Source organism: Wolbachia endosymbiont of Drosophila simulans wHa (assembly GCF_000376605.1).
Lineage (GTDB): Bacteria > Pseudomonadota > Alphaproteobacteria > Rickettsiales > Anaplasmataceae > Wolbachia > Wolbachia pipientis.
Genome location: NC_021089.1, coordinates 288,358 through 346,028, shown reverse-complemented (window position 1 = coordinate 346,028; position 57,671 = coordinate 288,358). Strand labels below are relative to the sequence as shown.

Annotated in this window: 48 protein-coding genes and 3 pseudogenes (2 of these 51 only partly in view); 15 read left to right on the top strand and 36 right to left on the bottom strand. The window is 35.8% G+C overall.

The window, feature by feature from the left end:
* Positions 1-894, bottom strand: partial view of a phosphopyruvate hydratase gene (gene eno, locus WHA_RS01515; protein WP_015588946.1) — the 5' portion only. 381 nt of this gene lie to the left of the window's left edge; only the first 894 of its 1,275 coding nucleotides appear in the window; its start codon is at positions 892-894; its stop codon lies off the left edge, out of view.
* Between the two features lie 4 nt (positions 895-898).
* Positions 899-2,395: a UDP-N-acetylmuramate--L-alanine ligase gene (gene murC / locus WHA_RS01510; RefSeq protein ID WP_015588945.1), complete on the bottom strand. Its 1,497-nt coding sequence runs from the start codon at positions 2,393-2,395 to the stop codon at positions 899-901.
* 26 nt (positions 2,396-2,421) lie between these two features.
* Between murC and WHA_RS01505 the strand changes: the two genes are divergently transcribed.
* The 3 genes from WHA_RS01505 (at position 2,422) to WHA_RS01495 (ending at position 6,951) form a co-directional block, all read left to right on the top strand.
* Positions 2,422-3,096, top strand: a complete 675-nt coding sequence (locus WHA_RS01505; RefSeq protein ID WP_015588944.1) for a septal ring lytic transglycosylase RlpA family protein — start codon at positions 2,422-2,424, stop codon at positions 3,094-3,096.
* 869 nt (positions 3,097-3,965) lie between these two features.
* The gene (locus WHA_RS01500) at positions 3,966-5,330 is read left to right on the top strand and encodes an ankyrin repeat domain-containing protein (RefSeq protein WP_015588943.1); all 1,365 of its coding nucleotides are present in this window, start codon (positions 3,966-3,968) and stop codon (positions 5,328-5,330) included.
* Between the two features lie 133 nt (positions 5,331-5,463).
* Complete coding sequence (locus tag WHA_RS01495) at positions 5,464-6,951, top strand: type II secretion system protein GspD (RefSeq protein WP_015588942.1); 1,488 nt, start codon at positions 5,464-5,466, stop codon at positions 6,949-6,951.
* Between the two features lie 7 nt (positions 6,952-6,958).
* Here the strand turns inward: WHA_RS01495 and WHA_RS01490 are convergent, their stop codons facing one another.
* Both WHA_RS01490 and mtaB read right to left on the bottom strand, forming a co-directional pair.
* The gene (locus WHA_RS01490) at positions 6,959-7,870 is read right to left on the bottom strand and encodes an outer membrane protein (RefSeq protein ID WP_041573573.1); all 912 of its coding nucleotides are present in this window, start codon (positions 7,868-7,870) and stop codon (positions 6,959-6,961) included.
* A 67-nt stretch (positions 7,871-7,937) separates the two neighbouring features.
* Entirely contained in the window at positions 7,938-9,164 is a 1,227-nt protein-coding gene (gene mtaB / locus WHA_RS01485) for a tRNA (N(6)-L-threonylcarbamoyladenosine(37)-C(2))-methylthiotransferase MtaB (protein WP_015588940.1), read from the bottom strand.
* A 389-nt stretch (positions 9,165-9,553) separates the two neighbouring features.
* Between mtaB and gatA the strand changes: the two genes are divergently transcribed.
* On the top strand, positions 9,554-11,023 hold the full coding sequence (gatA, locus tag WHA_RS01480; protein ID WP_015588939.1) for an Asp-tRNA(Asn)/Glu-tRNA(Gln) amidotransferase subunit GatA: 1,470 nt from the start codon (positions 9,554-9,556) through the stop codon (positions 11,021-11,023).
* A 180-nt stretch (positions 11,024-11,203) separates the two neighbouring features.
* On the opposite strand, the gene WHA_RS01475 is transcribed toward gatA, so the two are convergent.
* Positions 11,204-11,797, bottom strand: a complete 594-nt coding sequence (locus tag WHA_RS01475; RefSeq protein ID WP_227738582.1) for a hypothetical protein — start codon at positions 11,795-11,797, stop codon at positions 11,204-11,206.
* 85 nt (positions 11,798-11,882) lie between these two features.
* On the opposite strand from WHA_RS01475, the pseudogene WHA_RS07470 reads away from it, so the two are divergent.
* A pseudogene (locus WHA_RS07470) lies at positions 11,883-12,904 on the top strand (IS3 family transposase); the annotation flags it as partial.
* A 114-nt stretch (positions 12,905-13,018) separates the two neighbouring features.
* Positions 13,019-14,347, top strand: coding sequence for an IS4-like element ISWosp9 family transposase (locus WHA_RS01465; RefSeq protein ID WP_041573564.1), 1,329 nt, complete (start codon positions 13,019-13,021; stop codon positions 14,345-14,347).
* Positions 14,348-14,769: 422 nt separating this feature from the next.
* Here WHA_RS01465 and WHA_RS01460 read toward each other — a convergent pair whose 3' ends face one another.
* Positions 14,770-15,630 (bottom strand): helix-turn-helix domain-containing protein, encoded by an 861-nt coding sequence (locus WHA_RS01460; protein ID WP_015588938.1) that lies wholly within the window; start codon positions 15,628-15,630, stop codon positions 14,770-14,772.
* Between the two features lie 183 nt (positions 15,631-15,813).
* Here WHA_RS01460 and ligA point away from each other — a divergent pair, with 183 nt between their 5' ends.
* Complete coding sequence (ligA, locus tag WHA_RS01455; protein ID WP_051062201.1) at positions 15,814-17,697, top strand: NAD-dependent DNA ligase LigA; 1,884 nt, start codon at positions 15,814-15,816, stop codon at positions 17,695-17,697.
* Here the strand turns inward: ligA and wmk are convergent.
* Positions 17,692-18,672 carry a WO male-killing family protein Wmk gene (gene wmk, locus WHA_RS01450; protein WP_015588936.1) on the bottom strand — a complete coding sequence of 327 codons (981 nt, stop codon included), beginning with the start codon at positions 18,670-18,672 and terminating at the stop codon, positions 17,692-17,694. The genes ligA and wmk overlap by 6 nt on opposite strands.
* 621 nt (positions 18,673-19,293) lie before the next feature.
* Between wmk and WHA_RS01445 the strand changes: the two genes are divergently transcribed.
* From WHA_RS01445 to WHA_RS01430, 4 genes are all read left to right on the top strand, one after another.
* Positions 19,294-20,238, top strand: a complete 945-nt coding sequence (locus tag WHA_RS01445) for an Rpn family recombination-promoting nuclease/putative transposase (RefSeq protein ID WP_015588935.1) — start codon at positions 19,294-19,296, stop codon at positions 20,236-20,238.
* A gap of 20 nt (positions 20,239-20,258) precedes the next feature.
* The gene (locus WHA_RS01440; protein ID WP_015588934.1) at positions 20,259-20,972 is read left to right on the top strand and encodes a pyrimidine dimer DNA glycosylase/endonuclease V; all 714 of its coding nucleotides are present in this window, start codon (positions 20,259-20,261) and stop codon (positions 20,970-20,972) included.
* Positions 20,973-21,081: 109 nt separating this feature from the next.
* On the top strand, positions 21,082-22,557 hold the full coding sequence (locus WHA_RS01435) for a hypothetical protein (protein WP_015588933.1): 1,476 nt from the start codon (positions 21,082-21,084) through the stop codon (positions 22,555-22,557).
* A 53-nt stretch (positions 22,558-22,610) separates the two neighbouring features.
* The gene (locus WHA_RS01430) at positions 22,611-26,054 is read left to right on the top strand and encodes a cytoplasmic incompatibility factor CifB (protein WP_015588932.1); all 3,444 of its coding nucleotides are present in this window, start codon (positions 22,611-22,613) and stop codon (positions 26,052-26,054) included.
* Between the two features lie 473 nt (positions 26,055-26,527).
* Here WHA_RS01430 and WHA_RS05975 read toward each other — a convergent pair whose 3' ends face one another.
* Both WHA_RS05975 and WHA_RS01415 read right to left on the bottom strand, forming a co-directional pair.
* Positions 26,528-28,030 carry an ankyrin repeat domain-containing protein gene (locus WHA_RS05975; RefSeq protein ID WP_015588931.1) on the bottom strand — a complete coding sequence of 501 codons (1,503 nt, stop codon included), beginning with the start codon at positions 28,028-28,030 and terminating at the stop codon, positions 26,528-26,530.
* Positions 28,031-28,554: 524 nt separating this feature from the next.
* The gene (locus WHA_RS01415) at positions 28,555-29,433 is read right to left on the bottom strand and encodes an ankyrin repeat domain-containing protein (RefSeq protein ID WP_255324788.1); all 879 of its coding nucleotides are present in this window, start codon (positions 29,431-29,433) and stop codon (positions 28,555-28,557) included.
* Positions 29,434-30,287: 854 nt separating this feature from the next.
* Here WHA_RS01415 and WHA_RS05970 point away from each other — a divergent pair.
* From WHA_RS05970 to WHA_RS01400, 3 genes are all read left to right on the top strand, one after another.
* Positions 30,288-32,954, top strand: coding sequence for an ankyrin repeat domain-containing protein (locus WHA_RS05970; RefSeq protein WP_179943638.1), 2,667 nt, complete (start codon positions 30,288-30,290; stop codon positions 32,952-32,954).
* 344 nt (positions 32,955-33,298) lie between these two features.
* Entirely contained in the window at positions 33,299-35,416 is a 2,118-nt protein-coding gene (locus tag WHA_RS01405; RefSeq protein WP_015588928.1) for an ankyrin repeat domain-containing protein, read from the top strand.
* Positions 35,417-35,517: 101 nt separating this feature from the next.
* On the top strand, positions 35,518-36,192 hold the full coding sequence (locus WHA_RS01400) for an ankyrin repeat domain-containing protein (RefSeq protein ID WP_144054587.1): 675 nt from the start codon (positions 35,518-35,520) through the stop codon (positions 36,190-36,192).
* A gap of 160 nt (positions 36,193-36,352) precedes the next feature.
* On the opposite strand, the gene WHA_RS01395 is transcribed toward WHA_RS01400, so the two are convergent.
* From WHA_RS01395 to WHA_RS07465, 14 genes are all read right to left on the bottom strand, one after another.
* Positions 36,353-37,567: a WD_0033/WD_0034 family tandem repeat-containing protein gene (locus WHA_RS01395; protein WP_010962489.1), complete on the bottom strand. Its 1,215-nt coding sequence runs from the start codon at positions 37,565-37,567 to the stop codon at positions 36,353-36,355.
* Positions 37,542-37,685, bottom strand: coding sequence for a hypothetical protein (locus WHA_RS06855; RefSeq protein WP_010962488.1), 144 nt, complete (start codon positions 37,683-37,685; stop codon positions 37,542-37,544). The genes WHA_RS01395 and WHA_RS06855 overlap by 26 nt, the downstream gene beginning before the upstream one ends.
* 69 nt (positions 37,686-37,754) lie before the next feature.
* Positions 37,755-39,257, bottom strand: a complete 1,503-nt coding sequence (locus WHA_RS01390) for a recombinase family protein (RefSeq protein WP_010962487.1) — start codon at positions 39,255-39,257, stop codon at positions 37,755-37,757.
* Positions 39,258-39,259: 2 nt separating this feature from the next.
* On the bottom strand, positions 39,260-39,688 hold the full coding sequence (locus WHA_RS01385; protein ID WP_015588926.1) for a DUF2924 domain-containing protein: 429 nt from the start codon (positions 39,686-39,688) through the stop codon (positions 39,260-39,262).
* 32 nt (positions 39,689-39,720) lie between these two features.
* Entirely contained in the window at positions 39,721-40,311 is a 591-nt protein-coding gene (locus WHA_RS01380) for an ankyrin repeat domain-containing protein (protein ID WP_010962485.1), read from the bottom strand.
* Positions 40,312-40,572: 261 nt separating this feature from the next.
* Positions 40,573-41,175, bottom strand: coding sequence for an ankyrin repeat domain-containing protein (locus WHA_RS01375; RefSeq protein ID WP_015588925.1), 603 nt, complete (start codon positions 41,173-41,175; stop codon positions 40,573-40,575).
* 173 nt (positions 41,176-41,348) lie between these two features.
* Positions 41,349-42,509 carry a phage tail protein gene (locus WHA_RS01370; RefSeq protein WP_015588924.1) on the bottom strand — a complete coding sequence of 387 codons (1,161 nt, stop codon included), beginning with the start codon at positions 42,507-42,509 and terminating at the stop codon, positions 41,349-41,351.
* Positions 42,509-43,318 (bottom strand): baseplate assembly protein, encoded by an 810-nt coding sequence (locus WHA_RS01365; RefSeq protein ID WP_015588923.1) that lies wholly within the window; start codon positions 43,316-43,318, stop codon positions 42,509-42,511. The genes WHA_RS01370 and WHA_RS01365 overlap by 1 nt, the downstream gene beginning before the upstream one ends.
* Positions 43,319-43,320: 2 nt before the next feature.
* On the bottom strand, positions 43,321-43,656 hold the full coding sequence (locus WHA_RS01360) for a GPW/gp25 family protein (RefSeq protein ID WP_015588922.1): 336 nt from the start codon (positions 43,654-43,656) through the stop codon (positions 43,321-43,323).
* The gene (locus WHA_RS01355; protein ID WP_015588921.1) at positions 43,653-43,907 is read right to left on the bottom strand and encodes a PAAR domain-containing protein; all 255 of its coding nucleotides are present in this window, start codon (positions 43,905-43,907) and stop codon (positions 43,653-43,655) included. Before WHA_RS01355 ends, WHA_RS01360 begins: the two co-directional genes overlap by 4 nt.
* A 2-nt stretch (positions 43,908-43,909) precedes the next feature.
* The gene (locus tag WHA_RS01350; RefSeq protein ID WP_015588920.1) at positions 43,910-44,374 is read right to left on the bottom strand and encodes a phage baseplate assembly protein V; all 465 of its coding nucleotides are present in this window, start codon (positions 44,372-44,374) and stop codon (positions 43,910-43,912) included.
* Positions 44,361-44,834 (bottom strand): hypothetical protein, encoded by a 474-nt coding sequence (locus WHA_RS01345; RefSeq protein WP_015588919.1) that lies wholly within the window; start codon positions 44,832-44,834, stop codon positions 44,361-44,363. The genes WHA_RS01350 and WHA_RS01345 overlap by 14 nt, the downstream gene beginning before the upstream one ends.
* A gap of 6 nt (positions 44,835-44,840) precedes the next feature.
* Positions 44,841-45,338: a phage tail protein gene (locus tag WHA_RS01340; protein ID WP_010962479.1), complete on the bottom strand. Its 498-nt coding sequence runs from the start codon at positions 45,336-45,338 to the stop codon at positions 44,841-44,843.
* On the bottom strand, positions 45,339-45,482 hold the full coding sequence (locus tag WHA_RS07465; protein WP_010962478.1) for a head-tail joining protein: 144 nt from the start codon (positions 45,480-45,482) through the stop codon (positions 45,339-45,341). It lies immediately after the preceding gene.
* A gap of 180 nt (positions 45,483-45,662) precedes the next feature.
* On the opposite strand from WHA_RS07465, the pseudogene WHA_RS01335 reads away from it, so the two are divergent.
* Positions 45,663-46,684, top strand: a pseudogene (locus WHA_RS01335) (IS110 family RNA-guided transposase).
* 185 nt (positions 46,685-46,869) lie between these two features.
* On the opposite strand, the gene WHA_RS01330 reads toward WHA_RS01335, so the two are convergent.
* From WHA_RS01330 to WHA_RS01270, 13 genes and pseudogenes are all read right to left on the bottom strand, one after another.
* Positions 46,870-47,130 carry a head-tail joining protein gene (locus WHA_RS01330; RefSeq protein ID WP_010082171.1) on the bottom strand — a complete coding sequence of 87 codons (261 nt, stop codon included), beginning with the start codon at positions 47,128-47,130 and terminating at the stop codon, positions 46,870-46,872.
* 90 nt (positions 47,131-47,220) lie between these two features.
* Positions 47,221-48,222 carry a major capsid protein gene (locus tag WHA_RS01325; RefSeq protein ID WP_015588918.1) on the bottom strand — a complete coding sequence of 334 codons (1,002 nt, stop codon included), beginning with the start codon at positions 48,220-48,222 and terminating at the stop codon, positions 47,221-47,223.
* A 32-nt stretch (positions 48,223-48,254) separates the two neighbouring features.
* A complete protein-coding gene (locus WHA_RS01320; protein WP_015588917.1) occupies positions 48,255-48,623 on the bottom strand; it encodes a head decoration protein in 369 nt (122 codons plus the stop codon).
* A 23-nt stretch (positions 48,624-48,646) separates the two neighbouring features.
* Positions 48,647-49,659 (bottom strand): IS110-like element ISWpi14 family transposase gene (locus WHA_RS01315; RefSeq protein ID WP_227738581.1). Its coding sequence is split into 2 segments (ribosomal slippage): positions 48,647-48,771 and positions 48,771-49,659, totalling 1,014 coding nucleotides; the frame shifts between segments, so codons are not numbered across the junction.
* A gap of 429 nt (positions 49,660-50,088) precedes the next feature.
* The gene (locus WHA_RS01310) at positions 50,089-51,183 is read right to left on the bottom strand and encodes a S49 family peptidase (RefSeq protein WP_015588915.1); all 1,095 of its coding nucleotides are present in this window, start codon (positions 51,181-51,183) and stop codon (positions 50,089-50,091) included.
* 65 nt (positions 51,184-51,248) lie between these two features.
* Positions 51,249-52,666: pseudogene (locus tag WHA_RS01305) on the bottom strand (phage portal protein).
* 119 nt (positions 52,667-52,785) lie between these two features.
* Positions 52,786-53,094, bottom strand: coding sequence for a type II toxin-antitoxin system RelE family toxin (locus tag WHA_RS01300; RefSeq protein ID WP_010082196.1), 309 nt, complete (start codon positions 53,092-53,094; stop codon positions 52,786-52,788).
* On the bottom strand, positions 53,075-53,296 hold the full coding sequence (locus WHA_RS01295; protein ID WP_010082195.1) for a hypothetical protein: 222 nt from the start codon (positions 53,294-53,296) through the stop codon (positions 53,075-53,077). The genes WHA_RS01300 and WHA_RS01295 overlap by 20 nt, the downstream gene beginning before the upstream one ends.
* A 200-nt stretch (positions 53,297-53,496) precedes the next feature.
* Positions 53,497-53,910: a hypothetical protein gene (locus WHA_RS01290; protein WP_010082194.1), complete on the bottom strand. Its 414-nt coding sequence runs from the start codon at positions 53,908-53,910 to the stop codon at positions 53,497-53,499.
* 45 nt (positions 53,911-53,955) lie between these two features.
* Positions 53,956-54,177 carry a gpW family head-tail joining protein gene (locus WHA_RS01285; RefSeq protein WP_010082193.1) on the bottom strand — a complete coding sequence of 74 codons (222 nt, stop codon included), beginning with the start codon at positions 54,175-54,177 and terminating at the stop codon, positions 53,956-53,958.
* Positions 54,177-56,003 carry a phage terminase large subunit family protein gene (locus tag WHA_RS01280; protein ID WP_015588914.1) on the bottom strand — a complete coding sequence of 609 codons (1,827 nt, stop codon included), beginning with the start codon at positions 56,001-56,003 and terminating at the stop codon, positions 54,177-54,179. Before WHA_RS01280 ends, WHA_RS01285 begins: the two co-directional genes overlap by 1 nt.
* Before the next feature lie 169 nt (positions 56,004-56,172).
* Positions 56,173-56,664 (bottom strand): MarR family transcriptional regulator, encoded by a 492-nt coding sequence (locus WHA_RS01275; RefSeq protein ID WP_010962472.1) that lies wholly within the window; start codon positions 56,662-56,664, stop codon positions 56,173-56,175.
* A 16-nt stretch (positions 56,665-56,680) separates the two neighbouring features.
* On the bottom strand, positions 56,681-57,671 hold the 3' portion of the coding sequence (locus tag WHA_RS01270) for a DNA modification methylase (protein WP_015588907.1). It continues 239 nt past the right edge of the window; the window shows 991 of its 1,230 coding nt (coding positions 240-1,230); the start codon falls outside the window, past its right edge — the gene reads right to left on this strand; it ends in the stop codon at positions 56,681-56,683.

Here is a 57,671-nt window from a genome sequence, read left to right as displayed (position 1 = left end):
AAGCAATTTCCAGCCTTCATAGTCGTCTTCACTCATTGCATCTTCTATAGAAATTATTGGATATCTTTCCACAAGGTTACAATAATATTCGGTTAACTCTTCTGAAGTAAGCCCCTTACTTTCAAATTCGTAAATTCCATCTTCATAAAAAGTAGATGAAGCAACATCAAGGCCTAGTGCAAAATCACTTTGCGCTGAATAACCTGCTGATTCTATAGCGTATATGATCAAATCAAGTGCTTCTTCAGTACTTTCAATATTTGGTGCAAAACCACCTTCATCCCCTACATTTATGCTATAACCTTTTTTCTTAAGAATGCTACGTAAGTTGTGGAATACCTCCGCAGATATTCTAATCGCTTCGCTGAAAGTCTCAGCACCGACCGGAAGAATCATGAATTCTTGGAAATCGAGCTTATTGTCTGCATGTACTCCACCATTAATTATGTTAATGAGTGGAACCGGCATAACACTCGTCTGCTTTCCTCCCAAATATCTATATAGCGGCATTTTGAAACTGTTTGCTGCTGCTTTTGCAACTGCAAGAGACACACCCAAAGTTGCATTTGCTCCAAGTTTTGATTTGTTTTTTGTTCCATCCAGTTCAATTAATGCTTTATCAATTGCATTTTGGTCCGCTGCATTCATTCCAATGATTTCATCTGCTATTATCCCATTTACAGCTTGAACAGCTTTCAGCACTCCCTTACCACAATACCTTTTCTCATCTTGGTCCCTGAGTTCCAAGGCTTCTAATTTACCAGTTGAAGCTCCAGAAGGTACAGATGCCCTGCCTATTGCGCCATCACAGAGCTCAATTTCTACCTCAATAGTGGGGTAACCCCTGCTATCTAAAATTTCTCTTGCAAATACGTTATTGATTATCTTATTCATTACATTAAACCTTAACTTCCGCAATAAGTGCTGCAGTTTCTTTTGCTAGCTTAGCTATATTACTACCAGCACCAATAAATAATACTATATCACTTGGACTTGTCGAATCACTAATAAAATGTGAAATGAGCAAAGCATCATTCATAATTTTTGTGTTATTAAATCCATTACTGATTAAAGCTTTTTGTATATCATCAATCCCACAACCAGGAATAGGATTGTCTTCTGGGGGATGAACAGGAGTGAGGATGACATAATCAAACATCATGAAAATTCGTATGAATTCATCAAAAAAATTACGAATGCGGGCAAAACGAAGTGGTTCGATAATTCCTATTACTTTTCCTTTAGTAATCGAACGTGCAGCCGTTAAAGTTGCATATATTTCATTTGGATGATGGGCATAATCCTCAATTAACTTAACACCTTTAATATCGGCAATCAAAGAGAATCTTCTTGCTACTCCTTGAAATTCCAAAAGGCCTTTTTTAATCTCTGCATCGCTAATTCCGAGCTTTATCGCAACTGATATTGCAGCTAGGGCGTTGCTTACTTTGTGAATTCCAATTGCATTTGATAGTACTATGTTTTTTAAAGGGCTGGATCCCAGTGTCACGCACTGGGATGACATCTCTGTACACTTTCCTTTTGTCATTCCAGCACGTAATGCTGGAATCCAGTTGTTCAACACATCAAATTCTATGCTGTTAGCATGCTGTTTAATGTTGCTGGCTCTTATGCTACCATTCTCAAACCCAAACGTTATAGAATTACCCGCATCATAATCGATGTCTACAGAATCAGGTAAAACTGCAGAACCTGCATTATTCACGAATTGGGAAAATGCATTTTTGATATTATCAAATGTGCCGTAATAATCTATGTGGTCATTGTTGATACTTGTTATGACAGCAATCTTTGCAGGGATTTTTAGCATAGTTCCATCAGACTCATCAGCCTCGATCAGAAAAGTGTCACTCCCTCCAAGTTTGAAGTTGCTCTTATAGGAATTTAATATCCCTCCTACAGTTACAGTCGCATCAATGCTAGAATGATCAAAAATGGAAGCAATCATAGCGGTTGTTGTTGTCTTTCCGCTTGAACCTGAAACCGCTATCACATATTTATCTCTTAAAAGTTCAGCAAGCATGTCTGATCTATGCAAAACGATTTTATTGTTATTTTTTGCCGCAATTAACTCCACATTATCAGATTCTATCGCAGAAGAATATACAACTATTTGAGCTTGGCTTATATTATCAGCATTGTGACCAATGTAAACTTCTATACCCAGCTTTTGTAATCTATCTACATTGTTGTTTGACTGCGCATCACTGCCTTGAACTTTGTAATTGGAATTGTGAAGAATTTCAGCAATGGCACTCATTCCGATTCCACCTATACCAATAATATGTATTATTCCTTCTTGAGTTTTGTTAATATTTAGCAGTAGATGTTTACTCATTACTAAATTTATTATAGTATAATTTAAAATCCTCATAGTATCGAACCCTCTTACCGAATACAATGATAAAAAACCTAGCCTTCCTATGTCTAATATTCGTTTTGATGAGTAGTTGCAGTTTTAGCAACAGGTTTAATTGCACTGCAGGTCATTACAAAATTGGCAGCAGCTATACAATAAATGGTATAACTTATTATCCAAAAAACTGTAAACACTATGAAGAGATAGGGACAGCGTCGTGGTATGGAATAGAAGATCATGGCACGCTTACAGCAAATGGTGAAGTGTTTAACCGTCACTTGATCTCTGCAGCGCATAAGACTTTGCCCCTACCCTGCTTTGTTCTTGTCACTAATTTAGAAAATGGAAGAAAGCTTGTTACAAGGGTTAACGATAGAGGACCATTTATTGAAGGTAGAATAATAGACTTATCAGAAAAAGCAGCTCAAGTCTTAGGATTTCATAAATCTGGGCTTGCAAAAGTAAAAGTCCAATACCTAAGAAAGATGTCAGAACAATTGATACAAAATACTCCTCATTACAGAAAGCAGTATGAAAAAGAAATACAGAAACGTCACCCAAAACAAGACAGTGCAGAAAGTAAGGGATATGTTGCATTTTTTAAAAGTGCTCAGGCTGCTAAATCAGCTGCATCAAAGCTTCGCAATCAAGGAATAAAAAATGTTAGATTGCTTTTTAAGAACGATCAATATTGCGTGAAAGTGAGTTATAGGTAGTGGTGAGTGCAGAATTTGAAAAATTTGGTTAATGTCAGAAACGCTGGCTAACTATTGTAAGTTAAAAATGTGATATAAAAAAGATATCAACAATTTATAGCTATACCACCGCGATATCTCTTAGCCGCTAACACGTAGCGGAATGACGAGCTTATCGTCACGCCACCGCTAACCGTCATACCGCGATTTATTCGCGGTATCTCAGCCGCTAACAAGTAGCGAAATGACAGCAATCCTACGTCATGCCGCCGCTAACCGTCATACCGCGATTCATTCGCGGTATCTCAGCCGCTAACACGTAGCGGAATGACGAGCTTATCGTCACGCCACCGCTAACCGTCATACCGCGATTCATTCGCGGTATCTCAGCCGCTAACAAGTAGCGGGATACTTGACCTTTACAGGAATGACAGTTGTCGTTTAGCTATAAATATTAAGAAATTTACCAAATAAAAAAAAAGGCAAAGAAACCCTAGGGTAGCTAGTATTCAAATTCTCCCTTGTCTATTTGACGTCTTTTACTGTCTTAAACACTTTATAAGCGCGTTTCGGCTTGTATAGGTAGAAACCTAAAAGTTTTATAAAGACATGAGGTGCACATAGTGCAAAAAATTAAGCATGATTTACGCCAAATACATTAAGTTTTTTGTCATTAATCCACTGCAGAGATTGCGAAGATAAATAAATAGCTTCAGTTTCATGATAAGAGGGCTGGCGGAGTTTGTCAAGTAAGTTTTTCGTTTCATCCAATGCGCTGCCAAAAGTTTGTTATGCAAGAATGCACTAGCCATTTCTCACAGATTCATTTAAACTTAATCAAGTAGGAGTATTATTAACGCGAAAAGAGTTTAATTAGAGATTTAAGTGATATGGCGCGTGAGGAAGATATAAACCAATTAGTAGAAAATGGATTTGATATTAACTCAAAAGATGCAAGTGGAATCACTCTCTTGCACAAGTTCACAAAAGAAGGTGATTTAGTTGGAGTAAAGTCATTACTAGAGCACGAAGCTGATTTCAATGTCGTAGACAACGAAAATAGAAATCCACTGCATTATGCCATTATGCATGGACACAAGAAAGTTGCTAAACTTTTTGTTAATCAACTGACAATTAATTCCAAGGATAAAAATGGATTTACTCCACTGCACCTTGCTGCACTACAAGATGACACGGAATTAATAGATTTTTTGATAACAAAAGGCGCAAAAATTAATGAAAAAGATGTCAAAGAGGGCTATACTCCTCTTCATATAGCTTCACTATACGGTTCTAAAAAAAGCGTCCAAATTTTAATTGATAGCGGAGCAAATCTCGAATGTGAAGATAACAATTTTCGTACTCCTTTGTTTTTAACCATTTATCAATGCACCGCACATTATGACAGCAGAGCAGAAATTATAGAATATCTGATAAAGAAAGGTGCAAATATAGAAGCCAAAGATGCAGAAAATAACACTACGCTTTTCCTAGCAGCGTGTAACAACAAAATGCAAATAGTAAAGCTTATTGCAAAAAAACAGCAAGCAAGTAACGATAAAATTAAACTTAAAGAGTTTTTTTGCACAAAAAACAATCATGGTTTTGATGCATTAGATTGCGCTATTGAGCATAATAATAGAAAAATGGTAACATTTCTTGTATCAAAAGGAATAGATGCAAATGATCAAGATTTTAATGGCAACGCCAGGCTGCATAAAGCTAGCCATAATGGTAACACTAAAACAGTTAAGCTCTTATTGAGGCTTAAGGTAAACATTAATGCTGTTACTAAATGTAACAGAACTCCCTTGCTACTGGCAGTTAAAAAAGGCCATACAAAAATTGTGAAAATGTTATTGGAAGTTAGAGCCAATATGAACATTTGTGAGCAACAAGGTTTTGCACCTCTACATCTTGCTGTTCAAAAGGATTATTTTGATATAGCTCAGCTATTAATAGAAAAAGGTGCAGACCTTAACATTAAGTGTAATAACGGTCATACCGCAATAGATATGTTCATTAGCAAGGCTCATAGCAAAAAAAACATCGAAGAAAATTACAAAAAATTTTGCAGATTTTTGATGCTTTACCTGAAAGAGCTACATAGTAAACACAAAGCCTGTTGTATACTTTCAACCCTAGCTCTAAGCCTAACAATTATAGGCTTACCATTTATTTTCAAGCCTATTATTAAATATAGAGAAAGAAGTAAAATATATAAAAAAACTAAGGCTATGCTGGTCTACATTTAAGTACAAGAAGAGTATACAAAAAATACATAGCCAAAGCTAATATATGACAATTATCTGCTCGATGAAAACGAAATTAAATACATTTTTAATATTTTTATAGAAATCTATTAGTATAGATCTATATGCTGTTCTAATGGCTATTTTTAAATGCTTAATACTCCTCTTCATTATTTCTTGCACACATCTACCTACCAAGCAATATCCTATTAACATAGACAATTATAAGCACGATTATCCGTTGCAACAATATAACACCTCTTTGGAGATTAATGAACCGGCAATACCAGAAATTATGCCTTTACCAATAGAGTTTCCCGATCTCACAATCAGTAATCAGCTTATTTCTATTAATGTTAGTGAAGAAGTATCAGTAAAGGATTTGCTGATTGAGATAGGAAAACTTTCTGACGTTAACTTGGATATGGACCCAAAAATATCAGGTAATATTATTTTAAAGCTAAAAGATAAGGATATAAACGAAGTAATTCAGAGTATAGCAAATAGCGCCAAACTGCGTTACTCAACAAGTAATGGTGTAATTAGAATTGAGCAGGACTTGCCATACGCACAAAATTATTACGTAGACTTCATCAATATTCAACATTCTGCTCAAAGCAGTTTCGTCATTAATAACAATATTACTAACAGTGATGGAAGTAACGTTGATAGGGACTATAACAATGTTATGAAGTCTCAATACAGTAGTGACTTATGGAATTCATTAGAAAAAGGCTTGAATGCAATAATGGATGTTAACGGGGTGGATGATGGCGAATTCCTTTCATCCAACAGAGAAGCTGGTGTTATTATTTTGAATGCTAGAAAAGATATCCACAAAGCTGTTGAAGAATATATTAATAAGGTTAAGAAGTTAGCGTCTTCTCAAGTAATGATAGAGGCAAAAATAGTTGAAGTTGTGCTAGATGACAAATACCTTTCTGGTATGAACTTAAATGACTTACAAGATGGAACTAAGTCTATAATAAATCAAGATAACTCCATTATTAACCTAGCAATGAACTTTGGTGCAAATGATCTAGGAGATTTAGTAAAAAATTTAGACAAATTTGGCACTTCAACTGTAATTTCAAGCCCCAGAGTACATGCTATAAATAATCAGCAAGCGATGATTTCATTTACTAAAAACCATATTTATTTTACCTCCGATATACAAAAAGATACTAGAAACTCTAATCAGACCTTAATTACCAAGATGAATAGCGTCCCAATAGGTGTTGTGCTAATAATCCACCCAAGCATTAACATTGATACTAGTGAAATATTCATGGATATACATCCAACTTTATCAAGAATTAACGGCTACACTAAAGATCCAGATATAGAGTACGTCGCACAGCAGAGTAAAATGAAATTAAATAGCGACATTCCAATTGTTGAAATCAGAGAAATGAACTCTATGTTAAAAATTAAGAGCGGTGAAATTATGGTAATCGGCGGGCTTATAGAACATAGAGAAGATAAGCAAAGCTTATTGCATCAGAAATCAAAAAGGCTAGCGAATAATATTAGAACAGTAGAAACTGTCATTTTTTTAAAAGCAACAATCGTACCAACATTTGGTTTGTTAGATAGAAAAGATAAGAATTTATATATATATTAAATTATCACTAAAAATTAAATATCAAACCAACTTCAATATTGTGAGTAGATATGTCATCTGCAACAGGTATCGGAACGCTAAAGTAACGATAGCCGAGAAAGGTTTTGATTTCTGGGATTATTGAATAATCAACACCAAGTTTTATTTGATAAGCAAACCAAGGAACATTCAGTGGCATTGAATTTTGGGGTGACCCATTAATCCTTTTTAATCTAAAAACTGTTGGTCCTATACCAAGACCGATGTACGGAGCAAATTGTGTATCCTGAACGCTGGGATTATAATAGAAGTTTAACAAAAACGCAAATATACTTGCTGATTTATCAAATACCGGAGGAGAATTACTATCTTCAATATTGGCTATAGAATACGCGGCTTCAAAATCAATTTTACCATTTTCTCCAGCATAGTAACCTAAAGACATGCTGCTAAACCACTGGAAATCAATTTTACCATCAAATTGCTGTATACTTTTAATTTCATCTGCCACTATATTTTTTATTATAAAACCATAATGACTTTCAACTAAAGTTAGGACTCTCTCCCCTATTGCCTTTATACCCTTTACAAATATTTCTAAATTATCATGGTATACCTTACCACCGTTAGCGCTAACATAAAAATCAAGTTTTTTTGATTTTTCTTTTGTAGGCTCAGCTTGATCTGCAATACGTGACCACATATTTTTCTGATCAGCTACTTGGAAAACAGAAGGTGGACTACTTTCAAGTTCTTGATATTTTATTGGTATTTCTTTTGCAGTAACCTCCTCAGAACGTATCACACTTTCATCATTGTCTGTTTCTAATTTTAAGGGTTGTACTTGCTCAATGTGTGTACTATTACTAATATAAGTAATAAAAAAATAGACACATGGAATGAAAATTAAAAATAAAGCAATAGATATTTTAGTTATCACAAATGAACCCATAATTATCATTTATAGTATAACTACTATATCATATATTTCTTTAATGTACAAAAAATTAAGGTAAGATACTTCCGATTAGATAATTATTTTCCACTCCTTTAACATTAACTTTCACAATACTCTTGGCTTGAGCTTTTGGTTCAAGCTTTACTAATGCAAAATTTTCTGTTCTACCGATATGATTTTGCTCAACCAGAACGCTTTGCTCGGTGCTGAGCAAAGATTGATAAAAACTGCTCATCATTTCCTTATTCACCTCTCTTAGGTGCTTTACCCGTTCTTTACGTACATTTTCTGGTATTTGCGGCATCCGTGCAGCAGGTGTATTTTTCCGCTCTGAATATGGAAAAGCATGTAGGTAAACTACATTTATTTTTTTTAGTAGATCAACCGTATCCTGAAACATTTCATCAGTTTCTGTTGGAAATCCAGCAATAATATCAGCGCCAAATGCTATATTAGGTCTCAAGCTCTTCATTTTATGATAAAATTCTATCACTTGCTCTCTGTTGTGACGACGCTTCATTCTCTTTAGTATTAAATTATTACCAGATTGTAGACTCAAATGTAAATGAGGCATAAGTCTTGACTCATTAGCTATTAAATCCATTAATTCGTCGTCAACTTCAGCAACATCGATAGAGGAAAGTCTTAGCCTCTTCAACTCTGGTATATCCTTTAAAACTCTCCTAATCATTGAACCAAGTGATGGCTTACCCAACAAATCTGTACCAAAGTCAGTAATATCAACCCCTGTAAACACTACTTCTTGATATCCATTTTCTACAAAGATCCTGATTTGCTCTATAATACTGTTTATTGGCACAGATCGATTATTCCCTCTTGCCTCAGTAATTGAACAAAATGTGCAGCTATGATTACAACCATTTTGAATTTCAATAAATGCCCTTGACTTATCTTCAAATCCATTAATTAGAACAGGTTCTACTTGGTTATCACTGACCAAGATTTTATCGTCATTTAGTAAGTAATTTTCAGCTTTTAGCTTATCTTGATTACCGAGCACTTTACTTACACCAGGAATGCTACTGTAAACTTCTGGATCCAACTGAACAGCACAACCAACTACGATAATTTCTTTATTTGGATCATTTTTGTAAATCTTACGTATCTTTTGCTTTACCTGACGTTCTGCTTCGTTTGTCACTGCACAGCTATGCACCACAACAACATTTTCTCTCTTTGCTTTTTTTAATGCTTCTTTGATTAACTCGCTCTCGTAAAAATTTAGACGACAACCAAATGTTATCACTTCATTCATGTTAGTATTTTTTGCTTTAATAGACCTAAATTATATCAAATATCCAAGCAAAGTCTCTTGCATGACTATTTTTTTGTAAATAAATGCTATGCAAGCAGCAGACACTGGGATCTCAACGATTTTCACTCAGACACAGTATCACTCCTTTGCTTATTATAGTCTTTTGACCTTTTTAAGATACAATCCGGATTGGATACTGAGTTGGTGAGTATAAAAGTATAGCTTCTACGTCATACCGCTGCGGTATCTCTTAGCCGCTAACAAGTAGCGGGATGACGATTGTCGGTGAATCTAAGTTACCTTAGCTACATTTCTAGCTGTAACTATAAATGTATGGATTTTTTATCGTGCCATGTTATAATTAACGTCTTGCTAAAAATTAAATATTGATGAATGAACTAAGAAAGTTAAGTATTACACAAATGCATGACGGGCTCAAAAAAAAGAGTTTTTCTGCCGTTGAACTCGTAGAGGCGCACATCAGTGCGGTTGAAAATGAGAAATTAAATGCATTTATAACAAAAACCCCAGAGATAGCAATGAAAGCTGCTAAAGCTGCAGATGAATATTTCTCTAGGCAAAAGGATGATTTAATCTCGCCGCTCATGGGTGTACCAGTTGGCATCAAAGATCTATTCTGTACAAAAGGAATAAAAACAACAGCATGCTCAAAAATGCTGGAAAATTTCGTTCCGACTTACGAATCTACGGTGTCTGACTTGCTTTTAAAAAGTGGAGCAGCCATGCTCGGTAAGCTTAATATGGATGAATTTGCTATGGGTTCTGCGAACACAAACAGCTATTTTGGCCCTGTCGAAAATGTGTGGATTAGAAAAAGTGATGGGGAAAAAGTTGTTCCTGGTGGATCATCTGGTGGATCTGCAGCATCGGTGGCTGGATTTTTATGCGCTGGAGCACTAGGGAGTGACACCGGTGGATCTGTACGCCAACCAGCAGCTTACTGTGGAGTAGTTGGAATAAAGCCAACTTATGGAAGATGCTCGCGTTTTGGTATGATTGCATTTGCAAGTTCTCTAGATCAAGCAGGAGTCATTACTCGTTCTGTCTCTGATTCAGCATTAATGCTGGAAGCAATCTGTGGCTATGATACAAAAGATTCAATATCAAGTAGAAAGCCAGCACCTAAATTTTCCAGCTTTATAAATGGTGATGTTAAGGGTAAGCGTATTGGTATACCAAAAGAATATAGGATGGATGGAATTTCAGAGGAAATAGTCCATAATTGGGAGAAAGTTGCTTCCTATTTAAAAGAAAATGGCGCTGAAGTTGTTGACGTTACTCTGCCACATACTAAATATGCAATACCAGTCTATTATTTAATTTGTTCTGCTGAAACTTCATCCAATCTTGCTCGTTATGACGGTGTGCGTTATGGGTTCAGGGTTGATGCTGATACCCTTGAAGAAATGTATTCACTAACAAGAGCAGAAGGTTTCGGTAAAGAGGTGAAAAGAAGAATTTTAATTGGCGCTTATGCGCTTTCTTCAGGTCATCATAATGAATATTACGAAAAAGCGCAGTGCATTAGGGCATTAATCAGAAATGATTTTATAAAAGCGTTTGAAAAAATAGATTACATACTTGTGCCATCTGCTCCAACAGAAGCTTTTGGCTTAAATGAAAAGCCAGATCCGCTAATTATGTGCATCAATGATGTGTTTACTGTGCCGGCAAGTCTGGCAGGATTGCCTGCTATTTCTGTTCCTGTTGGGCTCTCCAATGAGGGTTTACCACTTGCCTTGCAAGTGATTGGAAATTATTATGATGAAGCTGGAATATTAAATGTGGCAAGTGTGATAGAGCAAAATTGCGGCAGAATAATTAGACCTCTTGCATAATCTATTTTTTGATAGTAATTTTTGCATTAAAATTTGCTTACGCTCCTCAACGTACTCTATGGTTCCATTTTTAGATGAATAGCAAAAACAGGGTATATTAATCTGTTTACAAAATTTTCGTGTAACAGTTCACACTTAATTAAACAGACTGAATTCTGTAATTTTGGGATGTTGAAAAATTTACCTCACGTTGTCATTCCAGCGCATAACGCTGAAATCCAGATTTATAGAAACGAAAAAACTTGCTTGACACCCTTCGCCAACCCCCTTATTATGATGTGTAGTACAATGATACAAATTAAGAATTCCCCCATCCTGTGCTGGTTCTTCGATCTGAAATCCTACTTCTACCTGATCACAACCAATGTTAATTTGTCCTATTAATGCTTTAATAATGCCGCGCTTAGTTTGCCAATCTAGCTGTTCCAGGTTCGATTTTACACTAGAATAAAAATTCTTTATGCTATTTATAATAAGACTTATTCCTTTTTCTACTGCCTTCTGATCAACTACCTTTTTTTTCTCTTCTTCTATCCCTTGTAAGCGTTCTTTCATTTTTCTCATTGTCTGTTTAAATTCTTCCTCGCTTATATATCCTTTCTCTCCTGCATTTTCTTGACTATAATAATCTTCCATTAATTTTTCGATACCTTCTTTTATTTGATTTTCTCTTCTTGCAAACTTTTTCTCTGATGATTCATCATTTTTATTTTCTAATACTCTACGTTGGTATTCCTTTTTTATCATCTCTGGGTTTTTTAGTACATCTTTCACCTTTTCCCATACTGACCTTACCCAGAAAAAGTGGAGAGAAAGAAAAGAGTTTTTTTGGGTAAAATAAAATTTTGGAGGATTAGAAATGGCAAGAGAATATACGGCAGAATTCAAATTGGAAGCTGTTAAGCTGGCAAATGAACAAAGAAAGGTAGGTCAACCAGTTGCAAAAGTAGCAAGAGATCTAGGAATAAGGGATAGTGTATTAGGAAAATGGATGAAGAAATATAACGAAAAAAAGTCAGCGGCAAATGCATTTCCAGATGTAGCACCTTATGACAAAGAGAGATTTGATTTACAGAAAGAGTTAGCAAAAGTAACAAGAGAAAGAGACATTTTAAAAAAAGCCCTGGCCAGTCAAAAAGAGTAAAATATTTTTTTATATAGTAACTGCTATAAAGTACAGGAATTATGTAGGATTTTCTGCTAGTGGCTACTATAAGTGGACTACAAGGAAAATAAGCAGTAGAGAATCAGCAAATAAAGAGTTATTAGCAGATATTCAAAAAATATATCAAGCTTCTAAATGTAGATATGGAGCTCCTAAAATTCATGCTGAATTAAAGGCTTTGGGTAAAAGTTGCAACTTAAAAACAGTGCAAAGTATTATGCAGAAAAATGGTATTCAGGCTATATTGAGAAGAAAATTTAAAATTAAGAAACAACAAACGGACAGTAGCTCCCAATATATTAGACCAAAACTTTATTGTCGATCAACCAAATAAAGTATGGGATTACTTATATAAAAACCAAAGAAGGATGACTATATTTGGCAACAATAATCGATCTATATTCACGCATGGTAGTTAATGAGCAGTTCAATAAATAAACAATTGGTTATGGACTCTTTATTAATGGACGTTAACAAGCGTAAACCTGCCAAAAATCTACTATTACATAGTGATCAAGGTTCACAATATACTTTGCAAGGTTATCAATATCTCTTATCCATAAAAAACATAGATGAGTCATAAAGGTTGTTGTTACAACAATTCTGTTGTGGAAAGCTTCTTCAGTTCTCTAAAAAGGGAGTTACCAATAGACACCTCTCGGCACTCTAAACAGCATATCAAAACTGCTATATTTGAATATATAGAAATTTTTTGGGAGTGTTAAATAAACCATACGCGTCAAGTTAAGGAAAAGTGTAAGTAAAGTTGATAGAGTGAAGGAAAATAATAAGTATAAATTCTCTTGGATATATAAATGAGAGAACTTACAATGGACAGAATAGCTTGCTTATCAAAAGACCTCAATGAATTCTTTAATGAAAAAGCAGACGAAATATCAATTGCAGTAGGTTTTATAAAAAGAAAGAGAAAACTTAATGGCTCATCATTCATAAAAGCTATGGTTTTTGGTAACATAGGAGTTGATGATTGCAGCATAGAAACAATGTGCCAATTGCTAAATGAAGACTCGATAGAAATTACAAAACAGGGTTTAGATTTTAGGTTTAGTGAAGAAGCAGTTGAGTTCATGAAAAAAATGTATAACGAAGCTTTGTGTTTATTTAAAAAAAGTCTACAGATTGATTGCAAAATTTTACAGCAATTTGGAAGCGTTAAATTATTGGATAGCAGCTACATTAGCCTGCCCAGTAGCATGGAAGATATGTACAAAGGATATGGCAGTAGCTATAGAGATTGTGAGAATAATACCAAATCAGGAATAAAGCTACAGTTAGTCTTTGATTACCTGAATCAAGCGCTAGATAAGTTAAATTTTATGGAAGGAATAAGGTCGGATCAAGGTTATAGGGATTATCTGAACGGTTTATCAGCCAATGATTTGCTAATATTTGACTTGGGCTACTTTGTGCCTAGTTCTTTTAAACAGATTGATGAAGCAGGTGCATATTTTGTTAGTCGTTATAAGTCTGATACCAATATATATGATATAGAAACAAATCAAAAAATAGAGCTATTGGAGTATTTGGAAGGTCAATTATCTTCAGAAAAAGAAGTATTATTAGGAAAGGAAGTAAAAATTAAGGTAAGAATTATATGTCAAAAGCTAACTGAAGAACAGTCTATGGCTAGAAGAAGAAAGGCTAATAAATTAGCAAAGTCACATGGATATACATCTTCTCAAAAGAATCAAAAGTTATTAGATTGGTCAATATTTATAACTAATGTTCCAGAGAGTAAAATTAATGCTGAACAAATATTGACGGTTTATAGAGTAAGATGGCAAATCGAATTACTATTTAAACTATATAAAAGTCATATCAATCTTGATAAACTAAAAGGAAAGACAAATCCATTTAGAGTATTGTGCGAGCTATACGCAAAATTATGTGCTATTCTCGTATTTCACGGAATGATTGGCTGTGTAAAACTAAAAAAGAACACGGAGCTCAGTTTAACAAAGGCATTTATTGAATTGAAAAGGCGGGTTAGAGAGCTCTTTTTGATATTAAACAATATTGTCAATAATTTAAAAATTTTTCTAAAAAAGCTTACTATAATCTGGTCAAAGTTTTCTTTGAAAGACAGATATAGGAAGACCAGGGTATCTACTTTAAGCTCTCTACATTCCTTAACTTGACGCGTATGGTTTATTTAACACTCCCAAAGAGGGCGGTAGCTCCGAAAGTTTCCCATTGTTGTTGGCTTCCTGAATTACATCCATGTCATACAACTTGTTTCTCTTTCGCTGCTGAACCCTTTTTATCCTTTATGAACAGTTTTACAACAGCCAACATTTGTGCAGAGCCATTGCTACTGCATTCATTAGAATCAGCACCTTTTTTTTAGTAACGACTTTATTTTACCTAAATCTTTGCTTGAAACAGCCTTGTATAATTCGGGTTCACAAAATAACGTATCGCTCTATAGAGATACCTTTTATAACTCTTATTATTTTCTGTAGTTTTCTCACCTTCACCCTCCTTTAAATTTAAAACATGTAAAATTTTTGTTAAATATACAAATGTCCATAAAGATATACCTTTTCTATAAAAATAAGTTTTATTGATTCTGCTTCTCTTCGCTAATTTTTACTACCTCTGATAAAAATGAACTCAATAAATCCTGTAATCTTTGATCTTCAATTTTTTGACATTCTTTCATTATATTTAATATTTTCATTTCTCCTTCACTATCTTCATCTTCGTAATAATTTTCTTCTGTTGGTCCACAGAATAAAACTCTAGCATTCACTAATGCTTTTTCTGCTTCAGATAGCTTTTTAAATGACATGCAATCTACACCTTGTTCATATCTGTGTATTTGCTGTTGTGATAATCCGATTTTATTCGCTAACTCCAACTGAGTACATCCTCTTACGAACCTCCAATCTTTTGCCATTTGTCCAATTTTGTGCTTTATAGACTTTGTACCTATTATACTCTTGCCAATTTGAATTTCCCCTGACAAAAGTTTTACTAATACACAAAATGCACTGCGAAATTCTTGGTCCTTAATTTTTTTTAAATTTTGCAGTATACTCAGCATCTTTTCTTCCTTGTAATTAACATAACCTGTTGTAGGAAATATATCTTTAAAACTAGCCGATAATACTTTTAGCATCTTTTCTGCATTTTCAGGTGAAACAGCATCTATCCTTTGTTCATATCTTCGTATTTGTGACGTTGATATACCAGTTTCCTTTGCTAACTTCGCTTGAGAATATCCCCTTAATAACCTCAACTCTTTTATCTTTTGAACTACTTGGTAGCTTAAAGAGTCGATAGCAATTTTCTCTCTGGTAGTGGTCATTTTTTGCACAATTGCAGAACAAACATATAATACAGTATTATTGAGTTTGATTAAAGTTTTACTACTTCTGCCAAAATAATAGGCATAAACTTCAGGAAATTGATATCTCACAATGTAGCTAAGGCTAGAAGCGAGCAGAAATCTCTACTAATTAAATATTTTTCTATTTCTATTTAAATATTGTATATTAAATATAAAAAACAGTAGCAAAGCTAGTGGCTTCTTTGTAGAATACCAGCTAAACGAATACAACGGTCAATAATTTATTTACAATTGACGCTGTATACTGAAACAGTGGTTGAGGTAAATTGTATGAGTGAAAATACATTAAAATTACAAGAAGAAATAAAGCGTCACAACGAGTTGTACTATCGGAAAAATAGGCCAGAAATAACCGATGCAGAATATGATGAACTGGTAAAAAAAGTAGATATTCAAACCATTGGTACTGCGCCTGACGATAGGTTTTCCAAGGTACAGCATATTGTGCCTATGCTCTCGTTAAACAAAGTTTACAGCCAAGAAGACATTGAAGAATTTATTGCTAAGTCCAGAGAACTCCTAAATACAGATGAGCTGGAGATAATGTGCGAGCTGAAAATTGATGGCTTAAGTTTCACTGCAATTTATGAAAATGGCTTACTCGTTAAAGCTGCAACGCGCGGTGATGGTAATTTAGGCGAAGATGTCACTGATAACACAAAAACCATAAAGGGTTTTCCTCAAGCTTTACCTGGTATAAAGGGTAGATTGGAGGTGAGAGGGGAAATATACATAAGAAATGACGATTTTTTAAAATTAAATAAGGATAACCAATTTTCAAATCCGCGCAATACGGCATCCGGTTCACTAAGACAATTGGACCCAGAAGTTACCGCCAGTAGACCGCTCAGGTACTTTGCCTATTCTTTAATTGGTGGAGCAGAAAAAACTCAATTTGAAGTATTAAACAAGTTGAAGGAACTTGGATTCTGTGTAAATGAACATCAATGCTTAGCAAAAAATGTGGACGAGATGCTGAAGTTTTATAACAGGATTTATGATAATCGTCATGAATTAGGTTATGATATTGATGGGGTAGTCTATAAAATCAACAACTTAGAGTTGCAAGATCGTCTAGGTAGTACCAATAAAGCACCAAGAGGAGCTATAGCACACAAATTTCCTGCAGCTTATGGAAAAACTAAAATAGAAAAGATATTAGTACAAGTCGGCAGAACAGGCCAATTGACTCCAATTGCTCAATTAGTGCCAATAAACATAGGTGGGGTGGTTGTTACTAGAGCAAACCTGTATAATCAAGATGAAATAGAGCGCAAGGACGTAAGAGAAGGAGATGTCGTGGTAGTGCAGCGAGCAGGCGACGTCATTCCAAAGATTGTAGAAGTGGACAAAAATGCTCGTTCTCCGAATGCACCAAAGTTTATATTTCCGAATACCTGTCCAGAATGTGGAAGTGAAGTACAGATTGAAGGAGCAGCAATAAGATGTTCAGGGGTTACCTGTAAAGCTCAAATCATAGAAAGGTTAAAATATTTTGTTTCCAATGATGCTTTTGACATTACTGGCTTTGGTGACAAACAACTGGAATCTCTCTATAATCTTGGTTTAGTAAAACAGATCCCTGATATTTTTACTCTGGAAGAAAAACTAAAAAATTTCAACTTAAGTGAACAAGAAGGGTGGGGTGAAAAATTAATATCTAATTTATTGAATTCTGTCAATAGTAGAAAAACCATAACCCTTGACAGATTTATATCTTCTCTAGGGATTCGATACGTCGGACCACATGTAGCAAAATTACTAGCAAAACATTATGGCTCATATGAAAATTGGTATTCTGCTGATGAAGAAGAATTAATGAGCATAATAGGTGTAGGAGAAAAGATTATAGATTCATTAATATCTTTCTTCTCTGAAAAGGATAATGTTGAAATGGTAAATGACCTTGCTGCTCAGTTAAATATTCTGCCTGTGGTTGCTAATACTAGCAATTCCATTTTTAATGGCAAAACAGTAGTTTTTACTGGAAAACTTTCAAAAATGGAGAGAAATGAAGCGCAAGCACTAATGGAATCTTTAGGCACAATTATGAGTTCAAGTGTATCGCCTAAAACGGACTTCTTGGTTGTCGGCGAAAAACCTGGGTCAAAGCTCGAAATGAAGTTTCTGCTATAGATGCCTATTTGGGGTTTCAAGTTCCTCTGCAGTCAAGCTAGTTATTTGAGAAATATCATCAATAGAAACACCTAGTATAAGTAGATTATTCGCAACCTTGATTAACTCTACTTTATCAATCTTTTCTTTGTAAATTTGCCTTCTTTGGGATAAAAATTCTACCCATGTATCCAGTTCATCTCGTGATTCTTGATTGCTAATTTTTTTAGACTCTCTCACCCAACTTAATAGTTCTTTTTCTCCTTCACCATCTTCGTCTTCACAGCAGTCTTCTTCCGTTGATTTAAGCACCAGATCCTTAGCATCCACTGACAATTTTCTCGCTATTTCCCATAACCTTTCACCGAACATGGTGCTCCCTTGTTCATAGTAATGTACCTGTGGACCTCCTACACCAAGCTCTTTTGCTAATTCCTCTTGCGTACACCCTTGTATTATTCTCCACTTTTTCATCTCTTGTCTTTTGCTTCGACGCTTAGAACCTTTTTCCTCTTCATTATCATATTCATCAGTTGATAAGCCTGTTGCTCGGTAGATTATATCAGTAGCAAATCCTGCCTCCAGCATATTCTCCGCCATTCTTACTCTTGCTGCTTTTACATCACTTTCCTCTTCAGCTCGAATAGATTTGGTTAATGCATAAATCGCTTTACGTGATTCTCGCCCCCTTGTTTTTGTGTATTTTCCTATGAAATCGTACATCCATTGGATCTTACTTTTATCAAAACAACTGTTTTCTTTGAGTACTTTTTGTCTAGGAAGTAGATCACTCAAACTAACTGATAATGCATCTGCTATAACTTGTAATTCTTCATCTGGAATTCCACATATCCCTTGTTCATATCTTCGCAGCGTATGATAGTTTATACCTGTTTTGTCTGCTAGATCTTTTAGGGTATATCCTCGCTTTAGCCTCCAGCTTCTTATTTTTTGCGCTATTTTGTATCTTACAGGATTAATATGCTTTGCTATCATTACAGCTGCTAACGATCACTTCTTTCACGGAAACAACCATATATACCTCATTGTAAGCGCTTACACAAATTTGTATCTGAATAAAAACATTAATTTCTTTGTACTCGCTGCAGCTTTGGTAGTTTTTGTATTTCAGCTTTTTAGTTTCCTTTCTGGCAAGCCTGTCTGCTTCCTCGTTTGCCAGTGTACATTACTACTTTTTTTGTATTCATACTTACTCAGATATAACTTCAATTGTAAAATTTTCCACTAAAAATTATTGAATACTATTTTTGAGTTATTTATAATAAGGGTGTGGGAGGTTAATCTCACGGTGTTAGGTAATTGAGTTTTTACGCTCGTATTTTTATTAGGAAATTAGCCTCTCACACCCAAGATAGGTATTTTTGAAGTTTTTTATAGCTACTAAATTCATGAATTCATTTCCTGGGCTTTAAAGGCACTTTATGATGGAGTTATAAAAAGATGTACAAAAGGACGTCTAAGATGCGTAGTAGCATTCTAAAGCCATCTATGGGAGACATTTTTTTCATCAACGCATTCAAAACTTAAAAAAATAAAAAACTTGAACATTTCTTCACAATTGTGTATAATTATTAATGCTTTTTAGGTTTTTTTCTCATGGCTCTTTCGAAGTTTCTCGACCCCAAAAATGATATATCTTTTCGCCGTATCTTCGGTACTGAAAAAAATAAAGATATTCTTATTCACTTCCTCAATGATATCCTTGGCTTCACTGACAAAAGTGCAATAAAGGATATAGAGTTTCTAAGTACTATTCAAGACCCTGATATTGCTGCTAAAAAGCAAAGTATTGTTGACGTTCTCTGTAGAGATGAAGATGGGGTGCAAGTGATCGTCGAGATGCAGGTCGCTAAAACTAAAGGCTTTGAAAAACGTGCCCAATACTATGCAGCTAAAGCGTATTCAAGACAAGCCGATAAAGGTGATCAATACCAAGACCTTAAGGAAATTATCTTCATTGCTATAGCAGATTGTATCCTGTTTCCGGACAAGTCTGAGTATAAATCAAAGCATACTATTCGGGATGAAGATACTAATGAACACGATCTAAAAGATTTTTACTTCATATTTATTGAATTGCCAAAATTTCCAAAAACCAAAGAGGATCAGCTTTCAAATATAGTTGAAAAATGGATCTACTTCTTTAAATATGCAGATGAGACTAGTGAAGAAGAGCTGGAAAAAATAATAGGTAGTGATGTAATAATTAAAAAGGCCTATGAAGAACTAAATAGATTTAACTGGTCAGAAAAAGAATTTATTGCCTATGAACAGGAAATAAAACGTATTCTTGATGAACAGGCTGTCCTCGCTCAAAAACTTGATGATGCTACTGAAAAAGGCATCCTAATCGGACATCAAAAAGGCAGAGAGGAAGGCAAGGAGGAAGGCATTAAAATTGGCGCAGAGAGGGGAAGAGAAGAAGGTGAAAAACAAGCTAAGATAACAGTCGCAAAGAATCTACTTAAAGCAGGGGTTTCTGTTGATATTATAGCTCAAACTACTGGTCTTACAGTTAATGAAGTTAAAAACTTAAGCTGATTCTATCTTTGGATGTTTAGATGAACATCTTTGTACTAGATGAAAACCCAGAAATTGCGGCAAAAATGTTATGTGATAAGCATATAGTAAAAATGCCATTAGAAACTGCTCAGTTATTAAGTAATGTTTTTTCAATAGCATTAAAAGCGCCAAATCCTTTTGTTAGTGTCATAGATCAGGATATAGAAGTTCCATATAAACTCACTCACAGCAATCATCCTTGTTCTTTGTGGGCTAGGCAATCGAAAGGAAACTTTTGTTGGTTGATAGAGTATGGAAAAGAATTGTGTAAAGAGTATACACAGCGATACAAAAGGAAGCATAAATCAGAGGAAGTAATAAATTGGTGTGATAGTAATAAGGATTTACTCATTTTTCGATCAACTGATATGCAAGCTTTTATACAAGCACTGCCGGATCAGTATAAATGCAGCAGTGCTGTGGAAGCTTATAGGAGATATTATCTCAAGGAAAAGATGAGATTTGCTAAGTGGGAAAATGGCAGAGAAGCACCAGATTGGATAATCTGCTACACAACACCACAGCTAATACAGCTCATAAATAGAGAAGCCATCCAAATCGGACATGAAAAAGGCAGAGCCGAAGGCAGAAAAGCAGAGAAAATCGAAGTTGCAAAGAATTCACTTAAGGCCGGTGTCTCTATAGATGTTATAGCTAAAATGATCGGCCTTTCTATTGATTACATTAAGGACATTCAAGAAGAAAAGTTTTAGCCATAACGTTTTTTTTATTAAGTCCTCTATTCTAGTAATTTTTATGTTGCAATCCATTCTAATGTATGTACAATGCCTTTTTTATATAAATACTTAATAGGAGGGGTTAATGCCAACACAGAAAGAGCTTCGGGCTACGATGTCCAAAAAATTACAGGAAGCTATTAAACATCCAGATCCAGCAGTTGCTGCCGGGAGGAAGTCAGCTATCAAGAGATGGGTGGGAGTCCTTCAAGATAACTTTATGGAGCACATAAAATACTTTAAGGGTGATAAGTTGAAGTTTTTGCACAATGTATTCCAAGATGAAGGTTGCTGGTCAGGTGTAAGGTTGGATAATGCTGCTTTAGGTCAAAGGTTTACTGAAGAAAAAATAGGTGGAATAGATAATCCACTTCGCAAATATGAGATGGCTTGTAGTTACTGTGTGGTAGATAAAATTCATCCACTCTTTCAAAAAGCATTTGAATCCTACAAAAATGGATTTTCTTCTGATGAACTTGATAGTAGAGGTAATCCTATAACTGATGAGTACATACGAAACTCGCTTTTGGGTGGCATTCGAAGGAAAGGTCCTGTATTTGATTTCTGGATCGATAGAGAATCTGGGGAATTAAAGAAGTATGATGCAGTAGAAGGCTTTGACAGTGCTGTAAAACTTAGGTGGAGTGAGGGAGTAGAGTATTTTTATAATCATTTAAAAGAAGAAGATAAAGAGAAGAAGCTTACAGAAGCTATTATTGCTCTTTCTCGTCCTCAATCTGTTGAGAAAGATGCTCCTATTTTAGATTTTTGTGTAAGGAATATAGCTGATAAAGATACTCTTTTACAGAAATTATCGCAGAAAGATAAAGGAATATATTCCCTTTTTGCTGAATTAATAGAGTCATGTTTTTTTGATACGGTTCATGATTTGGTACAGTGCTGGTGTTATGAGGAAGCTTCAGCACGAGGTGATCATTCAAAGGAAATACTCTCACAGGATGAGTATGACCTCCTTCTTTACTCACTTTCAAATGTAATGTTGAAAAATCCTGAATCAAATGTTCAAGCTAGATCTCTTATTATGAAGATTTGGAAATGTGACTGCTTTATTGAATACAGAAAGATTTCTGTTAATATTTCTAATTGTATAGTTCCTATACAGGACATGCTTGCAGGGTTAATAATTAACTGGAAACGAGAAGACATTTATAAGTCTGATGAGGAAAAAGAAGTAGAGAAAAAAGAAATATTAGATGTAATATTATTTGCTAAAGATTGCTTTCCTGAAAAGTTTGAGTTCTTTAAGGAAAAGATAATAAAAAACCTTAGATTATGCGGTAGGGAAGGAATGAAGGATTACGTAGATTACGGTTTGTTTGCAGAAGAGTTATTCTCTGAGTTAGAGAAAACAACTCTACCTCTTGGTCCTGTAGGTGATGGTCCTTGGAATAATTTACGGTCACGATCTAAAGCTCATGGTAGTAAGGAAACAACTTTGCCAGTTGATGATGGTCCGCAGTCTGAGCTTGGAACTCCTAGTGTAAGTGGTGTTTCTTCTTATAAGAAAAAAAGCGTCTTTACGCTTAGTGGTAATAAGTAATCTACTTATGAACTCTTGGTGTTTCTGGTCGTAGTAAATAAGGGGTATTTTGTATGAGTAATGGTGATGGACTTATTAGGAGTTTGGTGGATGGAGATCTTGAAGGATTCAGACAAGGATTTGAATCTTTTTTAGATCAATGTCCATCTTTCTTGTATCATGTAAGTGCAGGTCGTTTCCTCCCTGTATTCTTTTTTAGCATGTTTGCTACTGCACATGATGCTGATATCTTGGATGCAAATGAGAGAGTCTATTTTCGTTTTGATAATCATGGTATTGATACAGGTGGTAGGAATAGAAATACAGGAAACTTAAAGGTTGCTGTTTTAACTCGTAGTCGTGACGGACAGCGAGTTGTCAAGTGTTACAGCATTTCTGATCGCCCTAACAGTGATGGGTTAAGGTTTAGTACAAGGGAGAGAAATGCTCTAATACAAAAGATTATACAGCAAAATCCAGATTTAAGGGAAGGAGACCTAGATTTTGAGCAATATAAAGTATGCATGCATGGAAAAGGCAAGAGTCAGGGAGAGGCAATTGCAACAGTATTCGAGGTGATTCGTGAAAAGGATTTTAGGGGTAGAGATAAATTTGCCAAATATTCAGCATCTGAGATTAGTCTTCTTAGACAACTCTTAGGAGATCACAGATTGACAATTCAGGAAATAAAAGGAAGACAACTCAATCAAAATCAGCTCAGACAACTTGATAGATCAGTCAATTTTGCACAGGTAGCACAAGGTCAACAAAGGATTGACAACTTTATGGAAATACTAGCAAATAACCAAAGACAAAATGTAGAACGTAGAATGCACAGGGAAGTTTTGCCATATATAACTGACATCTATGATAATTGCAGACAAGCGCTAGAAAATAATATTGAAAATCGCAATCAAAAATTTGAGAGTCACGGGTTTTTATTAGGTTTTTTAGCAAATTTTAGTCATCGCTACACAATAGGCATCGATCTTGACTTATCTCCTAGAAACTCACATGTTGCATTTCTTATACATCATCAAGCAGAAAGAGAAAATATTCCTATTGTTATTAATCTTGCTATATTTGACACACCGTCAGATGTTGCATTAAACTGTGCCATAGGCTACGCTGGAAGGTTACACAATTCTTCATTTATACCTATCCATACCGAATCAAGAAATACTGTCTGTGTTGGATTAAATTTTAATTTAAATCGAATTCCTTTTAGGGTTGATACAGTAGGGCTTCAACAGGGCAGGTTTCCTTTAGTACAAAGATTGTTTGAGTATATAGAAGATGAAGAGGTTGGAGAGAATATTAGAGATTTCTTGCTTCAACATCTTCCTGGTGAAATACCAAGAAATGCAGAGAATTATAACAGAATATTTGATTGTATAACTGGTTTTGCTTTTGGAAGTAGTGCTTTTGATAGAGAGTATTTAGAGCTGGAAGAAGGAGAAGATCGAGTACGTGTAAGAAAGTATATATTTAGATACGGTGATGGAGATTTAAGAAGACATACTTTAACTATGGTCTCTTATGCTCAGGGTTATAATATAGTTACACTTCATATTAGAGCTTACGATGCGCAACAGCAAGAAGCTATCGATTTACAAGCTCTTAATGTTAATAGAAATAATGTTCATGTATGGGAAGTTTCATGCACACTTAATGACCAATTTGAGCTAGATATTGATCAACCAAATGACCTTGGTTTATATCACGATTACCAAAATAATAATGCAAATAATTTTCTTGATGGTGATCTTGTACAAGTACCTAATGCTGAAAATGTACATGGTATTTCAGAAAGGGTTATGAATGATGGCTGGAAAAATGTAGGTCAGCATAGAGAACTATTTCAAGAGATCTCTGGAGCATTGATGCCACTTAGGGACGCAATAAATGTTAATAGTGAGGATAAGTTTCGTTCTATACTACATGGTACATTTTATGCTAGTGATAATCCTTATAAAGTGCTTGCTATGTATAAAGTTGGTCAAACATATAGTTTGAAAAGGGGTCAGGAAGAAGAAGGAGAAAGGGCAATACTCACAAGAATTACAGAACAGAGATTAGACCTTTTATTATTAAGGCAACCTACAGCAGATACTCATCCAATTGGATATATATTAAGATTTGCTGGTAATGCAGAAGAAATAATACAAAAGGAGAATAACGCAAAAGATCAAATAAAAGAACTTATAAACAAGCAGAGAGGATATGTGCCTATTACTTCTGGAAATGAGGTGGTTTTACTTCCTCTTATATTTAATGCAGGTGCAGAGAGAGTAGAAGGTCTTATATCTATTCCAGAAGGAATAGGAAGAGAAGAGTATGTACATAGACTTGATCGTGGTGGTCGTGACTCAAGACCAGGAGTATTAGTGGGACCTGAAAGTGTTATTGATGAAAATCCACCAGAGGGTCTATTATCAGATCAGACTCGTGAAAATTTCAGGCGCTTTTACACGGAAAGAAAACCAGGACAGAACTCGATTTTTTTGCTTGATATAGATGATAATCTGCACGTTCCATTTAGTTACTTGCAAGGTACTAGAGCACAGGTAATAGAAACATTAAAGTCAAGAATAAGGAGAGGTGATAATTCCATTCCTACAGCACAAGAGATAAGAAGACAAATAAGAGATATTCTTAGAAATCAAGGGATAGAAGTAAATGATCTACTTACGCTAGAATTTGCGACGAGAAATGGACATTATGATTACTGGCTTCAACAAATTGATATAGCTCACGCTGGAAGATTGCGATATCAGCTTCGTACTGAAGGTAATCACACTTTTGAAGTAGCTAATTTGGCAAGGAATGACGGTAACGAGCACATTGTTAGAGTATTAAATCAATTTAGGGAAAATGAAAAACAACAGCGTTTAACTTTAATCATTACTTTAAATAATACTCATTGGGTTACACTAGTGATTGAACGTCAAAATGGGAACTATGTTGGGTACTATGCTGATTCAACTGCTACTGCTGTTCCAGGTGGTATTACTGATATCATTCAAAATAACTTAGGAAATAATATCAGGATTAATAATGTTTCTGTTAGTCAGCAAACAGATGGTTGGAATTGTGGTTTATGGGCATTAGAAAATGCTAGTGATATTAATCGAGTTCTAAACGAAAATCCTGTTGGGCAAGTGCAGAATATCATAAATATAATACGCGATTTTCTTGGAAGAGGCCACCCAAACAGAGATAGAAATTACTTTCAGAACATAAGAGTGGGCATTTCACAATTATTCAGGAATGATCCGGGATTTCAAAGTGTGCAATTGCAAGCATACATTCAAAATAGAGAACAAATTGATCCATTACTACGTACTTATCTAGAATTAGGATATCACAGAGTGGGAGGAGGGTGTGGACCAGTAGAAGCACCTATATCGCTTAGTGTTAGTGATTCCAGTAATTTTGGTGGCCTGCCACAGTCGAGTTTAGAAGGTCCTGAAGCTAGTCGTGTTTCTGACCTTAGCAAAGGTAAAGGCGGTAGGTAGAGGTAATCGGTAGATGAAAGGAGTGTAACAAAAACCTTATGCATCAAGTAAAGATTGTGAGCAAATTTAAAGAAGTTAAGGTGGGTAACCTGTTTTTTTCTACTTGCAGCAATGTTTCAAAAAGTATATGTGTCGAGTTGGGTAAAGTTGAAGGAGGTTCTTATAATTTGGTAGTGTATAACATTAATAAATTTAAACGATGCAACCATTTCCAGCAACCAAAACCAGCCAGCGTGAGAACAATTTTTTTTTGGAATGGGTAGGTTTTGCAGCACACTACCCCTAGATTTTTCACTTTTTCATATAGCTTGAACAAACTTTTTCTAACTCATTCATGTTTGTACTTTAACATATTTAATAATTGAAACGACGTCTATGAGTCAGATACCGCCCATACCACTACACTTTGGGGATGCACATCAAGCCGATAGTAGTTGCATATTCCATACACAAGGAGCTAAACTTCAACAAGCCTAAGTTCTGCAGATGTATGTTTCTTCACATTCGATTCTCTCTATTTTAGCACTGGGCTTTAATATCATATATGTAGTCCCACCAACCGCTAACGCAAGTGTTGTGGCTGCAGCAACCGCCCCTACTATAGGCAGAAATCCAATTGTAAATACTGTTGCAAAAATGGTTGTCGCAGCTATACCTAATACTGCTATTGATCCGCCACTAACAAGACCCCACTTGGTTGCATTATATTCTTGTTGTTTTATTTCTGCTTCCCCGAAAAGCTGTATTAAACTTTCATCTGTGGCTAACTCTCTTGGAGTTTTACCATTAGTGTCTTTTAACAAAGGATTTTCCCACTTTTTCAGTAAAGACTCTGCTACTTCTGTGCAGTCATAAATAGCAGCTAAATGTAAAGGAGTACGACCTTTTAGTAACGTATGTGCTCTATCTTCTACTACACACCTCACTAGATGCTCTACAACTTCTTTCATACTTGGTTCTTTTCCTATTAAATACTTAACTACCTTTGTGCAATTATTATAGAAAGCACTATGTAAAGGAGTATTTCCGTCTTTATTCACTACATTAAGATCTGATCCTTTTTTCACTAGAAGTTCTATTATGTCTATATGGCCATTTGCAGCAGCTAAGTGCAAGGAAGTATTTCCGTCTTTATTCACTACATTAAGGTCTGATCCTTCTTTCACTAGAAGTTCTATTATGTCTATATGGCCATTTGCAGCAGCTAAGTGCAAGGAAGTATTTCCGTCTTTATTCACTACATTAGGGTCTGATCCTTCTTTCACTAGAAGTTCTACTATGTCTATATAGCCATTGGATGCGGATAAGTGCAAAGAAGTATTTCCGTTTTGATCTTTTATATCAACACCTGCTCCTCCTTCTAACAGTAATTTTGTAACATTTATATCCCCAAAATTTGCAGCAAAATGTAATAATGTATATTCTTTTGTATGGTTAGAATCATCTTGTACTTTGAAAATGTAATTTATATCAAACCCATGTTTTTTCCACTGATTACATTCATGCATTATATGTTTTATACTACAACGCTCCTGCTCTAACTCTCTGAGCTCATTCTCATATTTCTTGAATTCCATATTAAATTTTGCTTCGCTATCTTTCAAACTATTATTATACCTTTCATATTCCCAATCATAATCAGGTATAGCATGTCTAGAATCATAATTGGATTTACTACTATTGGCATTGTTATGCAGCTCCTGTAACAATTTACTATTGTACTGGTAGTTTAACGACTGTATCTTTCTGCCATAGTTTTCACCCAATAACTGTGTCTCTCTGTTATAGTTTTCATCCAATAGCTGCATTTTGTGGTGAATAGATTCACTAGATTCATTAATTTCGCTTGACCTTCTTGAATTATATTCTTGTAATTCATTTGCTATTCTTGTAGTTGTGTTATTGCTGTATATACTTGGATTTTCCTCTATCCCCTGCAATATTATTTCAAATTCATTCTTCATAAAGTCTATCATACCTATACCTCAAAATTAAAAACACATGCCTAAATTGTACACGTATTTAATAAAAAAGCAAGTTTTTGCTTGTCAGTTCTAATTTCTTATATTCTTTTCTTCTGTCTTTTTCTTAATTATATGTATGTCTTTATGTAGATATTAAAACAATATTTCTACTATTCCACAAACCAATAAATGCAACAGAGAAGAAGTTGCTTTGGAATCGGAAGGTCCGCTGCGGAGGCTTAAGACCTGCTGCAAAAGGAAAGCCCAGTTTTTGTGGTAATTATGATCTTTAAAAAAACCACGTTTAAAAATACTTCATACAAGCGAGGAACACCTCTTCTTGTTTTCGCAGAAGGTCTCCATGTATCCTTCTTTAATTAAGAGAATGACTAGCTCCTTGAGTTTGTTCAGTGCTTGGGCACTCAAGGTTACTATTTATATCTTTATTTTTAACCATCTCTGCAAATGTCTTGACTTTCAGTGTAGGAACATGTCTTGTTGTAACATCTTCGAAGTCTACAAAGTAAATTAGTGTATTATTTCGTACTCCTGTTCTTTATACCAGTAAATGTCATTGCTTGAAAATTACTTCCATAATGCGTCGATAAAGCATCAATCAATGGTTTATGATTATGTAGAAATATTCTTTTTTCTATTTCTGGCATTATCTGAGCTTTAAGTTGTATATTCTCTGGACTGACATATAAGCCAGTAGCTTCCAGTTTTGCTATGTGATTTACTATTAACTCAGCATTGTCTATTTTATTCGAGATAATAACGCAATTTAAAGAAGTATTGCCATCACCATCTATCACATCAATATTCGCTCCTTTTTCAAGTAAAGACTCTATCACACCTTTTTGGCTATGTTCAGCAGCCCAACTTAAAGGAGTATTGCCATTATCATCTATCGCATCAATATGCGCCCCCTCTCCGATTAAAAGCTCTACCACTTCTCTTTTGCCACTTAAAGCAGCAGCATGTAAAGGAGTATTTTTAACCTTATTCACCGCATCAACATTCGCCCTTTTTTCGATTAAAAGCTCTACCATCTCTCTTTTGCCACTTAAAGCAGCAGAAAATAAAGGAGTATTGCCATTATCATCCACCGCATCAACATTCGCCCCTTCTTTGATTAAAAGCTCTACCACCTCTCTTTTGTCACTGAAAGCAGCAGCATAATGTAAAAGAGTAGGTCCATCTTCACTTACCATATTAATATTTGCCCCTTTTTCGATTAAAAGCTCTACCATCTCTCTGCCACTTAAAACAGCATAATGTAAAGGAGTGAGTCTAAGTTGCTGAATATTCGCTGCCTCTACTACCCCTCTTTCCCTTGTATTACTTAAAGCAGAAAGACGTGAAAAAGCTTTTTCACCCTCATCTACCGCATTAACCTCTGCTCCAGCTACTATTAACTCCTAAATTTGCCCTATATTACCCTGTACAACAGCATTAAAAAGTTGTTCATTTAACTCTCTTTGTTGTATTTCGTTCATAAATTACCTCTAATTTGTTAGTATGCTAGATGATAATGCAGTATAAATATTTGATATTTATTAATATTACTACACTTACATTATATATAAAATTTTTAATTCAATTCATCATCACCTGCAACATCAGCAAGCCAAACGCCTCCCTTTTTTCGTTGAGCGTCATAAAGCTTTTTCTATATACTTCCACAATCTTTGCCTCTTTTCCATGAGAGTTTCTATTGCATCTTTGTCATAAGATGAGCACAAACCTTTTTTGCTATAAATTTACCTTAGTTTTCCTTTTTATCCTCAAATGAATTGGTATTAATTTAGTAAAATATATTACTAATAACCTAACCGATACAACCACTTTCAGCAACTTAAAATAACAAGCGTGAGAACAAGTTTTTTTGGGATCAGTTGGTCTACCGCTAGATCCGTGCGAACTTTTATTTATAATAATTTTACTATATCGCAAAGTCAGCTATTTTAGCCTACTTTTGCCACATTTAGGTACGAACTGATTTGCCTAACTTTGTTGTAACAATTTTACGCTTTTATTTTTGAAACACCCCTTTTACGTAAAAAGCTCTCACAAATATACGTACTATTTTATGTTTTTAGAAAAAGTCAATAATTAGATTTTTTGTGATGCTAATTGGCTTACATTTTTATTGAAAATATTTTTTAAAAAAGTGGTTGACTTATAGTTTAGCTGTCTTATGCTAGCGTTAGCATGTTTATTATGTAATGTTTATATGTTACATGATAGTATTAATATGGAGGGTAAAATGGACTTTTCTCAATATGTCGAAGGTGACGCTTTAGCATTATCTCACACCACAATAAATACAAGCGAATTGGTAATCTTTTTACGGAGTAGGACATACATTACAAAGCTTTCTTTACGGTATTGCAATATTGATGACACAGATGCAGAGGTCTTAGCTGGTGGGAATCTTTCACATCTTACTTTACTTAACTTAAGTAGTAACAATATTGGTGACAGAGGTGCAGAGAACTTAGCTAAAGATAATCTTTTAAATCTTACTTCACTTGACTTACAGTTTAACAAAATTAGTGACGGAGGTGCAGAGGCCTTAGCTGACGGTAATCTTTCAAATCTTACTTCACTTAACTTACAGTCTAACAATATTGGTGACGGAGGTGCAGAGGCCTTAGCTGATGGTAATCTTTCAAATCTTACTTCACTTAACTTACAGTCTAACAATATTGGTGACGGAGGTGCAGAGGCCTTAGCTGATGGTAATCTTTCAAATCTTACTTCACTTAACTTACAGTCTAACAATATTGGTGACGGAGGTGCAGAGGCCTTAGCTGATGGTAATCTTTCAAATCTTACTTCACTTAACTTACAGTCTAACAATATTGGTGACGAAGGTGCAGAGGCCTTAGCTAACAGTAAGCTTTTAGGTTGTACTAAAATTAACTTAGATGGTAACAATATTGGTGACAAAGGTGTAGAGGCCTTAGCTAACAGTAAGCTTTTAGGTTATACTAAAATTAACTTAGATGGTAATATTGGTGGCCAAGGTCCAAATGGCTTAGTAGAGTTCTTAGCTGGCGGTAAGGCTTTAACTCTTGCTTTACTTAACTCAGATGGTAACAATATTAGTAACAATATGAAGGACTTAGTTAACGTACCAAGAAATAGACAGGGATGGACTTCTTTACATTATGCTGTTAAAAATGGCAATGTAGGTAAAATAAATGATCTAATAAAAGGAGGAAAAAATGTTGATGCACAAGATGAACAGGGATGGACTCCTTTACATTGGGCTGCTACCGGAAGTTATACAAAGGTAGTAAATGCTCAAATGTACGGGGATGATATTCATGCTAGAGAAACCGGAAGTGAGGAACCTATATATATTAAAGCATGCAAAAATATTATAGAGTCTTTCCTAGACAAACTATTAAACATTAAAGTAGTAGGAGCTTTAATAAAAGGAAAAGCAGAGATTAATGCAAAAGATAATCAGGGAATGGCTCCTTTACATTGGGCTGTTAAAGTTGGTCATATAAATGTAGTAAATGGTCTAATAAAAGGAAAAGCAGAGATTAATGCAAAAGATAATCAGGGAAGGACTCCTTTACATTGGGCTGCTCTAATTGATCGTACAAGTGCAGTAAAAGCTCTAATAAAAGGAAAAGCAGAGATTAATGCAAAAGATAATCAGGAAAGGACTCCTTTACATTTGAGTATTCAAATTGGCAGGACAGATGTAGTAAATACTCTAATAGACAAAAAAGCAGAGATTAATGCAAAAGATAGACAGGGAAGGACTCCTTTACATTTGAGTATTCAAATTGGCAGGACAGATGTAGTAAATACTCTAATAGACAAAAAAGCAGAGATTAATGCAAAAGATAATCAGGGAAGGACTCCTTTACATTATGCTGCTAGCGGAAAGGTAGTAAATACTCTAATAGACAAAAAAGCAGAGATTAATGCAAAAGATAGACAGGGAAGGACTCCTTTACATTGGGCTGCTAGCAAAGGTGGTATAGAGGTAGTAAATGCTCTAATAGAAAAAGGGGCAGATGTTAATGCAGTGAATAAGTATGGAGATGCACCTCTGCGTTTTGCTGCTCGAGATGGCCATATAGATATAGTGAAAGCTCTAATACAAGGAGGTGCTAATGTTAACGCAAGAAATAGTGACGGTACTCCATTACATACAGCTTATGGCCATGAAGAGATAGTAAAACTTCTAATAGAAAAAGGGGCAGATGTTAATGCAGTGAATAGTAATGGAGATACACCTCTGCGTTTTGCTGATCGAAATGGCCATATAGATACAGTGAAAGCTCTAATAAATTACGTAACAAAACTAGAAGCTGCTGATCTGTATGTTAGTCAAAAGAACTTAGAAGAAAAGAATAGATTGATAGGTGATTTGCACGATCTACACAGTAGTTATCCACAACATCTTCAAAACTGTAAAAAAGAAGTCAAAAAGATTGAAAAAGAAAGTCAGGAACTACATTCCTTTTTGAAAAAAAGTGATATTAATGAACTAATTAGTGTGTGGGAAAGGAATGCAGACATACAGAATCAGATTGATAATCACGATAACCTAAAAGAGCAATATCCAGAATACGCTCATATTTTAATTAATAAAGCTAATGAAGTGAAAAAAGAAATTTTTCTGCACAATCATAAGCCGCTAATTGATGCTTTATCAGCACATTATAAATGTGATATAAAAACAATGACATTTGCTGGTATAGAAAACTTTTTTAAAGTTGTTCACAGGGATGATTTTAAAGAAAAGCTAGGAAATGGAGGAATAACTCTGAAAAACTTTGTAGATTTAAAAAATGTTGAAAAGAGAGATGATGTTCCTAAGTTAGGAGTAATTGCATTTAAGCATGGGTGTCAATTAAGTGAACCAAGGGTAACAAGAGTAATTGATCAGGCTCTTTCTCTCTAATAGGATCATTGAGCAAACTGTGGGTTCATGGTAGGAAAAAATTGACCTTACCCAAGAGAAGAAGAAAGAAAAATTTTCATAATAAAAGTGTTTTTTTAGAAGGAGCAGTAATGACACAAGGAAATTGGGACTCTGACAAAAATTTTGCAGGGTAGCTTGTTATATAGCTAAAAAGAACCAAATAGCAGGTTCACAATGTCAGTGAAGTTTATGAAGTTAGAATGGGTATAGAAGGAAAGAAAACACAGATCTCTAAAAAATATCAAAGTTAGAAAAATTATTCTTGCATTAGTTTTTATTTGTGCTATATGCTGTACATAATATCTTTGTAGAATGGGGGGAGTATGTTAACTAGAGATATTTCAAGGCCTGAGCAGGTTTTTAGTGGAGCAGAAATAAGCGAAAAAAAAGAGCTATTAAAAAAGCTAGAAGAGAAATCAAATACTCGACAAGGGCAGTCAGAAATAGGCGGATCGTTTGATGATCAATATGAGTTGATTATAGAATATCTGTTGCAGATTCCACCATCTAATGATCGGTTAGAAATTTTACGAAAGCAAGGACATTCACAGAGTGACATAGATGAAATGTTTAGTCAGGGGGATTCTTGGTATACTCAATCAACCATATCGTCATTTCGAAGTTATAATAGTCCACCGTCTTTAATGGATAGTAAATATTCACTGAGTAAACAGGTATCTGTTTGGTCCGCTTTAGATCATAATCTCACAGAAAGTCAAAAGAAGTTAAACATAGAGTTACTAAATGTTTTAAAGTATCTAGAATGGCATGATGAAGGTGCTCTTTTTGATTATGATAATGGTCAGGTCGATGAGCTTGAAGAATTTTTAAAAAATAATAGAGGCAATCCAGATCTAAAAGCCGTTCTAAATGTCAAAAGAGGAGAATCTGGGTCAACAGTATTGCATGCGATTGCGGGAGCTCATATAGGTGCATCTTACCGTCAAGAAGACCGACCTATAAATTTACTCTTAGAAGCAGGAGCCAGTCCAAATATACAGGATGATAAAGGAGAAACACCTTTGCATCGCGCTTCTGCTATGGGCTATGATAAAAATATATATTCTCTCTTAAGGGGAAATGCTGACCCCAATATATGTGATGGACAAGGGAAAACTCCACAACAAACTGCAGTTGATAATCATAATTACCATGTTGAAAGGTGTTTTTTTACTGACAATCAAAAAAAGTTGCGAAAAGAATTAAATAATATACTTAATGAACATCGCTACAAAGAAGGCAATTTAGGCTATATTGTTACACTCACTCTATTTCAGTTTCTCGAAGATCTAGAGGAGTTTTTACATGAACATAAGAATAATAAAGACCTAAAAGTAGTTTTAAATACTCGGGACATAGCAGGAAAGTCAGAAGTGCTGGAACATGTAAAAAATGCTTTTTCCGGCTTTCAAGCTGCTGATGAAATAAAGAAATTACTTTTGGAAGCGGGAGCAAAAGAGTTCACGTATGAAAGGAAAAAATGCTTACCTAAATCTGGGGTTTTGTGGGGTAATATAATACCAGCTCAGAAGGAAAAGCTAAGTAGATCCTTAGGTATTTTATCTGAAATTCAAGACATAAATCAATTGGAAAAATTCGTGAAGATAGCTATCAAGTCTGGAGTGCGACTTAATTATCGTTTCACCGTTCCTTCACCTTTTGAAGGTTATAGTTTCACAGATTATGTGATAAAAAGAATTAGTGAATTAGAAAAGTATCCTAAAGTTGCTAGTGGTATAATATGTCAATTGGTATCAAAAGGAGCAGTGTTTGGTAGCCCAGAGAGCATTGATGTAATTGATGAACTGGGATTAGAATGCAAAGATCACAAAGCCAATATGATAAAAGCTTTTGAAGGTTACATTAATGATGCCCATAGGTTTATTAAAGTTGCGAAAAGTGCAACCACTAGTAAATTGAATGATATAGCAATAGGTAATACTACTCTTTACTTAGAATATTCGGAGGAGAGCAAAATAGATATTGCAAAGATCACCGATGGAGCGAGAAGTTTATGGTTAACTCATGAAAATGCAGGATATGAAAGAAATATAGTAAAGATTGGTGAAAGTGAGGTGGAAATTATAACGCAAAATGGTAAAAGGCATTACACAGACCTTACAGCCAATAGTAATATAGCATTGATTTTCTGTACCTCTTTTGGAGAATTAGAAGTTAGATTGTATTCTGATAAGCAAAATGAAAACAGGATTAGGGTAGAAGCAAGAGATCAAGGGATGTTGAAAAAATTAAAAGATTGTGGAGAAGAAATAGGAAAAAATTGCTCACTTGGTTATCACTCAGTTTATGATGCTATTGAACGTGGGTACTTCGAAAAGCCTGCTCCATCTTCAAGAATTGTCCAGGAAGAAAAATTACAAAATGGTAAATGGGCAGATCAAGTACGATATACAAGAAAAAATGGAGCACAAATTGGATAGTACTAAGCTTTGTAGACAAAAACGTTGGTATGGTTTTTACTGCTTCAAAAAGGTTTTACTTTATTTTTTTTATTTTAATAATAATATTTTTAGGAGGGTTTATGCACACATCTAAACTTACTGCAGCAGAGAAAGATTTAAATAGCAAGCTATTTTATGCTGTAGAACAAAATAACCTTGATAAGGTTAAAGAGCTTATTAGAAATGGGGCTGATATTCATGCTAGAGAAATTAGTAGTAAAAAAGCTATACACATTGCTGTTAAGAAAGGGAACAAAAATATCGTAGAGTTTTTCTTAAATGAAGGGATAAGCGTTAACGATACCAATAACAGCGGTTGGACACCTCTACACTATGCTGCCTTTGGTGGTGAGTTGGAAATAGCAAAACTTTTGGTTGCTAATGGGGCTAATGTTCGTGCTGAAAACGCTTATGGTCAAAAGCCTATAGATTTAATTCATTATGGTAAAGATGATGGATATAAAGGCATTATGGAACTTCTTCTAAATAAAGGAGGAGGAAAGGTTAATGATATTGATAAAGAGGGTTGGATACTCCTACACTATGCTGCCTTTAATGGTAATTTGGAAACTGTAAAGTTTTTAATTGACAAAGGAGCTAGCATTCATACTAAAAACAATGGACGTGAAGCGCCTTTAGATCTCGCTAGAGAAGGAGGAAGTACGGAAGTTGTAAATATGTTAAGCAGTATAAATACAAAAGTGACAGATGTATCGGTATCTCAACTCTCTATACCAAGAAAAAGGACTGTATGAATTGATATAAGCAAAAAAGGGAGGATGTTTCTATAGGTTATACACGTCAAGTTATTGTTAAAAATAGCAGCAGGACTAACGGAGGTAATTCTTAGTTAATAGTTTAAGAAATCTTCTAAAGAAGTTATCTTGTTGTTTATGATTTTTTGAGCATAGCCTTTTATGCTAGATTCAAAGAAGACTGAATAGGCTGCTCCACACTTTCCACTTTTTCTAGCTTTGTGCTGGGCTTTAGCACATTATACAACGCAAAGCTCAGACACACCAATCCAGCTATTCCCACAACCGCTGCTATTACAGGCATTTTCATGATATACAATGCAACACCGCTTGCCAATAACACTGCACCAACAACACCAGCTACAATTGGTTGAATTGCCTTTTTTGATGATTTTTCGTCTACAGAATTTCCTTTACTATCAAAATATAGTTCAGTTGGAGATGGGATATCAGGCTCTTCTTCTGTTAAAGCATTTTGAGCTTTCTCACTGGTTTCAAATATTAGCTCGCTATCTTTATTAATATCTCCACGCAATTGAGCTGTAGCTTTACTTTCCCATGTTAAATTATCTGTCAACTTCTCTCTTGATTCTGTATCAGTTTTGATTAATTTTCTTTTATGCTTTATTTCTGTTAATGATTTTCCGTTCTCAGCACTTCTAGATTTGCTATGAGAGCACGATTGCGTTTGATCTCTTTTCACAACTTCAGTAAAAGTGGTTGTAGAAATACTGGAACTTTGTGTCTGATCTATATCATCTTTTGTTAAAATATTTTTAGCTTCTTCACTGCTTGCAAGCATAGGTTCATGTATTTCAAGATCTTCACAGTCTTTATTGATATCTTCACAGCTAGTTTCAGCATTACCACTTACAGGTTTAACTTCTATATTAAGACTTTCTTTAAATTCCTTGAGAGTTGCTACAATTTCTTTACAATTTTGTTTATTAGCATAATCAATTAGTGTATAGCTTATCTTCTGGCTATTTGCTTTTTCTTTTATCATTTTCTGGTCGAGGATTTCTTTCAAAATACCGTTTTCTTTAGAAACTTCTAAAACTGCCCTAACAGCTTTGCTATTTTTCTCTGAAATACAGTATGCTAGTACCGTGTAGGTTGTTTTTTGAACACCCAGAATTTCTCCGTTTAATTCGTCATTCAGAAGATCTTTTAAAAATTTTCGTTTTGCTGCTTCTTGTAAAAACGTCTCAAAAGCTTGATTATTCTTAAGAGATATAGCATAACACGGTAGCGTAAATACTCCTTTCCTCCCTTCTTCACTATAAGGTATTTTTGTTGTTAAAATTTTCTGTAATGTATCATCATTAAATTTTTCAGCAATGCTATTCTCATTTTTCGTCCTTCTCCAGAACATAAAGGACTTTTTTTTTCCCTAGATTTTCTATTTCTTGCTTCAGAGTATCAAACTTACCTTTCTCTTTTTCTGTTAATCCACATAATTTATCAGTACGCTCTTTTTTCTTTACTGGCATAGTATTTCCCTTCGTATAATGTTTGTTTTATAAGTTAGTTGCGTTAATAACGTATTAATTGTGTGATTTTTAAGACGCTAATTTGTAAAATTTTTCCATTTGCTCACTCCATAGCATCGGTATTTCCCTTAAATCAACTAACCGCAAATTACTCGGTTGTCTCCCATTTACTATGTCTTCTTTGATCTTTGGTGCTAAATAATTTAATCTTAAAATTTGTTGTATACGTCTTGTACCTATATTAATTTTAATGCTCAGCTCTTTCACACTTCTATATTTTCCTTCCTCTAGTTGACGTTTCCAAAGATGGGCTCTTACCACTGCTTTCAGTAGCGCATTGTTTGTTTTTCCTTCTGGTTCCACTACTGTGCATTTGTTTCCTTTCTTCTTTAAATTCATTGGTATAAATTTTTCCTCTGACTCAGAACACACCTCTATTCCATCTTCTCTTACCCACACTGTTTTTATTAATTTCTTCACTGCTTCTTTCTGTTTTCCAAAACTTAAATTTTCCCATTTTTCTTTTTTTGCCCCTTTTTCCCAATTCTCATATAAGCATTCCGCTCTCTTCATTACTTCTTTTTCCACTTCTCCGGCTACTACTGTTCGGTTCATCGACTTGCAACCTTTTCCTCTTAAATGGTTATTGCATATATAATATCGATACCTTTTATTTTCTTTTTTTGAGTATGTCAGCGTCATGTTTACTTTGCAGCATCTGCATCTTATCATCCCCTTTAGTAGCGCCTCTTCATATTTTTTGCCTCGATATGGCTGATTCTTTATTAATTCCTGTGCCTTTTGCCATTTTTCTTCTTCTATTATTGCCTCATGCTTTCCTTTATACTGCTTCTCATAATGCCGTATTTTTCCCATATATATCGGATTTGTTATTATTCTCCTCACTGTGGCCTTTTTAAAGATATCTGATTTTGCTTTCGTTCGATATCCTTCTCTGTTTAACTCTCTTGCCAATTCTGCCATTGATCTCAGCTCCATATATCTCTCAAATATATGCTTTATTACTTTTGCTTCTTTTTCATTTATTATTAATTCCTTCTCTTTTACATCATACCCTAGTGGCACATTCCCTCCCATCCATAATCCTTCCTCTTTCGATGTTGCTATTTTATTTTTTACTCTCTCTACTATCATTTCTCTTTCTAGCTGTGCCGCTCCTGATAACACTGTTTGTACAAATTTTCCCATTGGTGTGTTGTTATCAAATATTTGCGTCACTGCTACAAAACTTATCCGGTGCCTTCTAAAAAATGACGTTACTTCTATGCAATCCTTCGTTTCCCTTGATAACCTGTCCAACGTGTATACTACCACGCAGTCTACCTCTCCGGCTTTTACATCTTCAAATAATTCCTTTATCGCTGGTCTATTTAAATTACTTCCTGAATAGCCTCCATCATCATACCTTTTGGCTAATGCTACCCACCCTTCTCGGCTTTTTATATATTTTTTACATGCTACTCGCTGTGCATCAAGACTATTAAACTTCTGCTCTAGCCCGTCTTCATTTGATTTTCTCGTATATATCGCACACCTTACCTCTTTTAGCATTCTCAACTTACCTTTTTATCACGCATCCCAAATAATAAAGGACCGTTGTAGCTCATTCCCATTATTTTTCCGGCTACCGCTGATAATGACGTAAAAAATTCTTCTCTGTAGATTAAACCCTTATCTGTTACCATCACTGCATGCGTTTCTTCACCTCTTTCTAATATCAACTCCGTTCCTACTGCTGGCAGTTTATCGCTACTTATCCTTTTTCCCTGTTCTAGCCGATCTGCCAGGTATTTTAGTCTTTTTGCTCCTTTTCTTGATATTTCTCCATACGCTTTCTCCTGCAACCTATACGCCAATCTTGGTATCAAATATTTCTTTGAGTTTCTAGGCGCTTCTTCCACAAAGACCTTCCTCCATATTTTTCTCAGCTCTTCCAACGCTTTTTTCTCTAAATTCAATACTTTCTTTTCTATTCCTTCCATCCTAGCTTCTGAATTTAAAAAAAAGTTGCGGCTCATAGCACTTTTTCATCCATAGTTTCTAGCTCTTTCACCTCTTCTTTTGCTACTATCACACCTGCTGCTGTACTTTCCGATACAACTCTTATTCTTTCTATAAATTCCCTCTGTTTATTTGCCATTTTTACGTTCTCTAACACTTCTTTTATCTCTTTATTATTTCTCACATAATCCATTGGGGTCTTGCCAAATTTATCTTTTTGTTCCACATTCCCTCCCGCTTTTACTAGCTCTTCTACTATTTTTATCTCTGCTACCATGCACGCAAGGTGTAACGCGGCAAATTTGCTACTTCGTTCCACTGCGTTTACATCGACTCCTGCCTTTATCAGCTCTTTTGTATTTTCTAGACGTTGCCCCATCACTGCTAGGTGTAGTGGTCTATATTTCCCGGCATCTGCTGCATCTACATCTGCTCCCTTTTTGATTAATAATTTCACTTTTTTCGGATCTGGCATTCCCACCGCGTAATGTAGTATCGTCCTTCCTTTTGTGTCTTTTTTGTTAATATTTTCTATTGAGTTATCTAATACTTCTTTCCACGACTTATTAAATTCTTCTCTTTCTTTCTTACTAAATTTTACCATAAGTTCCTCAGCTATTAATGCAATATAAAGTGGCTCCAATTTGGCTCACTTTAGCGCTTAGCAAACTTTGTTTGTTTACCAGCTACTTTTTCACTTAGGGCTGTTTTGGCATAAAAAGCAAGTTTTTTTTACAAAATATACACATTTTTTCAGCATATTATATTAAGATATAAATCTATATATTTAATCTGTTAAATAATAGCAATTCCTCTCCTGCTGTTGCCAGCTTTTCTCTTCTATTTTTTCCATATATTTAGCCTCTTATTTCCTCACAAAAAGTCTGCAAACATCTACAGCCCTTTCCTCCACATCATTTAGCTTCTTTCCACCATTTACCACCTGCTTTTCCGATACCTTACTTATTTTTTCCATTAACTCCCTCTGTTTGTTCACTATTTTTCCTCCTTTTTTCTTTAATACCTCCCTTGTCTCTTCATCACTTGCGTAATACATTGGGCTAAATCCTGATATACTTACCAGGTTTATTTCTGCCCCTGCTTTTATTAACTCTTCTACTATCTTTTTTCCACCTACCATACACGCTAGATGTAGTGCCGTATTTCCATCTTCTTCGGTTGCGTTTATATCTGCTCTGGCTTCTATTAATTCTTTTACGTTTTCCAGACGCATTCCAAGCGCTGCTGAGTGCAGTAGTGTATAACCTTCGTTATCTCTTGCATCTACATCTGCTCCTTCCCATATCAGCCAGTTTACTTTTTTTCTCGTCGACATTTTTGCTGCTCGGTGCAACATTGTTTCACCGTTTTCATTTTTTCTATTTATATGCTTTTTAGACAATTTGCCTGCAAGCAACTCTTGAAATAATTCATTAAAATCATCCCTTTCTTCTTGACTAATCCACATGATGTACCTCACTATAAAACTTCCTAACTTCTAGCGTTTGGTAAATCTTTTTTGTTTACCTACACCTACCTAATTTATAGCTGTTTTGGCATGGAAAAGCAACTTCTTTTTTTCAAAAAACACGCATTTTTACCGAATATTAATGTAGTGTATGAAGATATAAGTATATGTATTTAACTCATTAAACATACGACCTGTTTTTCTTCCCAACTTCTGTTCAAATGTCGATGTTCGTGCCATGTTAGTACACCTGGGTAAAACACTAAAATGTACCTTTCTAACTCATGTATTGAATCCTTTTGCTCTGAATCTAAATCGCTTTCAAAATGAACATTGTGTTCTGCTAAACCAAATCTTATAACTTTCTGGTTGGTAAAATCTTCTACCTTGTAGTGGTGAGTAACGCTAAACCTTTCTAAAACTGGTTTATATTTTAAATTCCACAGTTGTTCAGATAGTTTGCTACTTCCCAATAAAAATTTATCCCCTTCCTCTTCTATACTAGTAACCGGAAAACATGCGTTTATTTCCCCTAAGTTCCAGCTATCTGATAATACTATTTGTGCCTTAGCAAACTTAATTGCCGGTAATAAGCTCTGTGGTAGCGGATATAGCGCTTTGAAGTTATACCACACATGATTCCTTTCATAAATACCGTTATAGTTCTTAGTATGAGGCTCGGTTTCTCCAAGTATTGCTACATCTAGGCGATATATATCATTGCTCAAAGCTTGTTCATAATGATTGCGTAGATAGTTCTCTATAATCCTAACAACTGGACCACTAGACCTGAAAAAATTTACTCTCCCAAATGATAACACTGGTCCATCTTTTTCGATCTTTGTACCAGAGTAGTCTGATAATAAGCTGCCAAAAAAGCTTTCATCTAAAATAAATCTTCCAATATTATAGTGGTCATTGAAAAGCCTCATTAGCCTCGATCTTGCTGGCAATGATAGTTTTGCTAGTTCTACTACTGCATCCACGAAGAAGTCGTTCGGAACATCTCTTATCCCTACCTGCAACTCAAAAAAGTGTTTACCGGGTGGCTCTTCAATGATCGTAATATCTTCTATATTTGCCCACTTTAATGCTATTTTCAGTGAGGCAGGTGTGCCACGCAGTCTTTGAAATTTTATTCCTTCTCTTATCGCCTTTCCTTTGTCTTTTACCCAACGCAGAATTTCCCCCAATCCATATTCTTCTATTATCCACGGTAGTATTTCATCTTTAGAATTAAACTTAAATCCTTTTATCCTGCTTGGATCAACTTTGTAATCGATAGCCTCTACTATGGCTCTTTCTTCTTTTGTGCTATTAGGTGGAAGTAACATTAGCTTTTGCCCATTAATTCGATTTCTAGCTTGCCTAAACAAACGCACTCATTCCCCAGTACCACAACATCTTTTCTTGGCTCTATTAATTCCACGTTTTCTACCCCTTCTACAAATAGATTTGCTATGATCCATGATTTTGTCACCTTCCATCCCAATCTTTTCGTTTCTTCAAATTTTTCGATAAATTTCTTCTTCACCGTTTCAATAATATCCGGTCTTTTAATGCTAATTTTGCTGTGGATATCTATTTCAATAATATTGCAACCAACTACTGTTATCGTATCTGTCAATACCCTTATATCATCCCTGGTGACTCGCTTTCTTACAATATCAAGTAGTTCTTCAGATGCTATGCCATTTGTGGATAACTCCGTGGATAAAATCGAGATCTCTACACTCCCTGGCACTTTTGATTCAACCAGCGCATCCTTTACTCTTCTATCTGCTGAGAGTGCATGATATCGATAATGTTCTTTACTTCCTCCAGTTGACCAGCCTTTTATTTTTGCCTTGATTCTTTTTCTAAATCGTTCATCTTCTTCTCCATCTTGCCTCTCTGCTCCATAAAACTCAGCTAAATTATCAAGTTCTTCCCCCCTTGCAAACTTCAGTAAGTTGCTCCTTGCCGCTTCGTTTATTCTTTCTCTCAGCAAAAGTTCTCGCCATGCTGCTACCTCTAAAATCTTTATTGCTGGGTCACTTTCTACTAATGCCGTAAAACTTTCATCACGACTTACTAATTCTTCTTTCATCCGGGAAAAAATCTCTTCAAAGTTCAGTGGTTCGATAATATTTGGCTGCTCCATCTCTATACCATAATCCCATCAAAATGAATATTTTTCCCATTTGGTAGATAAATACCATCTAATGAAATATTGACCTTTCCTTCTTTCACTTCTGTAATTTTTACTTTTTCTAACTTAAATCTTTGCTCCAACTTTTGTAGAGCTTCTGCTACTGCTGCATAGATTTCCAAAGTTAAATCCCTATTAATTGGCTTATCTACTAATTCAAGTAGTCTTGACCCATAATCCCTTCGCATAACACGTGATCCTATCGGCGTGGTCAGTATGTCAACTATCGATTGCTTTAGATGGTTTAATCCTTCCAATTCCTTTCCCGTGCTAGCATTCATGCCTCTCATTCTGCAAATACATTTTTGCTATCACCCATCACATGAAAACCACACGATACCAAGTCACCTGTTCTTGTTATGCCAATATCATTAACAAATACGCTATTTGATCCCTGAGTTAGTTTCTCCCCTAGAGTTAAGATATCTCCTTTTCGACGCACAGATCTACCGTTTACAAAAACATCGCTGCTTCCACTCATACAAACATGTGCTGGTATTCCACTGCAATAATCCCCTATACAAACCACAGCTTTAGCCATACTTAATTAAGGTCGATTCTCTTTGCTTTGAGTTTTATGCCTCTCTTGGTAATCTTCATACTTGATTCTCCTACTTTCAACGTTATTTTATCCACTACATCTATCTTAAGATGGTGCTTTTCTTGCTCATATGATAACTTTGTCCCATCTTGAAATTTTACACTATTTATTTCCTTTTTATTCTCCGGAGGGGGATATTTCTCCTGATATATTGCTGGTAATACTACCCCTAATGACAACTCTCCATATGGCGATAATACTATTACTTGCTCATCAATATTCGGCGCAAACCAACTTCTATCTTCTCCTGCTCTTGCCGTTACCCACGGAAGCCAATCCGTTAAAAATTCCCCTATTTTTACCCGCACTCTTGCTTTTTCATAATCTACTTCTTTAACTAGACCTATACGAATAATGTTCGCTAACTTCCTATTCAGCTCTGAAATTGCAAAATTATGCTCTAACATTTTCGCCAACACTTATTGTATGTGGTATGATACCAGTTTCTAACCACATTGATTGACCTGTATGTAGCTCGTGAACCCATTCGACCAACCACACCAAATATGCATCCAACTCTGGTTTAAAATCATCCCCTCCTGCTGATATAAATTCACCTGCTGAAACATTTTCCACGTCCCAAGTATTCTTATTCACTACCCTTGCAATTTCCGCTGCCAGTGACCTTACCACTACCTGAGAATCCTCAACTGTTCCATCAACTACCACTCTTACCTCAAATCTTGCCCTCAACGCTAATTCCTCAGTCCCCGGATCTTTCCCTGGTTCTAAACTTGCAAGCTCTACAAATGCTGCTGGCGCTATTATTTCCCTACGTATTGCTGGATACACTTCGCACGTTTGTATTGCTGGGATTTCTTCTTTTAGCGTTTTACAAATCTTCTGATGTAGATCTCTCCAAAACATACGCTCTTAAATAAAATTAAGTTCATGGTCAAAATACTTCTCAAATACTCTCTCTACTTCATTAGAGACTAACTCTTTCATTGTTTCCCGAGCATGGGTATTTATTTTAATTTCATCTATTGGCAAAGACGTGGTATACCTTCGTCTGAAGATTCCTATATGACCATTTTTCATTGTTGCTATAAATGCTCCTTCATACGTACGGCTTCCTACTTTTGCTCCTATCTTTGTCTGTTTTATACTCCCAAGTTTTGCTACTCCTATCCACTGCGAACTGAGCTTTACTACTGACCATAAGCGCTTTCTATTTGCTTTATCCACACTTAACTTTTTTCTCATTGCTTTTTTTGGTATTTGTTTTTCTTCGCTAACTTGTTTGACAGTTTGTGACCTTACCCATAGTGCTGTTTTGTTTAGTGCCCTCACCGTTGCTTTTTCCACTTTTTTCCTTTCAGCATCTATACTTTGTATAATACTACCGGTGACTTCGATGTTAATACGCATCTACACCCCTGACGCTTGAATTTTCCATAGCATTCCCGAATTGTCCCTAAGTGGTGGTGAATATACTTTGTACTTACGCTTATCAATAATAAAGATATCTCCTTGTATCTTGTCAAAAGCATCTGATGTTTTAAGCTTAAGCATTAGGTGGAGAAGGGAAGAACTTTGAATATCTCCTTAGATATAAAATCTGTGTGGTAGACAAGAGTTCCCTTCTCAAAAGTATAGGCTGAACGGTATCGTAGAAAGACCTAAATGGTTATAATTCTGTATCCACAAGGTTAGCCTTACTTTTCATTTTAATAGTAACGTATGGAGTTATATATGATCAACAACTTTTTGGGTATAGACATATCAAAAGATCGCTTTGATGTTTCTCTTTCATTCATAAGCAACAAAGGAAAACGTGAAACCAGGAAAAGGAGTTTCAAGAATAATGATCATGGGTTTCAAGGTTTACTGAGCTTTCTACAAAAGCATAATGTAGAACAAGTAAAAGCCTGCATGGAAGCTACTGGTTGTTATAGTGAAGCCTTAGCTGAATTTCTACACAATACTGGACATTTTGTGAGTGTTGTTAATCCAGCTTGTATAAGATTTTATGCAAAAAGTAAGCTTATACGACAAAAGAATGATCAGACTGATGCAGAGATAATTGCCGATTATTGCCAAAGACAGGAACCTATTCGTTGGGCACCACTTCTCCTGAGTTAAAGAAATTAAAGCATCTTTATCGTTGCTCGGCTGCGTTAAAAGATGAATTGACATTAGTAAATAACCACTTAGAAAAAAAAGAGAGACTGCCTAAAGAAGTTGCAAATGCTTGGGAAGACCTTGCAATGAACATAAAACAAAAAATAGAAAGAATAAAAAACTCCTTACGTGAACTATTAAATAAACACAAAGAATTGTTGGAAAATTTTCAACTTCTATTGACCATTCCAGGAATAGGAGAAGAATCAGCAGTAGCTATTTTGGCTGAAGTTCCTAACATAAAAGCTTTCAAGGATGCCAGGCAATTGGCAGCATATGCTGGAGCTATACCACGAAATATAACGTCAGGTACGTCTGTACATGCCAAGCCCAGATTAAGTAAATCCGGTTCACGAACATTATGTAAGGCAATGTACTTTCCTGCCATAGTAGCTAAGAATCATAATCCTACTATTATGACTTTTTGCAAAAGGTTAAAAGAGAAAGGCAAGCATAACATGGCCATTGTGGGAGCTGCAATGCGTAAGTTACTCCATATTGTTTTTGGTGTTTTAAGGTCAAAGAAGGCTTTTGATCCAGATCATATCAAAAACTACAGAGCTAGGAGTTTGGCTGAAAGTTTAGTGCTTTAAAATCAAAAAACGCTCCAATTATGTAAAATAGTATCTTACACAAATTTTGTAACTGGTTAGTGAATATGTTGATAAGTAAATTAATTTTATACGTACAAAAAAGCGGAAATTTACTTATCAACATATTCACTAACTATAATCTGTGTACCGTTACACAAAATGTGAATTGGAAGTATTTTTTAATTTTATGATACAGCTTGAACAATTTTTGTAATTTTTTTGTTGACTTGCAAGACGGTATCTACTACTGGCTGCAATACATCGAATATACTCACCTCCAAAATCAATATCTCCCCTACAAATTGTCCTTCACCAATCTCGTATAATTTATCTGGCTGTTGTTTTAATATTTGCACCATATATGACTTATCCTTTGATTCATACAACGCTTGCTGCCCTAGATGTGCAAAACAATCTGCAAATAATCTTTTAATATCTCTAAACATAATTTTTTAGTTGCTTTTTATTCTTTAGTTGATATAATGCTTCCTGTTCGGGGTATTAAAAACAATCTGCACTTAGCTTTACCTCACCTGTTATGCAGCAAGTTTTACAAGTATACCTGGGCGATGGCACATTGGTAGAGGGTTTGATTGGGTATGAAGGTCAGTCCCTCTATCAAATCTTCTTGGCTCTTGTTTTGCATAGAGCGGTTGTCCTAGTGTATTTACCGTTTCATTAAAGTCCGCTGGCGCAAAGTAAGTAGTAAATGTGCTTGCTGTACCAAGTGGAAAACAGTGACCTGTATCTTTCTCAATAAATCTTCTCACGGTTCCTTCAGGATCAGTTGCTTGTCCTCTGTATTCCTCAAATGTTATTCCACAAAACGTAAATCCTGATCTCATATCATTCCGAAGCGCTGCTCCTTCTTGCCATCTTTCATATGCTTCTTTTACTTTACTATGCGAAGTTAATGCATCAAAAAATTCAGGGCTTACCAAAGCATGTACTCCTGTCATATATTCACCACTTAGATTATCTTCTATATGCCGGAGTACTTCCATACACTTACGCTTTACATCTGTTGTTGCTATTCCCAGTGCAAAATTTACTACTTTTGGCGTAATTTCAAATTCGTTGTAAAGATTTAACAATTCACTGCCATCAGCGTCCAGAATAATCCCTTTCAACTCCCCCATTCGCAAATGTTCTAACGTTATCGCGTGCTTGTTCCTCATCAATTCCAGATGATCTGTTACCACGTTAGCCAACGCTTTCAGTTCATTCTCTGACCCAAATGCCCTTATCCCTTGCACTTCCTCAGGTAACACTACGTCATCATGGGGAATATGTGGTATCGTAAACGTTCTTATTTTTCGTTTTCCACGTTTTCCCACTGTTGCTGGTGCTCCGGGAACTTGCGTTGGTAATAGGCTCAAAACACCGTTTTGCTCTTCTATCGTAATATGTCGGAATCTTACCGATCTACTTGGAAATAAATTTAAGCTTTCTGTTCGACCATAATTTATCGGCAATATGTTTATTGCTTTAGTTAATTCCGTCATACTAAATGCTGAATTTGTAAATGGATTTTGCATTTTTTCTCTCCTTTTTTTCCTATTAATTTTAGTTAAATTCCCTTGCGGACAATGATCCCTCGTGCTTCAAGTTGCTTTATTGCTGCAGCTTTCTGCTCTTCAGTGATATTTGCTGGCCACACAACCGCATGATCTGCTAGTATTGCACAACGAGTAATAATTACTGCTTTAGCATTTTCTGTCGCATTTACATCACTTACTACTGCACCTATCGCTGTTTGTGTACCATCTGTGGCAGTTGGATTTATTATCTTAACCATGCTATCTTTATCGAGAGCCACTACTGTACCAAGCTTTAGGTTCTGCCCTTTTGCTACTGTTATCTGATCTCTTGAATATAGACTTGATGCCTCATACTTTAATAGGTCACCAAGGTTATTTTGTTCGGTTATACAACTCATAAATGTTTCTCCTATGATTGTTGTCAATAAGAAATTTCATATTTTGTAAAATCTTTGAAAATCCAGTTGTTTTTAAGAGTATAGAAAATAGTTGTGAGAAACTTCCTAGCAGTAGCAATAATAGCCTTAGCAGAACCACGCTTTTTTTCACACGCTCGTAAAAACTTTTCAGATAAGGACTATAACGTATAGCAATCCAAGTACACTGTACTAAAGAAGTACGCCCAATTTTTGATCCACGTTTAGTAATTCTTCCAATTGTGCATTGTTGATTGGATTGAGAAACTCGCGGTACAACTCCAAAATAAGCTGTAAGTTTTTCAGGATTACTAAAATCATTAATATCACCAATTGTTGTAACAAAAACTGCTGCAGAAATCGCACCAATACCTTTAATGCTGATGAGATTATTAAATCCAGGAAGCTGCTGAGCAAAAGCTATAATTTCCTTTTCAAGTTTTTTGAGACTTTCTCGAATGACTTCCAGATTACTGCTAATCACTTCAATCTCAACCTTTTCCAAGTGACTCCAATCATGTTTACCAAGAGAGCATTCAAATCCCGCTTTGATTGTCAGTACTTCCTTTTTAATCTTTATTCCGTGGTAATTGAAAAGTCCATGTATTTTATTGATTAAAGATACCCGTGATTTTACTAACTGATCTCTTGTTTTAAGAAGAGAAGCTAACTGTTGGCATTGTTTGCTCTTGCATTTTGCTTCAGGCAACATATCTTTGCTGAGAAAAAAAGCAATAGCTCTTGCATCATGTTTATCTGTTTTGTTCACAGAACGACGAATAACTTCAAATTGCAAGGGAGCAACCACAACAACGCGCTTAACGTAAGGTGACACTTCATCATAAAAGAAACAGCTATTTCCCGTTGCCTCTAAGGCTACTTCATCTGTTTCTTGAAGATTTTTGATAAAATTACCTAAATCCTGTAAGCGAAACGTTTTAATATACTCTGGTTTTTCCTGTTCTAAGTAGCAAGCAGTGAAACTATTAGTATGTAAATCAACACCTATGTAACGCATAAATCTTCTCCCTTATTGAATACTCCAACATATCAGAGTAGAATATTACCGGTTGGTCCATTCTCCTATACGCGGTCACTAAATTTTATAGGCCGCACGATGGTTTTCGGTGGCAGGGGCGATTAATCTCCTTCACGAGGTCTTTTTCCTATACTGCAAAAAGCAGAAAGGGCCTCACAAACATTTTCAATCTGCCACCTATCCACTCTGAGAAGGTATTATCTTCTCATGCTTCCAACCAAGCAATAACTATTCATACCATCTCCTTAATTGTTTTACCGCCGCTTTTGTTAGTGTTATATACGGCGGTTACAAGATTTGTTTACCGCGGTGTTTAAAGTTGCTATACGTCGCGGTGAAAACTTTATAATTGGCTATTCTGGCGGACTTGTTTACCGCGGCATTTGTAATTGCTGGTACCTAAATTTCTCAAATGCCAGATTGCGCTCGAGTTCTTGCTACCTGCATCATTAAATCTTCTGATGAACTTTGTGGTATTGTGCTCAGTATCTCTGTCTTCTTCGTTCTCTCCGCCAGTATCGACATTAATATCTCTTGGGCTTGTTTTGCGTTTACATCCTGCTCAATAAATTCTCCTATCTTCTCTGGCATCTTTGACAAATTACACAATCTTATTACCTCTAATACTTCCTTGCGGCACCTCTCATAACCTATTCGTTTTGATTCTTCCATTAACTCATCAGCATCGATGGTGTGGCCCTTATAGTTAAATTCAGCTTTACTCATATTGTTTCTCCTATCTATAAATTCAGAATATGTTATCACTTCATCAGCAAGTCCAATCTCTATTGCTTTCTCACCAAAATATAGCCCTGCTTCCGTTGATTTGATTTTTTCCGTGGAAAGATTCCTATTTCTTGCTACAAGCTCGACAAACATCTCATATAGGCGGTCTACTTCATCTTGTAAGCTTTCCACACTTTCTGATGTTATCGGCTCATGCGGATTTAAATCGTTTTTTCTCTTTCCTGCAAATACTGTGGTATATTTTATCCCCTGTTTTTCATCAAACCCACTTTGATCTATATGACTTGCTATTACTCCTATGCTTCCAACTCCTGAAGTCCTCGTTACCAATACTTTTTCAGCACTTGACGCTATTGCATACGCCGCAGAATACGCATCATCATTTGCTATTGCTACGATCTTTTTTAATCCCCTTGCTTCGTAAATAAAATCAGAAAGGTCGAATAAACCGTTTACTTCCCCTCCAGGGCTGTCTATGTCCAAAATTATTGTTTCTACTTCTTCATCTATTAAAGCTTTTTCTATCTCTTCACGTATCTTCTCATATGATGTCATTCCCAACATGTCATCAAAAGCTCCTGGTTTCTTGGTCAAAATTCCATGTATTGGTATTATTGCTATTTTTTCTACGTTGTTTTCTGCAGTGTGTTTTATGTTTTTAAACGTAGGGTGTTTTCCAGCATGTAATGACAATAATTCAAAACTCCTTTGCTCTATCATCATCGGCTTATTCATCCAATTTATTTGTGTCGTCATATGTTTTTAAAATTTTTTATTTGTGTCTGGGGCAATAAAAACCCATTTGTCATAGAAATAGAATTTTATATCATTTCAGCATTAGAATTCACATCAGAATCAAAACTTAAGCCCAGTTCACTCGCACGTCTTTGATCCTCAGCAATTTCTTGGTCTATTTCTTCTACATCATAACCTAGTTCTGAAACCACTTCCGATCGACTCTTAAATCCATTTCTTACTGCCATTTGCTGTGCTTGCTGGTCTTTTAGTGGATCTACGTAAGCACACCCTTGCGGTATCCATTTTACCTCTTTTGCTGTTTCTTTTGCCCAATTTTCACCTATGTCCAGTTCTCCAGAGAGTAGTGCTAATTCTAGCCACCTATTCCATACTGGCCGGCAAAGCTGAAATACTACCACGTTATGCTGTAACATCGCGCACTTCCTACGAAACTCTATTAACCCAGCTCTTATTGATGAATAATTGACACCACTTAGATCTCCTGTTAGCTGCTCGTAAGTTATCCCTGTGCCTACTGCTATTGCCCTAAGCTGCTGTTTCATGAATACTTCATAACTTCCCCCAACGTCTGATGGTTCCGAGAACTTAATATCTTCTCCGGGATCAAGTAATTGCATAGTCCCAGGTTCTAAGCCAGACAGCGCTACTCCATGTTCATTACTCTCTCCTTCTCCCATGATGTTTGCTTCAGGATCAAGTCTGGTAATAAATCCCGCAAACATTGCTGCAGTCTTTTTTCTGACTAATTCCGCATCATCGTATTGATCAAGTTCATAGAGCTTTAACAGTACACTGGACAACCATGGTACTCCTCGAATCTGCCCAGGTCTTAGTGGTCTATAGATATGTAAAACATCGTTTGCTGGCACTCTAACTGATTCTCCAAACGAGCCTTCACCCGGATGTTCTCGAAAAAGGTAATACGCTTCTCTTTGCCCAAGTCGGTTAAATTCAATCCCGTTTCTAATTACATTACCATTGGCAAGGGTTTGATTGCTCTTATTGTCTAAATGCTCTGACTCAAGTACTTGTAATTGCAACGGCACACAAAGACCATCTTCTCGTTTTCTTGTTCGAAGTCTTACAAAACATTCTCCTCCTTCTATCATGCTCCTACAAACCAAAGCTTGTAACCCATAAAATCACTTACTCCACTACTGTCTGCTTCATCTGTCCATCTCAGCCATAATTCTTGCACTTTTTTCCGAAATTCTCCATCCTTGGCTTTTGATTGCGGTTTTATTCCCGTTCCAACGCAATTACTCACTATCGTATCGATTATGTTTGCCGCATAGGAGTTCTTTCTTACCATGTCACGTGACCGACTACGCAGGTGTTCAAGGCTCTGGGAAAGTAAGCTATTTATACTTCCTACTTCTGGTTGAAAGTGCAATAATCTTCTTCCTGAGCCTGACGCATCCCAGGCTGAGCTCTTGATTTTTGGTTTGCGGAATAATTGTTTGAATGATTTGAGTAACATTTAGACTATTAATTGGGCAATAAATTGTTGCGCTATTTAAAATTACGTCAAGTTGCTGGAGAAAACAAGCTGTTGACATTTTCTATTTATGCAAGAGATTCCTGCACAAATGTCTTTTCTTAATGTTTTAGTAGATCTAATATTGCCTGCTTGTAAATGTTGTCCCTGTGTCCTATTGAAACAATAGTTACTTTACGTTCTGCAGTATTTACACGATAGACGACACGATAATCATCAACTCTTATTCTTCTGTGTCCTTTTAATCTATTACGTAGCAATACACCATTACCAATGGGATCAGTTGCAAGATACTCTCTTATTGCATCTTTAATTTTTGGCTTTATAGCTTCTGGTAAGGAGGGCAAATTCCTTTTAAGAACATGCTTAAGGTATTTTATAGTGTACCGCTTATTTCCAGATGTCTTCACTATCCTCTACTTCTTCTGAATCGTCAGCATCAAGCTCCCTAACAATTTTGGAAAACGCAATGTCTTCTGCTTCAAGCTCAATTGCTTCTTTGATTAGCTTTTCTGTTAATTTTTGAACAGACTGCTTAGTTGCTTTAGCTAGTTCAATAAGATGCTGTGAAGTTTTTGGATTGAAGGTTACATTAACTCTTGAGTTTACCATATGTTTAACCAAACCTAGATGTTACACTAATTATACAGTATCTCTTTTAATTTTTCAATAAGTATTTCTTTATACAATCCCTTTGTTCGTCGAAATCACAACTCTCCTCTTTACGTCCCGGATCTCCTTTAAATACTTAACAATTGGTTAACCAATTTCCTCAGCTTTTTTCCGTTAGGATAATTTTTTCCGCATTCAATTTAAACCATTAGATGTAGTCTCCCTGCCATAACATGCTCTATAGTAACGTCTGTTAAAAACGTACTCACTTGCTCATTAAAGCTTTCTCGATCATAAGGAATATCTTGTCTTCTACCCAATTCTTCTGATGTTCTTCCTCCAGCACTCCTAATAGCACCTTCTAATTCTCTAAATGCATTGTTATTTATTCTCGGCCTTTCATTTATTCTTGGATTATTACCTTGACTGTCAAACATAATTGCACAATCTAAAGCTGTAAACTGCCTGCCATCAAGAGTCATAATAGTATCATTAATGTGATCTTCTCCTAATTGATTGACAATCTCTAATGCCCTTGTATTACTACTCCCCAAAGAAATAGACCCCATTTCTTCAAGTAGTTCTCTTTGCAATCTTTCTACATTTCCTATCATGTTACCCCTATATTTATAAATTATCTAACGTACAGTATTACATTTTCACTTGTCAATTCCTTTATTCGTTGAAATAACAATCTTTCTCTTCACACCTGCAACTTTCAGCTCAGCTTTAATGCGTTGTCTTAAGCTCAAGAGGTCATTTATCTGCACTTCTCCGTACCTAACCACGTGATCGCCATATGCAATCGATACTACTCTTTCCCCGCTCTGTAGCTTCTTTATCGCTTCTTTTACTTGAGTTAAATATTCTTGGTTGTACATCAACTTTTCTCACTCAACCATTGACTTCTTCTCACTTTTTTTGACTTTTTAGCTTTTTCACCTACTAAACTCTCCCACTTACTCTCTGGCCAACGATCAATCCCCAGGGCAATAGACGCTGCTCTTGCGTAAACTCTGCAATCTAATACTTCATTTCGGTCTCTTATCTTTTGCCACTCTTGTTTGGTATATCCTTTTACTACTTTGGTAATTAGTTGCTCTGCGGTTAGCTGCTTAAAATATTCAGGTGGATATTCGGGAAAATGACAATATCCCGGCGCCCCTTCTGTTAAAACATTCAGCAACTGAAACAATTCTGACTTTAATATCGATACTCCAACTGGCCAGAGCTTTATTCCTCTTTTTAGCTTTTGTCCGCCAACTGTTACATCTACTCTACTTGGGCTGTTAAGCGGCACTAGGGCTTTGTTTACCCCTTTCACTGCCATTACTCTTCCCGATCCTTGATGACTTCTTACCCAATTGTATACCTCCTGTGTTGCATACCCAGCATCTACCGCCATCATACTTATCATGTATTCAAGCCCATTTTCACCGATAAAATGATGATTCAAGAGCTCTGACAGTTTCCCCCATACTTCTCCACTTCCAGTATCACCTTCTAATACCTGATAGTCTATTGACCAACTCTCACGACCCATACCCCATGCTACTACTTCTGCTTCTAAGCGGTCTTTTTGTACATCAACCCCTGCCGTTAACACTATTTTTCCACCTTTTGGCACCATGCCTATCGGAAAATTTTCTCGACGCTCAAATAGTTGCTTCCAGTCTGGTACTTCTCCCTTATCTACCCAGGTTTCTCCGAGTGTTGTATTTATCCAAACTTTTAGTAATTGTTCATTTTCCTTTGCATGCAGATAATCTTCCACTGCTTGTTTCCAACTATACCAACCAACTGGGCTATACAAGCTCGATAAATGAAACCCTATTTTTGCCTCTTTTTTTCCCTCCTCCCTAGTTGCTCTCCATTCACCTCTAGCTAGCATCTCTGTTTTTTGATGGTTTTCTATTTTGCCGCTGCATTCTATACACACATAATGGGCTGTTGAGGGATCTTTATCTTTCCACTTTATCTGTGGCCATTTCAGCACCTGATAGTGATCACAATGTGGACAAGGTACAAAAAAGTATCGTTTGTCTGAACTCTCAAATTCCTTCTCTATTCTGCTTATTCCGTGAACCGTTGGTGTTGAAACTAAGAATATTTTTCTCCGCGTAAATGTATTAGTTCGGGCTATGCTGAGTAAAACTGGATCTCCTTCTCCTCCTGAATCTCCTGGATATGCATCTACTTCATCTAAAAAAAGATATCTTACCGGCATTGAACGTAAACCCACTGGACTGTTGGCACCTGTTACTACTACCGTTCCTCCGGGAAATTCCTTACTTTGTACAGTGTTGCCTGAATCTCTCGACCTTGGGTCTTTTATTTTACTCCTTAAACATGGCGTATCTTCAATGAGCGGCGCAAATCTTCCCTTTGACCAACGCTTGCCCATTTCTACTGTTGGCTGTACTACCAGCATAGGGCCTGGTGTTTGGTCGATTATATATCCTATCCAGTTATTCCCAGCTTCTGTTCCGCCTATCTGCGCTCCTTTCATGAATACCACTTTTTCGGCCGGTGAAGACGAAGATAGTGAATCCATTATTTCCTTAAGGTACGGCGTTCTCTCTGTTCTCCATTTCCCCGGCTCTGATGATGCTATCGTTGAAAGTTGACGATTTCTATCTGCCCACTCTGATACTTTGAGCAGTGGATCTGGCTTTAACCCTGTATAAAAGCTACTGCTATATATCATAATGCCATCTGCTGCAATTTTTATACTTTTACACAGCTAAGAGAAAAAGGTATTTTCCCTCTACAATAAGTATCTGCTGACGCTTTACTTAAAATCATTATTGCAACTAATATGTGAATTAGGCTCACCAAGGCGATAAGACGCTTTTTCAGTAATTTATATGTAGTCATTAAAATACACTTTGTGTCAGCTCTTCTAAAGCTGTTCTGATTTCCTCAGTCAGTGTCTCATGGATCTTCTCTGTGTCATTTATCGATGCTAGTAACGCTGAAACCCTATCTGGAATGTTAAGCAAATTATTACGGACAACTCTTGCAACATTAAATGCTTCAGTCTTTACTTCTTCTACTGAGATAAGTTCACCAATCTCAGCTTTTGCTTTTGCCTCGAGCAGTCTTCCCCGCTCCATCTCATTTTTTATCCGCGTTTTTAGCAACATCATGGAAAGTTTATTATTTCCCACTTCTTCACCTTCTGGATTTTTTCTCCTCAGTGGTTGACTTGGATCTCGTATTGCTGCCACCGCTTCATTTGCTTGTTCTCGGTCAATCAAACCATCCTCCAGCTCAACTATTCCTTTCTTTACTAAGTAACAGACGTATTGCTTTGAAACTCCTAGTTCTCTTGCCCATTCCGTCTGCGTGATTTTTCCTCCTTCCACTTTTTTCTCCCTTCTTTTACCGTTTTTCTTCTTGAATTTGTGCAAAGGTTTTGCCAGTATTAGAAAGTATCGCTTCTCTTCCCGTGTATACTTGCCAACGTTTTATGGTCACATCTACAAACGTAGGATCTAGCTCTATCGTTCTACAGATTCTTCCTGTCCTCTCACATGCAATCAACGTACTCCCAGACCCGCTAAATGGATCAAGAACTATGTCCCCTGGTCTACTGCTGTTTACTATCGCTCTCTCCATTAACTCCACTGGTTTCATCGTTGGGTGCAGTGAGTTGTACGTTGGCTTATCGTAAAACCAGAGATCACTTTGATTACGTCCTCCATGCCACTCACGCTTATTGCCATTTTTCCAACCGTAGAGTATTGTTTCGTATTGTCTTTGATAATCAGATCTTCCTAGCGTAAAATGATTCTTTGCCCAAATTATAAATGTCGACCAACGACCACCTGCTTCTTCAAATACCTTTTGCAGCGTTGCCAGCTCGGATGATGATGCACAGATGTAAATTGCACCTTTGGTGTACGCTAAAACGTGAGAACAAATGTCATACAGAAAAAGTTCGTATTTTTCACCTTGATCATCGTTTAGTATTTTTTTGTCTTCTCTTTCCTGACTGTCACCATATGCTACGTTATACGGAGGGTCACACACGGTAATATCTGCCATTTTATCGTCTAATACCGCTTTAAATGATTCAACCAGACAACTATCACCACAGTAGATTCGATGACCACCTAAAATCCATAGATCCCCTGGTTTTGTTATTTTTACCTTTTTGCTATCACCGGCTAAGTCGGAAAAATCTTCTTTTTCACTGTTTTCTCCATCTAAATCATCAAGAAAACGTTGAACCTTTTCCAGCTCAAATCCGGTCATTTTAAGGTCAAACTGCAAATCTTCTAACTCTTGAATTTCCACTTTTAAAAGATCATCGTCCCACTTTGCCCAGTTAGCTGATTGATTGGCAAGTAAACGAAAAGCTTTGGTTTGG

Bases quoted from the DNA above. Each gene is read 5' to 3' on its own strand.
- WHA_RS01385 (WP_015588926.1), bottom strand. From the start codon at position 39,688: ATGGAAGGAATAGAAAAGAAAGTATTGAATTTAGAGAAAAAAGCGTTG.
- WHA_RS06855 (WP_010962488.1), bottom strand. From the start codon at position 37,685: ATGCCAGTAAAGAAAAAAGAGCGTACTGATAAATTATGTGGATTAACA.
- murC (WP_015588945.1), bottom strand. From the start codon at position 2,395: ATGAGGATTTTAAATTATACTATAATAAATTTAGTAATGAGTAAACAT.
- WHA_RS01440 (WP_015588934.1), top strand. From the start codon at position 20,259: ATGAACATCTTTGTACTAGATGAAAACCCAGAAATTGCGGCAAAAATG.
- mtaB (WP_015588940.1), bottom strand. From the start codon at position 9,164: ATGAATGAAGTGATAACATTTGGTTGTCGTCTAAATTTTTACGAGAGC.
- gatA (WP_015588939.1), top strand. From the start codon at position 9,554: ATGAATGAACTAAGAAAGTTAAGTATTACACAAATGCATGACGGGCTC.
- WHA_RS07465 (WP_010962478.1), bottom strand. From the start codon at position 45,482: ATGCTTAAGCTTAAAACATCAGATGCTTTTGACAAGATACAAGGAGAT.
- WHA_RS01360 (WP_015588922.1), bottom strand. From the start codon at position 43,656: ATGAGAGGCATGAATGCTAGCACGGGAAAGGAATTGGAAGGATTAAAC.
- WHA_RS01290 (WP_010082194.1), bottom strand. From the start codon at position 53,910: ATGATAGGAAATGTAGAAAGATTGCAAAGAGAACTACTTGAAGAAATG.
- WHA_RS01310 (WP_015588915.1), bottom strand. From the start codon at position 51,183: ATGACGACACAAATAAATTGGATGAATAAGCCGATGATGATAGAGCAA.
- WHA_RS01495 (WP_015588942.1), top strand. From the start codon at position 5,464: ATGGCTATTTTTAAATGCTTAATACTCCTCTTCATTATTTCTTGCACA.
- WHA_RS01285 (WP_010082193.1), bottom strand. From the start codon at position 54,177: ATGTACAACCAAGAATATTTAACTCAAGTAAAAGAAGCGATAAAGAAG.
- WHA_RS01325 (WP_015588918.1), bottom strand. From the start codon at position 48,222: ATGCAAAATCCATTTACAAATTCAGCATTTAGTATGACGGAATTAACT.
- WHA_RS01395 (WP_010962489.1), bottom strand. From the start codon at position 37,567: ATGTTCTGGAGAAGGACGAAAAATGAGAATAGCATTGCTGAAAAATTT.
- WHA_RS01380 (WP_010962485.1), bottom strand. From the start codon at position 40,311: ATGGTAAAATTTAGTAAGAAAGAAAGAGAAGAATTTAATAAGTCGTGG.
- WHA_RS01505 (WP_015588944.1), top strand. From the start codon at position 2,422: ATGATAAAAAACCTAGCCTTCCTATGTCTAATATTCGTTTTGATGAGT.
- WHA_RS01370 (WP_015588924.1), bottom strand. From the start codon at position 42,509: ATGTTACTTCCACCTAATAGCACAAAAGAAGAAAGAGCCATAGTAGAG.
- WHA_RS01355 (WP_015588921.1), bottom strand. From the start codon at position 43,907: ATGGCTAAAGCTGTGGTTTGTATAGGGGATTATTGCAGTGGAATACCA.
- WHA_RS01340 (WP_010962479.1), bottom strand. From the start codon at position 45,338: ATGCGTATTAACATCGAAGTCACCGGTAGTATTATACAAAGTATAGAT.
- WHA_RS01445 (WP_015588935.1), top strand. From the start codon at position 19,294: ATGGCTCTTTCGAAGTTTCTCGACCCCAAAAATGATATATCTTTTCGC.
- wmk (WP_015588936.1), bottom strand. From the start codon at position 18,672: ATGATAGCAAAGCATATTAATCCTGTAAGATACAAAATAGCGCAAAAA.
- WHA_RS01390 (WP_010962487.1), bottom strand. From the start codon at position 39,257: ATGCTAAAAGAGGTAAGGTGTGCGATATATACGAGAAAATCAAATGAA.
- WHA_RS01500 (WP_015588943.1), top strand. From the start codon at position 3,966: ATGGCGCGTGAGGAAGATATAAACCAATTAGTAGAAAATGGATTTGAT.
- WHA_RS01320 (WP_015588917.1), bottom strand. From the start codon at position 48,623: ATGAGTTGTATAACCGAACAAAATAACCTTGGTGACCTATTAAAGTAT.
- WHA_RS01435 (WP_015588933.1), top strand. From the start codon at position 21,082: ATGCCAACACAGAAAGAGCTTCGGGCTACGATGTCCAAAAAATTACAG.
- WHA_RS01375 (WP_015588925.1), bottom strand. From the start codon at position 41,175: ATGTGGATTAGTCAAGAAGAAAGGGATGATTTTAATGAATTATTTCAA.
- WHA_RS05970 (WP_179943638.1), top strand. From the start codon at position 30,288: ATGGACTTTTCTCAATATGTCGAAGGTGACGCTTTAGCATTATCTCAC.
- WHA_RS01330 (WP_010082171.1), bottom strand. From the start codon at position 47,130: ATGTTTAGAGATATTAAAAGATTATTTGCAGATTGTTTTGCACATCTA.
- WHA_RS01280 (WP_015588914.1), bottom strand. From the start codon at position 56,003: ATGATATATAGCAGTAGCTTTTATACAGGGTTAAAGCCAGATCCACTG.
- WHA_RS01405 (WP_015588928.1), top strand. From the start codon at position 33,299: ATGTTAACTAGAGATATTTCAAGGCCTGAGCAGGTTTTTAGTGGAGCA.
- WHA_RS01365 (WP_015588923.1), bottom strand. From the start codon at position 43,318: ATGGAGCAGCCAAATATTATCGAACCACTGAACTTTGAAGAGATTTTT.
- WHA_RS01465 (WP_041573564.1), top strand. From the start codon at position 13,019: ATGGACAGAATAGCTTGCTTATCAAAAGACCTCAATGAATTCTTTAAT.
- WHA_RS01295 (WP_010082195.1), bottom strand. From the start codon at position 53,296: ATGGTAAACTCAAGAGTTAATGTAACCTTCAATCCAAAAACTTCACAG.
- WHA_RS01430 (WP_015588932.1), top strand. From the start codon at position 22,611: ATGAGTAATGGTGATGGACTTATTAGGAGTTTGGTGGATGGAGATCTT.
- WHA_RS01345 (WP_015588919.1), bottom strand. From the start codon at position 44,834: ATGTTTTGGAGAGATCTACATCAGAAGATTTGTAAAACGCTAAAAGAA.
- WHA_RS01400 (WP_144054587.1), top strand. From the start codon at position 35,518: ATGCACACATCTAAACTTACTGCAGCAGAGAAAGATTTAAATAGCAAG.
- WHA_RS05975 (WP_015588931.1), bottom strand. From the start codon at position 28,030: ATGATAGACTTTATGAAGAATGAATTTGAAATAATATTGCAGGGGATA.
- WHA_RS01350 (WP_015588920.1), bottom strand. From the start codon at position 44,374: ATGTTAGAGCATAATTTTGCAATTTCAGAGCTGAATAGGAAGTTAGCG.